General features: G+C 55.1%; 54 protein-coding genes (2 of these 54 cut by a window edge). 22 read left to right on the plus strand and 32 right to left on the minus strand.

The features are described from left to right. Both groL and BUA85_RS07705 read right to left on the minus strand, forming a co-directional pair. Positions 1 to 912, minus strand: the 5' portion of a protein-coding gene (gene groL / locus BUA85_RS07700) for a chaperonin GroEL (RefSeq protein ID WP_072900231.1). It extends 729 nt beyond the left edge of the window; only the first 912 of its 1641 coding nucleotides appear in the window; its start codon is at positions 910 to 912; its stop codon lies off the left edge, out of view. Positions 913 to 957: 45 nt separating this feature from the next. Beyond that, positions 958 to 1245, minus strand: coding sequence for a co-chaperone GroES (locus BUA85_RS07705; protein WP_072900232.1), 288 nt, complete (start codon positions 1243 to 1245; stop codon positions 958 to 960). Positions 1246 to 1454: 209 nt separating this feature from the next. On the opposite strand from BUA85_RS07705, the gene BUA85_RS07710 reads away from it, so the two are divergent. From BUA85_RS07710 to BUA85_RS07725, 4 genes are all read left to right on the plus strand, one after another. After that, positions 1455 to 2840 (plus strand): hypothetical protein, encoded by a 1386-nt coding sequence (locus tag BUA85_RS07710; RefSeq protein WP_072900233.1) that lies wholly within the window; start codon positions 1455 to 1457, stop codon positions 2838 to 2840. 97 nt (positions 2841 to 2937) lie between these two features. Continuing rightward, positions 2938 to 4557 carry an AMP-binding protein gene (locus tag BUA85_RS07715; RefSeq protein WP_072900234.1) on the plus strand — a complete coding sequence of 540 codons (1620 nt, stop codon included), beginning with the start codon at positions 2938 to 2940 and terminating at the stop codon, positions 4555 to 4557. 208 nt (positions 4558 to 4765) lie between these two features. Next, a complete protein-coding gene (locus tag BUA85_RS07720; protein ID WP_072900235.1) occupies positions 4766 to 5071 on the plus strand; it encodes a hypothetical protein in 306 nt (101 codons plus the stop codon). A 30-nt stretch (positions 5072 to 5101) separates the two neighbouring features. Continuing rightward, positions 5102 to 6085: a TraB/GumN family protein gene (locus tag BUA85_RS07725; RefSeq protein WP_072900236.1), complete on the plus strand. Its 984-nt coding sequence runs from the start codon at positions 5102 to 5104 to the stop codon at positions 6083 to 6085. A 64-nt stretch (positions 6086 to 6149) separates the two neighbouring features. Here BUA85_RS07725 and BUA85_RS07730 read toward each other — a convergent pair whose 3' ends face one another. Beyond that, positions 6150 to 6812, minus strand: coding sequence for a DUF2161 domain-containing phosphodiesterase (locus tag BUA85_RS07730; RefSeq protein ID WP_072900237.1), 663 nt, complete (start codon positions 6810 to 6812; stop codon positions 6150 to 6152). Between the two features lie 508 nt (positions 6813 to 7320). On the opposite strand from BUA85_RS07730, the gene BUA85_RS07735 reads away from it, so the two are divergent. After that, complete coding sequence (locus tag BUA85_RS07735) at positions 7321 to 8238, plus strand: manganese-dependent inorganic pyrophosphatase (RefSeq protein ID WP_072900238.1); 918 nt, start codon at positions 7321 to 7323, stop codon at positions 8236 to 8238. Here BUA85_RS07735 and BUA85_RS07740 read toward each other — a convergent pair. Both BUA85_RS07740 and BUA85_RS07745 read right to left on the minus strand, forming a co-directional pair. Continuing rightward, positions 8235 to 8873 carry a 2-hydroxychromene-2-carboxylate isomerase gene (locus BUA85_RS07740; protein ID WP_072900239.1) on the minus strand — a complete coding sequence of 213 codons (639 nt, stop codon included), beginning with the start codon at positions 8871 to 8873 and terminating at the stop codon, positions 8235 to 8237. The genes BUA85_RS07735 and BUA85_RS07740 overlap by 4 nt on opposite strands. Before the next feature lie 109 nt (positions 8874 to 8982). After that, positions 8983 to 10014, minus strand: a complete 1032-nt coding sequence (locus BUA85_RS07745) for a hypothetical protein (protein ID WP_131802779.1) — start codon at positions 10012 to 10014, stop codon at positions 8983 to 8985. Between the two features lie 283 nt (positions 10015 to 10297). Here BUA85_RS07745 and BUA85_RS07750 point away from each other — a divergent pair, with 283 nt between their 5' ends. From BUA85_RS07750 to BUA85_RS07770, 5 genes are all read left to right on the plus strand, one after another. Beyond that, positions 10298 to 11173, plus strand: a complete 876-nt coding sequence (locus BUA85_RS07750; protein ID WP_072900241.1) for a TIGR01459 family HAD-type hydrolase — start codon at positions 10298 to 10300, stop codon at positions 11171 to 11173. Positions 11174 to 11251: 78 nt separating this feature from the next. Next, on the plus strand, positions 11252 to 11695 hold the full coding sequence (locus BUA85_RS07755) for a MaoC family dehydratase (RefSeq protein ID WP_072900242.1): 444 nt from the start codon (positions 11252 to 11254) through the stop codon (positions 11693 to 11695). Positions 11696 to 11803: 108 nt separating this feature from the next. Next, positions 11804 to 12745, plus strand: coding sequence for a bifunctional riboflavin kinase/FAD synthetase (locus BUA85_RS07760; protein ID WP_072900243.1), 942 nt, complete (start codon positions 11804 to 11806; stop codon positions 12743 to 12745). Further along, positions 12735 to 13202, plus strand: coding sequence for a YcgN family cysteine cluster protein (locus tag BUA85_RS07765; protein WP_072900244.1), 468 nt, complete (start codon positions 12735 to 12737; stop codon positions 13200 to 13202). The genes BUA85_RS07760 and BUA85_RS07765 overlap by 11 nt, the downstream gene beginning before the upstream one ends. Continuing rightward, positions 13202 to 14248 carry a threonine aldolase family protein gene (locus tag BUA85_RS07770; RefSeq protein WP_072900245.1) on the plus strand — a complete coding sequence of 349 codons (1047 nt, stop codon included), beginning with the start codon at positions 13202 to 13204 and terminating at the stop codon, positions 14246 to 14248. The genes BUA85_RS07765 and BUA85_RS07770 overlap by 1 nt, the downstream gene beginning before the upstream one ends. Positions 14249 to 14302: 54 nt before the next feature. Here BUA85_RS07770 and BUA85_RS07775 read toward each other — a convergent pair whose 3' ends face one another. Beyond that, a complete protein-coding gene (locus tag BUA85_RS07775; RefSeq protein ID WP_242649007.1) occupies positions 14303 to 15088 on the minus strand; it encodes an alpha/beta fold hydrolase in 786 nt (261 codons plus the stop codon). After that, positions 15088 to 15687: a 2-hydroxychromene-2-carboxylate isomerase gene (locus tag BUA85_RS07780; RefSeq protein ID WP_072900246.1), complete on the minus strand. Its 600-nt coding sequence runs from the start codon at positions 15685 to 15687 to the stop codon at positions 15088 to 15090. Before BUA85_RS07780 ends, BUA85_RS07775 begins: the two co-directional genes overlap by 1 nt. A gap of 106 nt (positions 15688 to 15793) precedes the next feature. Here BUA85_RS07780 and BUA85_RS07785 point away from each other — a divergent pair, with 106 nt between their 5' ends. Next, positions 15794 to 16810, plus strand: a complete 1017-nt coding sequence (locus BUA85_RS07785) for a ribose-phosphate pyrophosphokinase (RefSeq protein WP_072900247.1) — start codon at positions 15794 to 15796, stop codon at positions 16808 to 16810. After that, complete coding sequence (locus BUA85_RS07790) at positions 16810 to 17349, plus strand: hypothetical protein (protein WP_072900248.1); 540 nt, start codon at positions 16810 to 16812, stop codon at positions 17347 to 17349. The genes BUA85_RS07785 and BUA85_RS07790 overlap by 1 nt, the downstream gene beginning before the upstream one ends. Positions 17350 to 17403: 54 nt before the next feature. On the opposite strand, the gene BUA85_RS07795 is transcribed toward BUA85_RS07790, so the two are convergent. From BUA85_RS07795 to BUA85_RS07825, 7 genes are all read right to left on the minus strand, one after another. Further along, positions 17404 to 17751 (minus strand): H-type lectin domain-containing protein, encoded by a 348-nt coding sequence (locus BUA85_RS07795; protein WP_072900249.1) that lies wholly within the window; start codon positions 17749 to 17751, stop codon positions 17404 to 17406. Between the two features lie 126 nt (positions 17752 to 17877). Next, positions 17878 to 18303, minus strand: coding sequence for a F0F1 ATP synthase subunit epsilon (locus BUA85_RS07800; RefSeq protein ID WP_072900250.1), 426 nt, complete (start codon positions 18301 to 18303; stop codon positions 17878 to 17880). A gap of 10 nt (positions 18304 to 18313) precedes the next feature. Further along, the gene (atpD, locus tag BUA85_RS07805) at positions 18314 to 19738 is read right to left on the minus strand and encodes a F0F1 ATP synthase subunit beta (protein ID WP_072900251.1); all 1425 of its coding nucleotides are present in this window, start codon (positions 19736 to 19738) and stop codon (positions 18314 to 18316) included. 18 nt (positions 19739 to 19756) lie between these two features. Then, complete coding sequence (locus BUA85_RS07810; RefSeq protein WP_072900252.1) at positions 19757 to 20635, minus strand: F0F1 ATP synthase subunit gamma; 879 nt, start codon at positions 20633 to 20635, stop codon at positions 19757 to 19759. A gap of 27 nt (positions 20636 to 20662) precedes the next feature. Beyond that, positions 20663 to 22198 (minus strand): F0F1 ATP synthase subunit alpha, encoded by a 1536-nt coding sequence (gene atpA, locus BUA85_RS07815; RefSeq protein WP_072900253.1) that lies wholly within the window; start codon positions 22196 to 22198, stop codon positions 20663 to 20665. Further along, entirely contained in the window at positions 22199 to 22765 is a 567-nt protein-coding gene (locus tag BUA85_RS07820) for a F0F1 ATP synthase subunit delta (RefSeq protein ID WP_072900254.1), read from the minus strand. A gap of 241 nt (positions 22766 to 23006) precedes the next feature. Then, on the minus strand, positions 23007 to 23786 hold the full coding sequence (locus BUA85_RS07825) for a class I SAM-dependent methyltransferase (protein ID WP_072900255.1): 780 nt from the start codon (positions 23784 to 23786) through the stop codon (positions 23007 to 23009). Positions 23787 to 23848: 62 nt separating this feature from the next. On the opposite strand from BUA85_RS07825, the gene gloB reads away from it, so the two are divergent. Both gloB and clpA read left to right on the plus strand, forming a co-directional pair. Then, on the plus strand, positions 23849 to 24610 hold the full coding sequence (gene gloB, locus BUA85_RS07830) for a hydroxyacylglutathione hydrolase (protein WP_072900256.1): 762 nt from the start codon (positions 23849 to 23851) through the stop codon (positions 24608 to 24610). A 193-nt stretch (positions 24611 to 24803) separates the two neighbouring features. Next, complete coding sequence (gene clpA / locus BUA85_RS07835) at positions 24804 to 27131, plus strand: ATP-dependent Clp protease ATP-binding subunit ClpA (RefSeq protein ID WP_072900257.1); 2328 nt, start codon at positions 24804 to 24806, stop codon at positions 27129 to 27131. 30 nt (positions 27132 to 27161) lie between these two features. On the opposite strand, the gene BUA85_RS07840 is transcribed toward clpA, so the two are convergent. The 4 genes from BUA85_RS07840 to BUA85_RS07855 form a co-directional block, all read right to left on the minus strand. Continuing rightward, positions 27162 to 27566: a GFA family protein gene (locus tag BUA85_RS07840; protein ID WP_278246397.1), complete on the minus strand. Its 405-nt coding sequence runs from the start codon at positions 27564 to 27566 to the stop codon at positions 27162 to 27164. A gap of 4 nt (positions 27567 to 27570) precedes the next feature. After that, on the minus strand, positions 27571 to 29910 hold the full coding sequence (locus BUA85_RS07845; protein ID WP_072900258.1) for a peptidoglycan -binding protein: 2340 nt from the start codon (positions 29908 to 29910) through the stop codon (positions 27571 to 27573). A gap of 2 nt (positions 29911 to 29912) precedes the next feature. Then, on the minus strand, positions 29913 to 31013 hold the full coding sequence (locus BUA85_RS07850) for a biopolymer transporter ExbB (protein WP_072900259.1): 1101 nt from the start codon (positions 31011 to 31013) through the stop codon (positions 29913 to 29915). Between the two features lie 132 nt (positions 31014 to 31145). After that, entirely contained in the window at positions 31146 to 31679 is a 534-nt protein-coding gene (locus BUA85_RS07855) for a gamma-glutamylcyclotransferase (RefSeq protein ID WP_072900475.1), read from the minus strand. A 61-nt stretch (positions 31680 to 31740) separates the two neighbouring features. On the opposite strand from BUA85_RS07855, the gene BUA85_RS07860 reads away from it, so the two are divergent. Further along, positions 31741 to 32733 carry a DUF2125 domain-containing protein gene (locus BUA85_RS07860; RefSeq protein ID WP_083526197.1) on the plus strand — a complete coding sequence of 331 codons (993 nt, stop codon included), beginning with the start codon at positions 31741 to 31743 and terminating at the stop codon, positions 32731 to 32733. A 4-nt stretch (positions 32734 to 32737) separates the two neighbouring features. Here BUA85_RS07860 and BUA85_RS07865 read toward each other — a convergent pair whose 3' ends face one another. After that, positions 32738 to 33730 (minus strand): YcjF family protein, encoded by a 993-nt coding sequence (locus BUA85_RS07865; protein ID WP_072900261.1) that lies wholly within the window; start codon positions 33728 to 33730, stop codon positions 32738 to 32740. Further along, the gene (locus BUA85_RS07870; RefSeq protein WP_072900262.1) at positions 33727 to 35133 is read right to left on the minus strand and encodes a YcjX family GTP-binding protein; all 1407 of its coding nucleotides are present in this window, start codon (positions 35131 to 35133) and stop codon (positions 33727 to 33729) included. The genes BUA85_RS07865 and BUA85_RS07870 overlap by 4 nt, the downstream gene beginning before the upstream one ends. Positions 35134 to 35233: 100 nt before the next feature. Between BUA85_RS07870 and truA the strand changes: the two genes are divergently transcribed. The 3 genes from truA (at position 35234) to BUA85_RS07885 (ending at position 42131) form a co-directional block, all read left to right on the plus strand. After that, positions 35234 to 36001 (plus strand): tRNA pseudouridine(38-40) synthase TruA, encoded by a 768-nt coding sequence (gene truA, locus BUA85_RS07875; protein ID WP_072900263.1) that lies wholly within the window; start codon positions 35234 to 35236, stop codon positions 35999 to 36001. Positions 36002 to 36111: 110 nt separating this feature from the next. Then, positions 36112 to 37893: an autotransporter assembly complex protein TamA gene (locus BUA85_RS07880; RefSeq protein WP_072900264.1), complete on the plus strand. Its 1782-nt coding sequence runs from the start codon at positions 36112 to 36114 to the stop codon at positions 37891 to 37893. After that, positions 37893 to 42131, plus strand: a complete 4239-nt coding sequence (locus tag BUA85_RS07885; protein WP_072900265.1) for a translocation/assembly module TamB domain-containing protein — start codon at positions 37893 to 37895, stop codon at positions 42129 to 42131. Before BUA85_RS07880 ends, BUA85_RS07885 begins: the two co-directional genes overlap by 1 nt. Here BUA85_RS07885 and BUA85_RS07890 read toward each other — a convergent pair. The 4 genes from BUA85_RS07890 to BUA85_RS07905 form a co-directional block, all read right to left on the minus strand. Further along, positions 42128 to 43951 (minus strand): ABC transporter ATP-binding protein, encoded by a 1824-nt coding sequence (locus tag BUA85_RS07890; RefSeq protein WP_242649009.1) that lies wholly within the window; start codon positions 43949 to 43951, stop codon positions 42128 to 42130. The genes BUA85_RS07885 and BUA85_RS07890 overlap by 4 nt on opposite strands. 1 nt (position 43952) lies before the next feature. Then, the gene (locus BUA85_RS07895; RefSeq protein WP_072900267.1) at positions 43953 to 44876 is read right to left on the minus strand and encodes an ABC transporter permease subunit; all 924 of its coding nucleotides are present in this window, start codon (positions 44874 to 44876) and stop codon (positions 43953 to 43955) included. Between the two features lies 1 nt (position 44877). Then, complete coding sequence (oppB, locus tag BUA85_RS07900) at positions 44878 to 45801, minus strand: oligopeptide ABC transporter permease OppB (RefSeq protein WP_072900268.1); 924 nt, start codon at positions 45799 to 45801, stop codon at positions 44878 to 44880. 86 nt (positions 45802 to 45887) lie between these two features. Beyond that, a complete protein-coding gene (locus BUA85_RS07905; protein WP_072900269.1) occupies positions 45888 to 47519 on the minus strand; it encodes a peptide ABC transporter substrate-binding protein in 1632 nt (543 codons plus the stop codon). A gap of 344 nt (positions 47520 to 47863) precedes the next feature. Between BUA85_RS07905 and BUA85_RS07915 the strand changes: the two genes are divergently transcribed. Beyond that, positions 47864 to 48442, plus strand: a complete 579-nt coding sequence (locus BUA85_RS07915) for an RNA polymerase sigma factor (RefSeq protein ID WP_072900271.1) — start codon at positions 47864 to 47866, stop codon at positions 48440 to 48442. Beyond that, positions 48429 to 48788: a DUF6768 family protein gene (locus tag BUA85_RS16515; protein ID WP_083526198.1), complete on the plus strand. Its 360-nt coding sequence runs from the start codon at positions 48429 to 48431 to the stop codon at positions 48786 to 48788. Before BUA85_RS07915 ends, BUA85_RS16515 begins: the two co-directional genes overlap by 14 nt. Before the next feature lie 38 nt (positions 48789 to 48826). Here the strand turns inward: BUA85_RS16515 and acs are convergent, their stop codons facing one another. Next, positions 48827 to 50776, minus strand: coding sequence for an acetate--CoA ligase (acs, locus tag BUA85_RS07925; RefSeq protein WP_072900272.1), 1950 nt, complete (start codon positions 50774 to 50776; stop codon positions 48827 to 48829). Between the two features lie 230 nt (positions 50777 to 51006). Here acs and BUA85_RS07930 point away from each other — a divergent pair, with 230 nt between their 5' ends. After that, positions 51007 to 51492 carry a YdcF family protein gene (locus BUA85_RS07930; protein ID WP_072900273.1) on the plus strand — a complete coding sequence of 162 codons (486 nt, stop codon included), beginning with the start codon at positions 51007 to 51009 and terminating at the stop codon, positions 51490 to 51492. Here the strand turns inward: BUA85_RS07930 and BUA85_RS07935 are convergent. The 6 genes from BUA85_RS07935 to BUA85_RS07955 all read right to left on the minus strand — a co-directional run bounded on the left by BUA85_RS07935 (position 51489) and on the right by BUA85_RS07955 (position 57129). Beyond that, on the minus strand, positions 51489 to 53576 hold the full coding sequence (locus BUA85_RS07935; RefSeq protein WP_341350621.1) for a right-handed parallel beta-helix repeat-containing protein: 2088 nt from the start codon (positions 53574 to 53576) through the stop codon (positions 51489 to 51491). The genes BUA85_RS07930 and BUA85_RS07935 overlap by 4 nt on opposite strands. Next, complete coding sequence (locus tag BUA85_RS17065; RefSeq protein WP_341350622.1) at positions 53577 to 53777, minus strand: hypothetical protein; 201 nt, start codon at positions 53775 to 53777, stop codon at positions 53577 to 53579. It lies immediately after the preceding gene. A gap of 147 nt (positions 53778 to 53924) precedes the next feature. After that, positions 53925 to 54326 carry a DUF4864 domain-containing protein gene (locus BUA85_RS07940; protein ID WP_072900274.1) on the minus strand — a complete coding sequence of 134 codons (402 nt, stop codon included), beginning with the start codon at positions 54324 to 54326 and terminating at the stop codon, positions 53925 to 53927. Positions 54327 to 54389: 63 nt separating this feature from the next. Next, a complete protein-coding gene (locus BUA85_RS07945; protein ID WP_072900275.1) occupies positions 54390 to 54950 on the minus strand; it encodes a hypothetical protein in 561 nt (186 codons plus the stop codon). After that, positions 54947 to 55471, minus strand: coding sequence for a cytochrome b (locus BUA85_RS07950; protein ID WP_072900276.1), 525 nt, complete (start codon positions 55469 to 55471; stop codon positions 54947 to 54949). The genes BUA85_RS07945 and BUA85_RS07950 overlap by 4 nt, the downstream gene beginning before the upstream one ends. An 83-nt stretch (positions 55472 to 55554) precedes the next feature. Continuing rightward, entirely contained in the window at positions 55555 to 57129 is a 1575-nt protein-coding gene (locus BUA85_RS07955; RefSeq protein ID WP_072900277.1) for a lysine--tRNA ligase, read from the minus strand. A 110-nt stretch (positions 57130 to 57239) separates the two neighbouring features. Between BUA85_RS07955 and BUA85_RS07960 the strand changes: the two genes are divergently transcribed. After that, positions 57240 to 57659 carry a tellurite resistance TerB family protein gene (locus BUA85_RS07960; RefSeq protein ID WP_072900278.1) on the plus strand — a complete coding sequence of 140 codons (420 nt, stop codon included), beginning with the start codon at positions 57240 to 57242 and terminating at the stop codon, positions 57657 to 57659. Here BUA85_RS07960 and dacB read toward each other — a convergent pair. Beyond that, positions 57656 to 57671, minus strand: partial view of a D-alanyl-D-alanine carboxypeptidase/D-alanyl-D-alanine endopeptidase gene (dacB, locus tag BUA85_RS07965; protein ID WP_072900279.1) — the 3' portion only. 1490 nt of this gene lie beyond the right edge of the window; the window shows 16 of its 1506 coding nt (coding positions 1491-1506); its start codon lies beyond the right edge, outside the window — the gene reads right to left on this strand; the stop codon is at positions 57656 to 57658. The genes BUA85_RS07960 and dacB overlap by 4 nt on opposite strands.

Consider the following 57671-nt stretch of genomic DNA (forward strand, 5'->3'; position numbering starts at 1 on the left):
GTCTTCAGAGATCACCTGACCACCTGTCAGGATCGCGATGTCCTGCAGCATGGCTTTACGACGGTCACCGAAGCCAGGAGCCTTAACCGCAGCAATCTTCAGACCACCGCGCAGCTTGTTGACAACCAAAGTCGCCAATGCTTCGCCTTCTACGTCTTCAGCAATGATCAAAAGTGGCTTGCCAGACTGGATCACTGATTCAAGCAGTGGAACCATTGGCTGCAAAGAAGACAGTTTCTTCTCGTGCAGCAGGATGATGCAGTCTTCAAGTTCTGCAGTCATCTTGTCGGAGTTTGTCACGAAGTATGGTGACAGGTAGCCGCGGTCGAACTGCATACCTTCAACAACGTCTGTTTCTGTCTCAAGACCTTTGTTCTCTTCAACGGTGATAACGCCTTCGTTGCCAACCTTCTGCATCGCGTCTGCGATCTGACGACCGATTTCAGCTTCGCCGTTGGCGGAGATTGTGCCAACTTGAGCAACTTCGTCAGAGTCTTTGACTTCGCGTGCTGCACCTTTGATAGCGTCAACAACAGCGGATGTCGCCATGTCGATGCCGCGCTTGAGGTCCATTGGGTTCATGCCAGCAGCAACAGATTTCATGCCTTCTGTGACAATCGCCTGTGCTAGAACTGTTGCGGTCGTTGTACCGTCACCAGCTTCGTCATTGGTGCGAGAAGCAACTTCTTTCACCATCTGCGCGCCCATGTTCTCGAACTTGTCTTCAAGCTCGATCTCTTTTGCAACAGATACACCGTCTTTGGTGATACGTGGTGCGCCGAAGGATTTATCCAGAACGACGTTGCGGCCTTTCGGGCCAAGGGTCACTTTGACAGCATTTGCCAGAGTGTTGACGCCAGTCATCATGCGCGAACGCGCGTCTGCGTCGAATTTTACGTCTTTAGCAGCCATATTTCATGTGCTCCAAAAATAAGAATTTCGTGGGAAGGCGTGGCCTTAGGACATAATGCCTAGGATATCGCTTTCTTTCATGATCAGCAGGTCTTCGCCGTCGATCTTAACTTCTGTGCCGGACCATTTGCCGAACAGAACCTTGTCGCCAGCTTTCACGTCCATTGCGATCAGCTCACCGCTGTCTTTGCGCGCACCTGCGCCCACAGAAACAACTTCGCCTTCAGCAGGCTTTTCTTTAGCGCTGTCAGGAATGATCAGGCCGCCAGCTGTCTTCTCGTCGCTCTCAATACGGCGGACAAGAACGCGGTCATGAAGTGGTGTAAATGCCATTTCAGAACTTTCTCCAGTTCGAGTTTCTCTCCCGTTAGCACTCACCTCATGTGAGTGATAACGGCGCATAGTTAGGCATCAAAATGAGACGAGTCAACAATCATTGCCAAAGAAACTTTGGTGACGATTTCACAAAGCTGATTCAAAACTTCTACAATTCCGTTGCGTGCCCCTTTTAGCTCGAGCCCATCGAAAATTTGGGGGACTTTATGTTCAGATCAACCGTTTCCAAGTTGGTGCTTTGCGCCACGGCATCTTTGGCTCAAGCCGATGGCCACATCTTCACCGCCACAAACGAAGTAGAATTGCGCGAAGCGTTAGAAAATGCCGCCGCAGCCGACGCGCCTGTGATCGTTGTTGCTGGCAGCAACATTGACGCAGCTGCTGGCTTTACCTTTGCAGGCACCGGCTCGCTCACTCTGATCGGCAACGGCCAGACCATCGCAACATCCGCTGACGAAGACGTCTTTGCCGCGACCGAAGGCGCAAACTTGACGATCAGCAATCTGACCTTCGAAGGCCCCAGCGGCTTCGATATCCAAAACCGCGGCGATGCAGATGGAACAGCCGGTAAAGGTATCTTTGTCGACGTCCGCGACGATCAAACCGGCGACGTCATTGTGGATCTGTTCAACGTCACCGTGCGCGGCGTTGCAAACCACGGCATCCACATCATCGACTGCACGCTTGCAGATGAATGCGGCTCCGGCGGCGGCGGCGCGGGCGAAGGTTCTGATGCCAGCGTTCACGTCATCCTTAACAACGTCACCATTGATGACGCGGGCAACGGCAAATTCGACGCCGACGGACTGCGCGTCGATGAGCGCGGCGCAGGCTCGATCCGTGTCGACATCACTGGCTCCACTTTCCAATTTGTTGGCGCAGACGGTGTTGAACTGGACGAAGGACAAGCCGGCGACGTGATTTCGAACGTCACCGACAGCACATTCGCCAATAATGGCAACTACTGTGACCCAGCGATTATGGAAGCGTTCCTTCCCGACCCAGACGAAGGCGAATTTGATGAAGGCGAATTTGCTGAAGCCGACGTACCGCCGGCTGTCGAAGGTTCCCCCGATGATCTTTGCATCGAACGCGAAGTTAACCTCTACGACGACGGATCAGTCGAAGAATTCGCCTTTGGTCTTGATCTTGATGACGGCTACGACATCGACGAAGCAGGCGAAGGCTCCATCATTTCGGTCATGTTTGGCTCTTCCATCGTCGATAACCTCGATGAAGGCATCGACTTTGACGAAGAAGACGGCGGCAACATCGATGTTGTGTTTATCGCGACCGATGCGAGCGGCAATACAGACGACGGCTATAAGTTCTCCGAAGAAGGCGACGGCGACACCATTGCTGTGGTGACAGCATCTTCGGCACTTAACAACGGCGGCAAAGGGTTTGTCTTTGAAGAAGCCGATGAAGGCGATTTGGAGGCAAGCCTCATCGCAAGTGAAACCAAAAACAACGACGATGGCGACGACACTGGCGTTGAAGCCGTTCAAGAAGGCGATGGCGACGGTGCATTGATGTTGATCGCCTCTGACATCGAAGATGGTGTCGACCTAGACGGCGTCGACGACAAGTAAGCTAAGTTGAGGCCGAGGGTTCACACCTTCGGCCTCCTTGCCCCTGCTTGACAAGAATTGAACATTTGTTCAATAAATCGATAGAGGGGGCCGAAGCATGCTACGTCGATCAGATTCCTACACATCCCTACGTGCAGATTTTAGCTGGGACATACCCGAATTTTACAATGTCGGCGTCGACGCCTGCGATAAATGGGCAGAGCAAACACCCGATGCATCCGCAATTGTCGACGTTAAATCCCACGGTGTCGAAACCTACAGCTTTTCAGCTCTCAAAGCGCTCTCGAACCAATACGCCAACGTCATTTCGACTCATGCGTCAACAGGCGACCGCATCGCCGTCTTGCTGCCGCAACAGGTGGAAACCGCAGCCGCGCACATCGCGATCACCAAAATGGGATGTGTTGCCTTACCGTTGACAACGCTATTCGGCCCCGACGCCTTGCAACACCGCTTGGGCGACAGCGGTGCAACGGCGTTGATCACAAATTGTGAAACTGCTTCGAAGCTAACTGAGCACGCCGATGCGCTGCCCAACCTCAAAGCGATTTTCACAGTGGACGGCGCGACAAAAGGCACGCTCGACCTGACAGAGTTAGCAAAAAGCCAGTCAGATCGTTTCACCCCCGCCAAAACCAAATCCGACGACCCTGCATTTCTGATCTACACCTCAGGCACCACCGGCAATCCAAAAGGCGCCCTGCATGCGCATCGTGTCCTGCTCGGCCATTTGCCCGGAGTAGAGATGAGCCATGATTTCCTACCGCAAAAGGACGATAAATTCTGGACCCCTGCGGATTGGGCATGGATCGGCGGCCTGCTCGACGTTTTGTTCCCCGCACTCCACCATGGCCTACCCGTCGTCGCCCATCGCTTCCAGAAATTCACAGGGGACGCCGCCTTCGATTTCATCGAGACTCACGGCATTCGGAATGCGTTTATCCCGCCCACCGCACTGAAGATGATGCGTCAAGCGGCGAAGCAAAGACCGCTCAACATGCGGTCCGTTGGCAGCGGTGGAGAGACCTTGGGCAAAGAGTTGATCGAGTGGGGCGAGCGCATGCTTGGTACAACGATCAATGAATTTTATGGCCAAACCGAATGCAACATGATCGTGTCCTCATGTAGCGCGATCGCTCCTGCGGAACCCGGCGTGATGGGCTTTGCCGTACCGGGGCATGAGGTCGAAGTACTTTCTGGCGACAACACGCCCTGCCCTATTGGCACCATCGGAGCTATCGCCGTCAAAACGCCCGATCCGGTGATGTTTTTGGGATATTGGAATAACCCAACTGCCGCCGACCAGAAATTCGTCACCAATACGCACGGCAAATGGCTTCTGACCGGTGACACGGGGCTAAAAACAGAAAGCGGCCGTATCCAATTCGTCGGCCGGGACGATGATGTCATCAACTCTGCCGGATACCGCATCGGGCCAGGTGAAATCGAAGATTGCTTGCTGACCCACCCCGCCGTGCAACTGGCAGGCGTGGTCGGCGCACCTGACGACATGCGCGGCGAACGCGTGACCGCTTTTGTGACCTTGGCCGACGGTCAAACCGAGACGGAAGCGCTTGCCTTCGACATCCAAACGCATGTCAAATCGCGCCTTGCGGCCTATGAATACCCGCGCGAGATCCACTTCACTGACGACATGCCGATGACGACCACAGGCAAGATTATCAGGGCCGAACTCCGCAAACGCGTGCGCAAATAACACAGATCACGCCATCGCCAAAAGAATCCTTGGCGCAAGCGCAACCGTAGGTTATCCCCGCACCAGAAACCAACGATCCGAAAGGAAGTCCAATGACGCAAGGAATGTTTACCGCCACCCTCTGGTAAGCTGCGCATTGTGACGTGTCGCGGCGCTTGCCGGACACATCTTCCCTACAAAACGATCTTTGATTTCTTGGAGCATCCCCATGCATCCCCCGTTTACATTCCCCAACCATCCGGTTGGACCCACGCGCACCTCACCCACGCCTGAAAAACGGGTGGTGCGACGGTCAAAACCCGAAGCCCTGCGCCTGATACCTGCCGCGCCGAGCGTGCCGCCTGTTCCGCTGGTCGTGCCAACAGACAACTATCCCGCTCCGGCGGAAAATGCGGTCCAGCCAAAAGACCGTCTTCAAGTTGTCCCAATCCCGCGCAATACTCTGCGCGATCGGGTCGGGCGGTTCTTGATCCGCATCGGTCAACGCATGATCTTAGACAATCACCCGGGCTAACCGGCCCGGGCCTTTCACAAAGGGCCTTTTATGCGCATTCTGCTTACTTTGTTTTTCTGCCTCTGGTCCCCAAGCCTTGCGGCGCTGTGCACGGGTTCCAGCTTTATGGATCGGATCACAGAAGCAGAGCGTGCTCAAATCGCCGAGGCTGTTGCGGCAACGCCCTATGCCACCGGTCTGCATTGGACAGCGACGAAGGACGACAAAACGCTCCATTTGATAGGCACCATGCACATTGCCGACCCGCGCCTGCAATCGGTCTTTGATCGAACCGCGACATCGGTGGACGCGTCGGAACTTCTGCTGGTCGAAGCCACCGCCGAAAGCGAAGCAGAGATGCAAGCCGCCTTCGCCGCCAACCCTGATATGATCTTCATCACCGAAGGACCAACCCTGCCGGAATTGCTGGATGAAGAGACCTGGCAAACCCTCTCAGAAGCTGTCAGCGCCCGCATGGTCCCGCCTTTCCTCGCCGCAAAAATGCGGCCTTGGTACTTGTCGCTCACTCTGGCCATCCCGCCATGTGTCATCCCAGAGTTGACTGCCGGTGAACGCGGCCTTGATCACATGCTGATGACCTATGCCGACGAGATAGGCGTGCCAGTAGAGGCCATAGAAGACCCCATTGAAGTGATGCAAGCCCTTAGCGGCGGCACCTTTGAAGAACAGCTCGACGCCCTCCGGCTCAGCCTGCTCACACCGGAACTCCAGACGGAAATGTTCGTCGCCATGCTCAATTCCTACTTTTCGGAAGAGATCGCCGAGGTATGGGAAGCGTCGCGCTTGGCTGTGAACTATGTGTCTGAACTTTCGCCAGAAACCGCCGAAGCCCTGTTCGAAGAGGTAGAAGTCGCGCTTTTGAAAGAACGCAATCTAAATTGGATACCCGTCGTTGAGGCGGCATTTGAAGACAACACCACGGTGACACTTGCAGTCGGTGCCGCGCACCTGCCGGGGGAGTTCGGTGTGCTGACGTTGCTGGAAGACAAAGGCTGGGCGATTTCACGCAACTAGCCCCTGAAATAAAACTCCGACCTAGTTCTCTTGGCTCCGGATCGCCTGCGATCCGGGGCAGAATTCAAACATCCGCCCAATCTTCCAACCCTTTGCGCCCCTTCGCAGTAAGCCCATAGATCCCGCGATCCACCCGTTCGAACCACCCATAGGGATTGCCCGCCATGATCCGCGTTGCCTCTGGCACCTCGGTCCATTCCTTCACGACGCTGCCTTTAGATGGCCCATGCACCGCGAGAAACCGCGCGCACTTCAGCGCGTCCTGCCGATAGCCCGTCACAATCCCATGCCGTGTCGCTCCACCCGCATTCGGGTCACCCTCTAACCGAGCAAACGCACGCAGCAGTTTCGACTGTTTCTTCTTTGACTTTCGAGGACGATAGGGTTCCGGATCCGCATGAACCTCCACATGCCCGTCGCGCAAACGCACGGTCATAACGCCCAGCCCCACACGCCGCGCGAGCTTAACGTTGTCCTTCAACGCCCGATCCGCCGCCTTGGATGCGCCCTTAGGCACCGCCACATAGACCAAATCCGTCATTGCCAACCGGTCGATGCCTTGATGAAACAAGGCGAGCGAAAACCCTTTCTTCAGTTCCACCACAACAGGGTCTTCATCACCGCGCACTGCCATCACATCAACAGCCCCCACCTCTCCCTTTACCTCATACCCCTGACGCGTCAGATAGGCTTTGATGGGCGGATATAGGTCAGCTTCGCGGGTCATACGGCGACACTACGACGAACAACCCCAAAGGGGAATCCCCGACGACATAAGCCGTCGGGGTCGAAACTGCCGCCCTCCCAATCGGCCGGGCATGCGCATCGGCCGACCTAACGGCTTAGCGTTTTGTCGCTGAACGAAACCTTGACGGTTCTGCAATTGTTTTAGCTCAGGGCGCCGGCGCAGCGTATCTTGGGACAAAGGTGGTTTAGCCGCCTTGCGCGGCTTTGGTGTTTTACGGGGCATGATTTACCTCACTTCAATGATCGTCAGAAAAATATGAAACGCAATTGCGTTAAGCTGACATGTCCATTGCTGGGGCCCTCCTGATCAGTGTGTACGAAAAAGCGATGTCTTAGGTACGTTTGTCCACTGTCAGAGCCCTCCTCTTTGAGATGGCCCCTGCATAAAAAAGCACCACCACTCTGTCAACAAAACAAGGGGGTGACAGCCCCCGACCGCCCGCCTATAAGGCGCGCAAAATCTCCCTGTATTCGAAAGATCGCCCGCTATGACAACCCTCGTTTTTGGCCACAAAGCCCCCGACACAGACAGCCTCGGCTCCGCCCTGATTTGGGACTGGTTCCTCAACCACACTGGCACGGACGCCAAAGCCGTCCTACTCGGCGATCCAAACACCGAAGCCGCATTCGTCGCGAAACGCTGGGGATTTGACCAGCCAGAAATCATCGCAGATGTGGCCGACGATCAGCCTTGCGTCATCGTCGACACCAACAACCCTGCCGAATTGCCCGCCAACATCAACAACGCCGACGTGCAGGCCATCATCGATCACCACAAGCTGGTCGGCGGATTGGAAACCAAAGGTCCAATCGACATCACCATTCGCCCGCTCGCCTGTACGGCCACGATTATGTACCACCTGATGGGCGAACATGCGGCGCACATGCCTGAAGGCATCAAAGGGCTGGTTTTGTCCTGCATCCTCTCGGATACGCTGGAGTTCCGTTCCCCAACCACGACAGAGATCGATCAGAATTTGGCGATCCAATTGGCAAGCGAACTGGACATCGACCTGAAAGCCTACGCCTCTGAAATGTTCGAAGCGAAATCCGACGTCTCCGCTTTCTCGGACGCTGAACTCCTGCGTATGGACAGCAAAGAATACGCCGTTGGCGACACGAAATTCCGTGTCTCTGTGCTGGAAACCACAGCGCCGAAAATCGTTCTGGACCGCAAAGACAGCCTGATGGCCACGATGACAGATGTCGCCGCCGAAGATGGCGTCGATCAGGTGCTGCTCTTCGTTGTCGACATCCTCGCCGAGGAAGCCACCATGCTGATCCCGAACGAGCTGTCCAAAACTGTTGCTGAAAAGAGCTTTGATGCCACCGTATCAGGCGACACCGTTGTTCTGCCCGGCGTGATGAGCCGCAAGAAACAGATCATCCCGAACCTCGCCGTCTAATCGACCGGCGGGTTTGTCCAATTGGGTGGCGCGAACGGCTGTTTGACCGCCCGTTCCACCAACTCCAACCGATCTTGGCCATAAAACGGATCGCCAACGACCACATAGGTCGGCGATCCGAAGACGGCGTTCTTGATGGCCCAAGAGATATTGGCCTCGATCGCATCCAGCACGTCCGCAGATTGCGCAGCCTCCACCAGAGCGTCGCCATCTGACCCAACCCGCGCGGCGATATCCTTAAGCGCGCTGACATCCGACAAATCCACATCGTCCTCCCAATGCGCCTCTAACATCGCATGGGCCAAGGCATCGACCTCCGCGCCCGTCGGACCCGCAGCCGTCAGCATTCCGGTCGCCACGCGATAATCCGCATCGTGATAGGTCGGGCGATAGTTGATGATCGGCACCTCTCGAAATTCAGCCCACCGTTCAATATCGCGGCCAAAGAAGTAGTCCACATGCGCCTGCGTCCGCGCCGCAAAGGGAAGGCTACCTTGCGCCTCCACCACCGGTGAGAGCAACACGGGTCGGTGGACCAAAGTCACATCATTGGCTGCGCAAATCTCCGCCAATTTACGCGACCCCAGATAGGCATAGGCCGAATGGGCGGAATAGACGTAATCAAGTGTGACCACGGCCGAACCCTTTCAAGTTTTGCGCATGGTCTCGCAATAGTCTTCGGAAATCAAACGGGACGGCGGGCGGGGCGTCTTGGCCAAAGGCCAGAAGCGACGCTCGCGTCCCTCAATGCATCATCATCACGTCTTCATAGGTCTCGCCATCCTCAAAGCCGTAATCCGCATGTTCCTGATCCACCGCCAAGCTGGCCATCAGCGTTTCCCCATCTACCTCCTCAACCGCAGCTTTTTTGACTAAACCCTCAGCGATCCCTTCCCCTTCAGGATCGCCCAATGTCACCATGCTCTGAAAGTAATTCGCCACATCCGCCTGCGGCACATCCAACGCCGGCCACTGCGGCCAGTCGAATGTGTCATTCATAAAGGGTTGTGTCTGATCATGGCTCAGAACCGTCAGATGGTTCAGATCATGCGCAATCGCCACATCTTTGCCTGAGGCATCTTCAAAGTCACGCCATCCATGCACACGGCCATGCATCCATCCCCCATAGTGCGGTTCCATTTTCAGGGTGTTTACGAATTCATTCACCAACCCGTTCTCTTCGAGATAGCGGTCGAACCCCTCCAAACCATAGGCCTCCACCATAACAAGGACCTCGCCAACTTCCACCTCACGCGCAGCGAGCTGAATGTCTGCCAATATCTGAGGATCGAACGCATCATCGGCGATCCATCCGACTTTCGCACCCTGCATACTGTAGTACAGTCCAACGCCAGGGATATCGTCTCCGTAGGCTTCCTCGTTATTCGTCAAACCTTGATCGAAAGCCCATTCTCCCACTTCTTCTAATGAAACGGGTTTGAGGCCCAGAAAGTCACGAAGCCCGTTATAAGCAACTTGTGCTTCCGTCGTAATCGGAGTCCGCCCGCCCTCTAAGGACTCAACATGCGTATGGCTGCTGGTTCCATGATGCGTACCGAATTCCGTTATGTCGACATATGCTGCATCCGAACCTCCATGAGACCCGTGATCTTGTTTCGATCCATCATCGTCCTCGCCTTCGGTGTCTTCATCGATCGACACAGATGTTGGGATTGCATCCCCTTCCGCTGAACCACTCTCCTTGTCTGACGACGAGCCACCGCCCATAGCGAAGATCGCACCCAAAAGACCGATCAGTATCATTAGGGGATTCATAGCACCCTCCCTGAGTTGCATCACTTTTTAACGACCAAACCAAAGAACCAACCGCCGTGCATAGCCTCCTGCCACTGATTCATGAAGACCGGCTCAAACTTGCCGCGGAAGGTCAATCCAAAGGCAAAAAAGCGCCGCTGAGGAAACCGCGGGAGTCCACCTTTTCGACAGCACCACCTTGCCCCTGTCACAGGACCGACATATGCCATTGCGTACATACAGCTTGTGTACGCCCTGTGTACGCTCGGTGTACCTGAAAAACATAGAGATTAGAGCTTGCCCCATGACGCAGATCATCCAGAATTTTTCCGACATTTCGGCACAGTATGACGCTGCTTTTGTCGATCTTTGGGGGTGTATGCACAACGGGATCGAAGCCTTTCCCGAGGCCGTCAAAGCCATGCAGGATTTCCGCGCTCAAGGCGGCGCAGTCGTACTAGTCACCAACTCCCCCCGCCCGCGTGATAGCGTTGCCGATCAGATTGAAGGAATGGGCGTGCCACGCGATGCCTATGATACAATCGCCACCTCTGGCGACAGCGCACGCTCTGCCATGTATCAAGGGGCCGTGGGCAGCAGAATCTGGTTCATGGGCGAAAGCCCTCGCGATGATGCCTTCTTTAACCCGCTGAAAATCATCGAAAATCCGGTTGAAATTGAAAAGGTTGGCCTACGCGATGCAGAAGGCATTGTTTGCTGTGGCCCATTCGATCCGATGGCTGACCCTGAGGTGAACCGAGCTGACTTTCTGCTGGCGAAAGAGATGGGATTGAAACTGCTCTGCGCCAATCCGGACATTGTCGTTGACCGCGGCGAAACCCGTGAGTGGTGCGCCGGTGCGCTCGCCAAACTCTATGCCGATATGGGCGGCGAAAGCCTCTATTTCGGCAAACCGCACCCGCCAATCTACGATCTCGCCCGCCGCCGCCTCGCCGCGTTAGGAAAAACCTCATCTGATCCGCGTATCATTTGTATCGGCGATGGAATCATCACCGACATTCTGGGCGCGCAACAAGAAGACCTCGACAGCCTCTATATCACGGGCGGCCTTGCGGCAGCTGAAACCAAAACCAAAACCGACCCCAATCCAGAGGCGCTAAGCGCTTATTTACAAACGGAAATGATCGGAACGACCTTTGCGATTGGTTTCCTGCGATAGGGCGCTTCTGCGGTTGCAAAGTAATTAAATTACCCATATAAGCGCCTCAACGGATAATTATTTCGCGATGGAGCTTTCATGTTGGACAACGCACCCCGTGGTACGATCGTCATTGAAGACATCGAAATTGGTATGGTTCGGTCACTCCGCAAGGAGGTGACAGATCGCGATATTGAACTCTTCGCGGAAGTCTCCACCGACCGCAATCCTGTGCATCTTGATGAAAGCTACGCGCAAGATACGATCTTTGGCGGCCGTATTGCGCACGGGATGCTAACCGCTGGTTTGATCTCGGCCGTTATCGGTGAACAGCTGCCGGGCCACGGCACCGTTTACATGGGCCAATCGCTGAAATTCCTCGCCCCTGTCCGCCCCGGCGATGTAGTATTGGCAGAGGTTGAGGTGATCGACATCGATTACCCCAAACGCCGCGTCCGGATGGAAACCCGCTGTCTAGTTGATGGGAAGAAAGTCCTGCTCGGCGAAGCCACCGTCCTCGCGCCATCCGGCAAGTTCGACTAGGCCCAAGCTCTTTCATCTTGGCCCAAAAACTCCCCTCGGAGGGCCGCTTTGCACTTAGGCACACCCCTGCAGTCTTGAACCCACGCCACCACCGCGTTACGCATCGCCATGCGCATTATCCGAGACACGCTTTTCATTGATCCAGAAGACCGCGGCGCGGCAGCCGCCATCGGTAATTTTGATGGTGTCCACCTCGGTCATCAAGCGGTAATAGACGTCACTCGACAAGCTGCAAAGGCCGCCCATGCGCCTTTGGGCATCATGACATTTGAACCTCACCCCCGCAGCTATTTTTCCAACGATCCCATACCTTTCCGCCTGATGAACGCAGAAGCCAAAGCCAGCCGGATGGAAAAACTGGGCGTCGAAAAACTCTACGAAGTGCCATTCAACGAAGCCCTCGCCGCCCTTACCCCCGAAGCCTTTGCAAAAGAAATCATCTCCGAACGCCTTGGCCTTGAACATGTGGTTGTCGGGCAGGATTTTTGCTTTGGCAAAGGGCGCGCCGGGACCACTGAAGATTTGGTTCGGTTCGGCCAAGAGTTCGGCTTTGGCGTCACGATCGCTCCCATGGTTGAAATCGCGGAAAACGAAGTCAGCTCCACCGCGATCCGCCAAGCCCTCACCGATGGCCGCCCCCGTGACGCCGCTGCAATGCTAGGCCATTGGCATCGCATCGAAGGTGAAGTTATCGGGGGCGAACAGCGTGGCCGCGAGTTAGGCTATCCCACCGCGAACATGTCTATCGCGGGTTTGCATCCTCCAAAATTCGGCGTCTATGCGGTAAAGGTCGATGTGCTGGATGGCACGCACGTGGGCAGCTACAACGGGGCCGCCTCGATCGGCACCCGCCCGATGTTTGGCGAAAACCTTCCTAATTGCGAAACCTTCCTGTTTGATTTCTCAGGCGACCTTTACGGCAACACCCTCTCCGTCGCCTTGGTCGATTACCTCCGCCCTGAACTGAAGTTCGACGGGCTCGACGCGCTCATCACGCAAATGGACGCAGATTGCACCCATTCCAGAGAGATTTTGGCCAATGTCGACTAGCATCACACGCGACGGCATTCGGCCAGAGTTTTGGAAGAAGACGCCGCTCGAAGATTTGGGAAAACTCGAATGGGAAGCGCTCTGCGATGGCTGCGGGAAATGTTGCCTGAATAAGCTGGAGGATGACGACGGCACGGTAGAGTTGACCCGCGTCGCCTGCCGGTTGCTCGACACAGAAAGCTGCCTTTGTACGCAATATCCCATCCGGCATCAGTTCGTGCCAGAGTGCATTGTGCTGACCCCTAAGACCTTAGAAGACAACATGTATTGGCTTCCTAAGACCTGCGCCTATCGTCTGGTTTTTGAGGGCAAGGATTTGGAACCTTGGCACCCGCTCATTTCCGGCGACCCCAGCACAGTTCACCAAGCCGGTGTATCAATGGCTGGAAAAGCTGTGCCTGAAATCGAAGTCCACGAAGACGATTGGGAAGATCATATTATTGAGGAGCCGACCTGATGTTTTTTGCCTCTGACAACGCGGGCCCTGCCCATCCAAAAGTGATCGAAGCGCTCTCCAAAGCAAATGAAGGTTACGCCATGGGTTATGGCGCGGATGCGATCATGGACCGCGTGCGCGACAAAATCCGCGACGTCTTCGAAGCGCCCCAGGCCGCTGTCTATCTGGTCGCCACAGGCACCGCCGCGAATTCCATTTTGCTCGCCACGATGGCGCAGCCGTGGCAGACGATCTTTTGCTCGCCCATGGCGCATATCCATGAAGACGAATGCAACGCGCCGGAGTTCTATTCCGGTGCAAAGCTGACGATTGTTCCCGCTGAAAACGCCAAGATGACGCCGGAGACATTGCGCGCCAGTATCGAAGGCGAAGAAACGCGCGGCGTTCATGGCCCACAACGCGGCCCTGTATCGATCACGCAAGTGACAGAGAAAGGCACCGTACATTCCGTTAACGAGATCAAAGCATTGACGGGTGTAGCCTCTGATTACGGCCTTAAATGCCATCTCGACGGCGCCCGCTTTGCCAACGCTTTGTCATTCTTGGGCTGCACCGCGGCCGAGATGACATGGAAAGCAGGCATCGATGCGGTCAGCTTTGGCGGAACCAAGAACGGCCTTTTGGGTGTTGAAGCTTGCGTGATGTTTGACCCGGAGCTTGCATGGGAGTTCGAGCTGCGCCGCAAACGCGGTGGGCATCTCTTCTCCAAGCACCGCTATTTGTCGGCACAGATGGACGCGTATCTGGCAGATGATCTCTGGCTCGACATGGCCGGAAACGCCAATGCACGCTGTGCGCAATTGACGGAAGGCCTGCGTGGAATTGACCATGTGACGCTCAGCTTTGAGCCTGAAGCCAACATGATCTTTTTCCAGATGCCCCGTGCTGAGCACGCACGTGTTCTAGCTGGTGGAGCGACCTATTACGTGATGGATGGCGATCACACTTCTGGCGATCCAGATCGGTTGCTCACTGGCCGCTTGGTGACGGATTGGTCGATGACAGAAGACGTGATTGAGAGCTTTCTGGCGTTGATGCGGGGCTAGAACGTCTTGGAAGATCGACCCTGCGGGGGGAGTTTTTCGGCTAAGGTGAAAAATCTATGAGCTTTTGATGAGTGTTGCCGTTTCGCTAGGATGCGTGATGGGCAGCATGTGACCCGCACCCTTTACGATGAGGTCGGTGGCGTTCGGTAATCTGCGCACCAGCGCGTGGTGAATATCCGCGATGATTGGCTGCGTTTTGTCTCCTCGGATCAACGTCACCGGAAGATCGAGCGCCTCCAACGCTCCTGACGTCAACAGCTCTGCATTGTCCTCTTCAATGGCTGGTGCTCCTGCGGGGATCAGGTGGATTTGATCGATCAGCGCTGATCTTGTTGCGGCAGGCGAGTGAGACCACGAAAGGGCGCCCCACATGTCGTTGAAGACCTCCGCCGCCTTCGCCGTGTCCCCTATCGCTATCGCCTCCTCAAACGGCAGAAAATCACGTCTGTGCTGTTCGTAGGCTTGGGTACCTTTGGCGGCGGCGAAGAAGACCGGTTCGATCAACGTTAGGCGCGATACCAGTTCTGGTGCGAGAACCGCAGCACGCAACGCAACCGTGGCTCCAAAGGAGTGACCAATGATATGTGTTGGATTGGTACAGAGTTCCAACGCCTGCTGCGCCGTCACGCCTTGGTAGTCACCTTCATCATCCCAAGGCGCACTTCTTCCATGCCCCGGCATATCAAAAAGCGTAACCCGCCCTGACGGCGCGAGCGTTTTGATCAAAGGCAGCAATGCCTCAGACCGCGCCAGCGAGCAATGGATCCCGAGTACAGCTGGTCCACCTGCACCCATGCGAAGAACATTCGCAGACCGACCAGCCAGAATTTCAGTTGGCACTAGATCTTGCCAGCGAGATGCGCCTCTAGGTCATCCAAACGATCCTGTCCCCAAAACCGTTCATCCGCGTCGGTGATGTAGAACGGTGCACCAAACGCTCCTCGGTTCACCGCTTCTTCGAGGTTGGCGGCAAAGGTATCTGCGCTCGCCATCATGCCTTTGTCCGCAAGGTCTGCGTCAAAGCCAGACTCGGTAAGACAAGCGCGGATCACATCGTCTTGTGAGATGTCTTTCTCTTCTGCCCAGCAGCACGCCGTTAGACGATTGACCAGCTTGCCTACATCGCCGGACCCGTCCGCTTGTGCCGCGATAATAGCATAAGAGGCAGGCGCTGCATTCGTCGGCCAGAACATCGGCTTGATATTGATCGGCATCCCGGCAAGGGCCGCGCGGCGGCGCAATTCTTGGAGGCGATATTCCTGACGGTTGGGGTGGCGATCTTTCGGAGGAACGCCGCCCGTCCGACCGAAGAGACCCATAATGTCCAAAGGTTTGTAGGTGATTGTCGCGCCATGTGCTTTGGCCATGTCTTCAAGCCGTGTGCCCGTCAGATAGGTGAAGGGGCTGATGGGGGAAAAGAAGTAATCCACATGTGCCATTTTTTGTCTCCGGAACGCAGTGATTTTGTTGGTTGGACGGTAGCCATGTGTTAGGCGAAGTCAACGATACGAATCTGTTACATTTGCTGCTGCCAGGGGATGGGCCATGCCAAATCTGATCGAACCCAAATTGATTTCTGGGAACGCAAACCGACCGCTTGCTGAAACCGTCGCCCGCCGGATGTCGATGCACCGCGGGATGGAAGTGGGCCTTGTGGATGCGCGGGTGGAGCGGTTCAACGATGGCGAGATTTTCGTCGAAGTGTTCGAGAACGTGCGCGGTGAGGATATGTTTATCCTGCAGCCGACCTCAAACCCTGCCAACGACAATCTGATGGAACTTCTGGTGATTGCGGACGCTCTGCGCCGATCTTCCGCTGCACGGATCACAGCCGTCATCCCTTATTTTGGCTATGCCCGCCAAGACCGCCGATCCAAGGCCCGCACGCCGATCACGGCGAAGCTGGTCAGCAATATGATCGTAGAAGCAGGCATTGAACGCGTTTTGACCCTGGATTTGCACGCCACGCAGATTCAGGGTTTTTTCGATATTCCGGTAGATAACCTTTATGCCGCGCCAATTTTTGCGCTCGATGTGATGCATCACTTCAAGGGCAACATGGACGACGTGATGGTCGTGTCGCCTGACGTGGGTGGCGTGGCGCGCGCGCGGGATCTGGCGCAGCGGATTGGAGCGCCATTGTCCATCGTTGATAAGCGTCGAGGCAAGCCGGGTGAAGTGGCGGAGATGACGGTGATTGGTGACGTGAAGGATCGTCGCTGTTTGATCGTGGACGACATCGTCGATACCGCTGGTACGCTTTGCAAAGCGGCGGACGTTTTGATGGAAAACGGCGCGAAGGAAGTGCATTCCTATATCACGCACGGTGTCTTGTCTGGACCGGCCGTGGAGCGGATCAGCAAATCCTCGATGAAGAACCTAGTGATCACGGACACGATCCAACCGACCGAAGCGGTGAAGGCCTGTAAGAACATTCGGATCGTCAGAACCGCGCCGATGTTTGCGCAGGCGATTTTGAACACGTGGAACGGGACGTCCGTGTCGTCGCTCTTTGATCATAAAGCGCTGAAGCCGATTTATGAGGGGACGTATTCGAGTTGATGTCTCGAACCAAAGCAAATTTAGTTCTTGTTTGTAGTGCGCTTCTAATTGGATGTGCGCCGCCGGTTGATGATGAACTGATCAGCTATTTTGGAGCACCTGAACAAGACCTAGCAGTAGCGAAGAACGCAGTGGAGATTTGTGGGAACACCTCCCCTAAAGCCCGTGAAGAGGCATTTCGCAATATCGGCTTTGTGAACGCCACTTTTGTCAACTCGGAGCGTTCCATTGATGATGTCGACGGGCTGCTACTGATCGAGCCGGAAAGCGATGTCGTCGTAAAACTCGGCCAAGACGGTGGGGTGAGCGGCTGCATTGTAGGGTTAAAGGGCATGTCACCCGAGCAGAGCTTCAACCTCGCGCTTATCTGGGTGCGCAAATTTGGCGCCGTTTCAAATACTGAGCTTGGGCAAGGATTAACGCCCAACGCTATTGAAGCTTGGCGTTTTCGAGGTGATGGCTTTCCAATCTTCATTGCGGCCTACAAGACTTGGGACCTTTTAGAAGAACCAGGTGCTGCGGTCCGGTTATCCCACTAACACCGTACTTTCCTTCCCAAGCTTAGCAGTAATTAGGCAGGGCTGGCCGGACCATCAAATATCCCAAGCGTCCTCAGAACTCACCGCGCCGATCGCCTGCCACGCGACCCGCACGCGGGCGAACTTCGTATCGCCCCATGTCGCAAAGGCGATGTCGAACCCGCGGGTCGTCACGTTTTTCGCGCGCAAGTCCATCCGCATATAGGCCTCATTCGACATATCGCAGAGGGCCAGCGTCACCATGACGGACGGGGGCATATCGAAGCTTTCGGAGAATACGATAGGAACGGAAACGTCCCTTTGCCCATCTCCCGACCACATCGGGCCGCCATCTTCAAAATCGGAAAAAAGAACAGTTTCGCCCTGTTCAATACCCAGCTTGTGGCTGTCTAACTTACGCATACGGTCTACCATTTACTCAAACACTACACCTGACGCGTTAATCATGAATTTAGGCGAAATAAGGACGAAGAAACAAAAAGGCCCCCGAAAATCGGAGGCCTGATTGAATGTCTTCGTCATAAGCGCCTACTTTGAAGCGTTAAGCCCGATCTCACCGCCCATGTTCACCATGTCAGAGATCAGTTTGGCCGCGTCATCCACTGGGCCTGGCTCATTCTCAAAGTCAGATTGAGCTTCGGCGTGAACGCGTTTTGCGTCTTCGACCATCTGGTCAAAGATTTCCTGCGTCATCTCGGCCTTTGGCACAGCGCTTTCCGCGAGGACGGAAACGCTTTCCGCGTTGATCTCAGCAAAGCCACCAGAAACCACGTATTCTTCCGTGCCTGACCCGCTGACGACGCGCAGCATCCCAGGTCGCAGCGTTGTGATCGTTGGTGCGTGCATGGCCATGACAGTCATGTCACCGTCAGCACCCGGAATTTGGACCTCTGACGCCTCGACCGATGCCAATCGGCGCTCGGGCGAGACAAGATCGAATTGAAGGTTTGCCATTTAGGCCTCCTTAAGCAGCGTCTGCCGCCATTTTCTCGGCTTTTGCGATCACTTCGTCGATGCCGCCTACCATGTAGAACGCACCTTCTGGCAAGTGGTCGTATTCGCCTGCAACAACAGCCTTGAAGGACGCGATTGTGTCTTCAAGCGGCACCTGAACACCAGGGGAGCCGGTGAAGACCTGAGCCACGTCAAACGGCTGTGACAGGAAGCGCTGGATCTTACGTGCACGAGCAACAGTCAGTTTGTCTTCTTCTGACAGTTCGTCCATGCCGAGAATCGCGATGATGTCCTGAAGCGACTTGTAGCGCTGAAGGATTTGCTGCACGTCGGAAGCTACAGAGTAGTGCTCTTCACCGATAACTGCTGGGTCCAACAAACGCGATGTGGAGTCGAGTGGGTCCACCGCAGGGTAGATGCCAAGCTCGGAAATCGCACGGTTCAAAACGGTTGTCGCGTCCAAGTGCGCAAACGAGGTAGCTGGCGCAGGGTCGGTCAAGTCGTCCGCAGGCACGTAGATCGCCTGAACGGAAGTGATCGAGCCGTTCTTTGTAGAAGTAATCCGTTCCTGCATCGCACCCATGTCGGTTGCGAGTGTTGGCTGGTAGCCCACAGCAGATGGAATACGGCCCAAAAGCGCGGACACCTCGGAACCCGCCTGTGTAAAGCGGAAGATGTTGTCGACGAAGAACAGAACGTCTGTACCGGACTGGTCGCGGAACTGTTCAGCCATTGTCAGACCGGACAGAGCAACACGCATACGCGCACCTGGAGGCTCGTTCATCTGACCGTAAACCAAGGCCACTTTGGACTTTGTCAGGTCTTCCGCGTTGATAACGCCAGATTCGATGAATTCGTAGTAAAGGTCGTTGCCTTCACGTGTACGCTCACCCACACCCGCGAACACGGAGTAGCCAGAGTGCACTTTCGCGATGTTGTTGATCAATTCCTGAATAAGAACTGTCTTACCGACACCGGCACCACCGAAGAGGCCAATTTTACCACCCTTCGCATATGGTGCGAGAAGGTCGATAACTTTGATGCCTGTGACCAGGATTTCAGAGGCTGTGGACTGTGCTTCAAACTCTGGCGCGTCGCCGTGGATGGAGCGTGTCTCTTTCGTTTCAACAGGACCTTTTTCGTCCACTGGCTCACCCACAACGTTCATGATGCGGCCGAGTGTTGCGTCGCCTACTGGAACAGAGATTGTTGTGCCTTGGTCGGTGACGTCCTGACCCCGAACCAGACCTTCTGTTGCGTCCATCGCGATCGCACGAACGGTGTTTTCACCGAGGTGTTGCGCAACTTCGAGCGTCAGTGTCTTGCCATTGTTGTCTGTTGTCAGAGCGTTCAAGATTTCTGGCAGATGGTCATCGAACTGCACGTCAACGACGGCGCCGATGATCTGCGTGATCTTGCCTTTTGCGTTTGCCATAGTTGGTTTCTCCGGGGTCTAGAGCGCTTCCGCGCCCGAAATAATTTCAATCAGCTCGTTGGTGATCACAGCCTGACGTGAGCGGTTAAACTCAATGGTCAGCTTGTCGATCATCTCACCAGCGTTACGGGTGGCGTTGTCCATCGCAGACATCCGTGCGCCTTGCTCGGATGCACCGTTCTCAAGCAGAGCAGAGAAGATCGCCGTTGCGACACCACGGGGCAGCAAGTCAGCAAGGATTGCTTCTTCGCTAGGCTCGTAGTCGTAGATCGCGCCGCCATGATCGGCTGGTTCGACATCTTCAAAGCTTGCAGGAATGATCTGCTGCGCTGTCGGGATCTGGCTGACGACGTTGACGAACTTCGAATAGAAGATTGTTGCGACATCAAACTCACCCGCGTCAAAGCGTGCCAGAACATCCTTGGCGATGCCTTGGGCGTCGGCATAGCCAACGCGCTTCACTTCGGTCAGGTCAACGTGACCGATGAAGTGATCGCCCAGCTCACGCTTGATCGCGTCACGGCCTTTCTTTCCAACCGTGATGATCTTGACTGATTTACCAGCGTCGATCAGCTCTTGCGCTTTGGCTTTCGCCAGTTTCGCGATGTTGCCGTTGAAGCCGCCGCACAGCCCGCGCTCTGCTGTCATAACGATCAACAGTTGCGTATGGTCAGAGCCTGTACCCGCAATCAGCTTTGGCGCGCTGTCTGATCCGCCAACAGAGGCAGCCAAACCAGCCATCACCGCGTTGAAACGCTCGGAATACGGACGCGACGCTTCGGCGGCATCTTGGGCGCGGCGCAATTTTGCGGCCGCGACCATCTGCATCGCCTTGGTAATCTTCCGCGTGGATTTCACGCTTTCGATCCGGTTTTTAAGGTCCTTAAGACTAGGCAAAGCTCAGTCTCCTTTATCCGTCAGGTCTTAGGCGAAATCTTTGGCGAATGCGTCCAAAGCGGCTTTGATCTTGTCTTCAGCCTCACCTTTGATCTTCGGGTCTTCGTTCGTGATGTAGTCTAGAACATCGCTTGCGTTTGTACGCAGGTGCTTGAGCAGACCAGCTTCGTAGCGGCCCACGTCTTTCACATCGACGTTGTCGAGGTAGCCGTTTGTACCCGCGTAGATCACGCAGACGATTTCTGCGTTGGTCAGTGGGGAGTACTGAGGCTGCTTCATCAGTTCTGTCAGACGCGCACCACGGTTCAGCAAAGCCTGTGTGGATGCGTCAAGGTCGGAACCGAACTGAGCAAACGCCGCCATCTCACGATACTGAGCGAGTTCCAGTTTAACCGGACCAGCAACAGATTTCATCGCGTTTGTCTGAGCGGATGAGCCCACACGAGAAACGGACAGACCGGTGTTCACCGCAGGGCGGATACCTTGGTAGAAGAGTTCTGTTTCCAAGAAGATCTGACCGTCGGTGATGGAGATCACGTTTGTCGGAATAAACGCAGAAACGTCACCACCTTGAGTTTCGATGATCGGCAGAGCGGTCAAAGAACCAGCGCCGTTGTCTTCGTTCAGCTTCGCAGAACGTTCCAGCAGGCGGGAGTGAAGGTAGAAAACGTCACCTGGGTAAGCTTCACGTCCTGGTGGACGGCGAAGAAGCAGGGACATCTGACGATAAGACACAGCCTGCTTCGAGAGGTCATCATAGATGATCAGGGCGTGCTTGCCGCTGTCGCGGAAGTATTCAGCCATCGCAGTCGCAGCATATGGTGCGAGGTACTGCATAGGAGCAGGCTCAGACGCGGTTGCAGCAACAACGATGGAATATTCGATCGCGCCGGATTCTTCGAGGCGCTTCACCAGCTGCGCAACTGTGGAGCGCTTCTGACCAACAGCAACGTAAACACAGTAGAGCTTCTCGCTGTCGTCTTTTGCGGCGTCATTATAGACCTTCTGGTTCAGGATCGTGTCCAGAGCCACAGCCGTTTTACCTGTCTGACGGTCGCCAATGATCAATTCCCGCTGGCCACGGCCGATTGGGATCATCGCGTCAACGGATTTCAGGCCAGTTGCCATTGGTTCATGCACGGATTTACGCGGGATGATGCCAGGGGCTTTGACGTCAGCAACCAAGCGGTTCTTGGTCTTGATCGGGCCTTTGCCGTCAAGCGGGTTGCCCAGCGCGTCAACAACGCGGCCAAGCAGTTCAGGACCAGCAGGCACGTCCACGATGGAGTTTGTGCGCTTAACTGTGTCGCCTTCTTTAATGTCACGGTCAGAACCGAAGATAACAACACCCACGTTGTCAGCTTCGAGGTTCAGAGCCATCCCGCGGATACCGCCGGGGAATTCGACCATTTCACCGGCCTGTACGTTATCGAGGCCATATACACGCGCAATACCGTCACCTACGGACAGCACGCGGCCCACTTCAGCAACTTCGGCTTCCTGACCGAAGTTCTTGATCTGGTCCTTTAGGATCGCAGAGATTTCAGACGCTTGGATCGCCATTTATCCGACCTCTTTCATTGTGTTCTGGAGTGCGCTGAGCTTCGACTTGATCGACGTATCGATCATCTTCGAGCCCACTTTAACAATAAGACCGCCAATGATGCTTTCATCGACAGTCGCGTTGATGGTGACAGCTTTACCAACCTGCTCTTTCAGAGTTTTGGCAAGCTTGTCCGACTGTGCCTTGGTCAGTGCCTTGGCGGAAACGACCTCAGCCGTCACTTCGCCACGCTCCTCGGCCAACTGCTCACGGAGGGCTTTGACCAGTTGCGGCAAGACAAACAGACGACGCTTGGACGCCAGAAGCGCAAGCGTGTTTGTCATTGTCGGAGATAATTTCATTTTCTTGGCAACCGCAGCAATCGCTGCGCTCTGCTCTTCCCGCGTGTAAATTGGGGAATTGAGCAATGCACGAAGGTCGTCGCTATCAGTGATAGCAGCTTCCAAGGCGCCAAGATCAGTTTCGAGAGCTTTGAGCTTCTTGCCCTCTTTAGCAAGCTCAAACACGGCGGTAGCGTAACGCTGCGCGATGCCTGAAGAAATCGAAGCTGGTTCGGACACGTCCACCCTTTCGATGTGTTAAGCCTTCGGCCCGTTTGATGGGGATTTAGGCAGCTAAAAAACCCTCGCAAACTGCGGGGGCTTCGAAATCCCGTGCGATGTAGCAGACGATTTTGGCACGGGCAAGCGCCCTGACGAATTTATCCCATGCTGGTTTTACAATGTTTACAAGGGCTTTTACCGAATTTGAAAAAACGCGGAAAATTTGACCACCGTCGTCACGTCAACTGGGTAGCGAATCTGCGACCTATGTGTCGTTTTTCGTCCTCGGAACCCCTCTAGCGCCTGCTGTACCCGGTACCGGAGCCGCCATACCTTCTAGCGCCTTCAAGGGACGTTTAACTGTCTCCCGCAAACCGCTTATCGGCGCGACAGATTGTTTAGAAGCTTCGACAATCAAGACGCCGCCCGCTTTGACGACGGGAAGGTTATGCCCGACCCGTTCCATGAAGGCCGTAAACTTACGCCAAATTCGTTTGTGCGATGGCGGTTGATAAAGTGCTGACACACTACGTTCCGTGACAAACTGATGCCGACGCAATTGGGCCTCTAACTGCGACATGGAATAAGGTCTTCCATAGCCAAAAGGCGTATTGTCAGACCGCGACCAAAGCCCCGCACGATTTGGAACGATGAAGATCACCCGCCCGCCCGGTCCAAGGACACGCCAACATTCGTCCAACAGCGCAGAGGGGTTTTCACTTGTTTCCAACCCGTGCATCACAACCAATTTGTCGATTTGACCTGTCGAGATTGGCCAATTGGTTTCTTCGCACAAGACGCTGACGTTAGGCAGTTGCGGTGGCCAAGGCATGACGCCTTGTGGGCCGGGCATGAGCCCGATGACCCGCCTCGCATCCGGCAGATACGGCCGCAGCATCGGCACAGCAAACCCATAGCCCGCCACGGTTTGACCTTTCGCCTCGGGCCACAGTTCGGTCAGTTCGCTCCGAATAACGTGCTGGGCGCTGCGCCCAAGGGCGCTGCGGTAATAGAAATTACGCAAGTCCAACACATCCAGATGCATTGTGTTCGGTCGTCCTTTCAGCAAAACTTCGACTGACCATACCAGTTGAAAGCGACAATGCCATGCCTCTTGAACTCGTCACCATCCCCTGCCTGGAAGATAACTATGCCTATTTGCTGCATAATGCCGAGACAGGAGAGACAGCGCTTGTCGATGCGCCTGAGCCAGGACCCATTCAAGCTGAACTAGATAAACGTGGCTGGGCGCTAACCGACATTATTTTAACGCATCACCACTGGGATCACATTGACGGTTTGGAGCCGCTTCGTGGCAATGCGCGTGTGATCGGCGCTGCCGCTGACGCGCATCGGCTCCCCGAGTTGGATTTGCCTGTTGCAGAGGGCGACACGCCGACGGTTTTGGGTGAAAGTGTTCAAATCTTCGATGTCTCCGGCCATACCATCGGCCACATCGCGATCTATTTCCCTGAAGCTGGCGTCGCCTTCACCGCCGACAGCTTGATGGCTATGGGCTGCGGGCGACTGTTTGAAGGCACACCAGAGCAAATGTGGAACAGCATGTTGAAATTGCGCACCCTTCCGTCTGAGACGATCATCGCCTCCGGACATGAATATACGCTTGGAAACGCTAATTTTGCGGCAAGCCTAGGTGAAACGAATAACGCAGTGGCTGAGCGGATAGGCGATGTCCAAACCGCACGTGCGACCGGTCAGACCACCGTTCCGACGACACTCGCCTTGGAATGCGCCACCAACCCGTTCCTCCGAGCCGACGACCCAGCCTTGAAATCTGCGATCGGCCTCCCAAATGGAAACGACGTCGACGTCTTCACCGAAATCCGCTCCCGCAAAGACAAATTCTGATAAGAGTTTGTTCAAAAACTGCGACATTTGGCGGCAAACAGGCGATTTCACAATGAATCGCACTATTTGTGACCAGGAAGACAAAAAAAGGGCTTGAAGGTTGGCCAATAAAACCAAACCTTAAGACAAAGAGGTCACGGTCTGTCCGGGTATCCTCCCCTTCAGGCCCACCGCAAGTGAAGGAGCACCGCACGTGCCATCATTTTCTACAACGTTAGAGCAGTCCATCCACGGCGCGCTGGCCTTGGCCAATGCCCGCAAACACGAACTCGCTACGCTGGAACATTTGCTTCTTGCGCTGATTGACGAACCCGACGCAGCCCGGGTCATGCAGGCGTGTTCGGTGGATTTGGATGCGTTGCGGAAAGATCTGGAAGACTTCATCGAAGATGATCTCTCCACTCTCGAAACAGATGTCGAAGGCTCCGAAGCTGTTCCAACGGCCGCCTTCCAGCGTGTGATCCAACGTGCGGCGATCCATGTGCAATCGTCAGGCCGGACCGAAGTTACCGGCGCAAACGTGCTCGTTGCAATCTTCGCTGAGCGTGAGTCAAATGCGGCTTACTTCCTGCAAGAACAGGACATGACGCGCTATGACGCCGTGAACTTCATCGCTCATGGCGTTGCGAAAGACCCAGCCTTTGGCGAAACTCGTCCGATCCAAGGGGCTGCAGATGAAAACACTGAAACCATTCAGGACGACAGTGTTGAAGAAAAAGAAAGCGCACTTGCTAAGTATTGCGTCGATTTGAACGCAAAAGCGTCTCAAGGCGATGTCGATCCACTGATTGGCCGTGCGCATGAGGTTGAGCGTTGTATTCAAGTGCTGTGTCGCCGCCGTAAGAACAACCCGCTTTTGGTGGGCGATCCCGGCGTTGGCAAAACGGCGATTGCCGAGGGTCTGGCTTTCAAAATCACCAACGGCGAAACGCCAGAGGTCTTGGCGAATACAACAATCTATTCGCTTGATATGGGCGCCCTGCTCGCCGGAACCCGCTACCGCGGGGATTTTGAGGAACGCCTCAAAGCCGTGATGACTGAAATGGAAGACCACGATAACGCAGTGTTGTTCATCGACGAAATCCACACAGTCATCGGCGCAGGTGCTACATCGGGTGGTGCTATGGATGCCTCTAACCTGCTGAAACCTGCTCTGCAGGGTGGCAAACTGCGCTGCATGGGGTCCACCACATATAAGGAATTCCGTCAGCACTTCGAAAAGGACCGCGCGCTCAGCCGCCGGTTCCAAAAAATCGACGTGAATGAGCCTTCTGTCGAAGATGCGGTGAAAATCCTGCGCGGCTTGAAGCCGTATTTTGAGGAGCATCACTCCATCAAATACACAGCCGACGCGATCAAAACCGCTGTCGATCTTTCCGCGCGCTATATTAATGACCGCAAACTGCCGGACAAGGCGATCGACGTGATTGATGAAGCGGGCGCGGCACAGCATCTGGTCGCGGAATCGAAGCGCCGAAAAACAATTGGCACGAAAGAGATTGAAGCCGTCGTGGCGAAAATCGCGCGCATTCCGCCGAAGAACGTCAGCAAAGACGATGCAGAAGTACTGAAAGACTTAGAACAGTCGCTGAAACGCGTGGTCTTCGGTCAGGACACTGCAATCGAAGCACTGTCATCGGCAATCAAACTCGCACGTGCTGGTCTGCGTGAGCCTGAAAAGCCCATCGGCAATTACCTCTTCGCAGGCCCAACCGGTGTGGGTAAAACTGAGGTCGCGAAACAACTAGCGGACACGCTGGGTGTGGAACTTATGCGGTTCGACATGTCCGAATACATGGAGAAGCACGCCGTTTCCCGCCTGATCGGTGCGCCTCCGGGCTATGTCGGTTTTGACCAAGGCGGCATGTTGACGGATGGCGTCGATCAGAACCCGCATTGTGTTCTCCTTCTCGACGAGATCGAAAAAGCGCACCCAGACGTTTACAACATCCTGTTGCAAGTGATGGACCACGGCAAACTGACCGACCACAATGGCCGGACAACCGATTTCCGCAATGTGATCCTGATCATGACATCAAACGCAGGTGCTGCTGAGTTGAACAAGAACGCTCTGGGCTTCGGCCGTGAAAGCCGCGCGGGTGAGGATACAGCTGCCATCGAACGGACATTCACACCAGAATTCCGCAACCGTTTGGATGCGGTAATTTCCTTCGGCGCATTGCCGAAAGAAGTGATCTTGCAAGTGGTTGAAAAGTTTGTGCTGCAACTCGAAGCTCAACTGATCGATCGGAACGTTCATATTGAACTGACGCCAAAGGCTGCCGAATGGCTCGCTGACAAAGGCTATGATGACAAAATGGGCGCCCGCCCACTTGGCCGCGTCATTCAAGAGCATATCAAAAAGCCACTGGCCGAAGAACTTCTGTTCGGGAAGCTCGTCAAAGGCGGTTTGGTCAAGGTCGGCGTCAAAAAAGGCGAGCTGGATCTTCAGATCGAGGAGCCAGAGCAAGGCAAGCTGCCGGACTCAGGCAAGAAGCCTCCGCTTCTTCCTGCAGATTAAGAAAGAGGGCCGCACCTGCGGCCCTTTTTCTTAAGGCAATGCGTCGCGCGCCGAAGTCCCATGCCGTTCGACATCGTCTGACAAATGCAGCCACTGCAACCGATTGTCGTGATGTGCGTGCAGAGTTGGTTCTAATGCATCGGCCTGATCCAATAGCCCGAGAGATACATAAACCGTACCGTGCAGATAATCGTATCTGCCAGTGATAGGAGACCCACAGTATCCGCAAAACTCCCGCAGAACACCTGTGTTGACTTCAACGTTTTGCAAATTGCCAGAGTTAACCGTCAGATCGGCCTCATCGAAGGCCACAAATGCTGCAACCGGTGCGCCTGACGCTCGCCGACAATCACCACAGTGACACAGTACAACGGAAAGCGGATTCTTGGCTGAAATCCGAGTTTTCCCACAATAGCACTGCCCGGTAATCTCCACCGCCCTACCGCTCCGTCAGCTTCAACTCAATCCGACGGTTCTGGGCGCGCGCCTCTTCGGTATCGGCCGTGTTGAGTGGCTGGAACTCCCCGAATCCATTTGCCGCGAGCCGGTTGGGTGGGATGCCCAGTTGTTCGGTCATATAACGTACCACTGACAGCGCCCGCGCCTGAGAAAGCTCCCAGTTGTCAGCGTAACGTCCTTGGCCGGACAAGGGCACATTGTCCGTATGACCATCTACGCGGATGACCCAGTCGATCCCTTCAGGAATCTCGTCAGCCACATCTTGCAGAATAGCTGCGACTTTGGCGATCTCTTGTTGGCCCAACTCTGATAATTCCGCACTGGCGGGTTGGAACAGCACCTCGGAAGAGAAGACAAACCGGTCGCCTACAATCTGGACACCCTCTTGGCTTTCCAAGATATTACGCATTTCGCCGAAGAAATCTGACCGGAACCGCTCGAGGTTCTGCGCTTCCGACGCCAGCCTTTCAGTCTCTTCCGCCAACCGAGCCGCCTCTGCTTCCAGCCGAATGCGCTCTGCCTCTTCCAAGGCAGCCCGCCTGCGTTCCTCGGCCGCGACACGGGCCAATGCGCTGTTCAACTGCTCGCCTAGACGTTCAATCTGAACCTGCGCATCTGAATCGGCTTCGGCAGCGAGGTTTAACAATTCTTGCAAACTGCCCACTTGACTGCGCAATTGCGCCACCTGAGCATTCAACAATGCAACCTGACGCTGACTTTCAGCAGACAATGCCTCTTCTTGAGACAGCGCATCATTCGCCGCTGCAAGCAGGGCCGCTTGGCGATCTGCTTGCGTTTGCGCGTCCGCCTGATCAGCCAAGGCAGCGGCCAATTGCGACCGCAAGCTCGCCGCCTCATCCGTCGTATCGGTCAAAACCGCGACCTGCGCTTCCAAAGCCTCGCGCGCCAGAAGCGCTTCTGCCAGTCGATCCTGCAAATCCTGCTGTGATTGAGATGCCCCTTCCGCTGCTGCTGTCGCTTGCTGCTGAGCGAGCAAAGCCTCGACCAACTGGTTCTGCAAATCTTTCTCGCGGGCCTCGGCTTGTTCAAGCGTGGTTTGCTCGGCCAAAAGCGCTGCCGCCAATTGCGCTTGCAACTCTTGCATCGCACGCTGCGCATCCTCTGAAGTTGCGACTTCCGCCTGAACCGCTTGTTCCAACCGCGATTGTAGATCAGCAATCTCCGCATCCGTCGCAGCGGTCAATTCATCATTCGCCAAAAGAGCCGCGGCCAATCGTGCCGCCAAATCTTCATTCGCAACATTGCCAGAGGCCAGAATTTCAGTCGCCTGATCAAGCCGCGTTTGTAGTGAGGCGATTTCTTCCAACCGATCGTTCAAACGGCTTTCCAGCACCGCCATTGCCTCAACTGAAGCCCCTTGAGCCGTCAACGCAGCGAGCAATTGAGCATTCAAAGACTGTTCAGTTTCCGCAGCACTCGCCAAGGCAGATTCCGCGTTCTGCTGCGCCAACAAAGCAGCGGCGAGGTTCTCTGTCAGATCGTCGCGCGCAGCTTCGGTCGCAGCCAACAGCGTTAGAGTTTCCTCCGCCTCGCGCCGCTTTTCTTCCAAGGCCAACGTCATCGCGGTCAACTCGGTATCGGCATTGGCCAAACGCTCTCGCAGAGCTTCGGCCGCTGCCGCTTGCGCCAGTTCAGCTGCTTCCAATTCGTCGATACGGGCCACGTTCGAAAGACGCTCTTGTTCCAGTGCCGTTATGCGTGTGGCATCCGCATCTCCTTGGGTCTGAAGCTCTGCAATCATCGCCTCTAAGGCTTCGCGTTGTGCCGCGGCGAGGCGTGCAGCCTCTGTCCCCTCATCAATCTCGTCGCGCGCTTGTGCCAAGGCGAGGTTCAGCGCTTCTTGCTCTGACAGCAACCGCGTTTGTTCCGTCTCCAAACCAGCGATGACATCATCCTGCGCCACACGCTCGGCCAAAAGGCCCGCAACCTGTGCCTCGAATCCGATGATCTGAGTTTGCGCATCTGCAAGCGCCGTTTGGGATACTTCCAAATCCAACGACAATTGAGAGATCAACGCCGCCTGTGCTGCAGCTTGCGCCTCGGCGTCTGACAACGTGCTTTCCAAAGTCGCCGTGCGATCCCGTTCCAAACCCAAAACCGCTGTCAAAGAGGCAACTTCGGCCGCCAAGTCATTCAACTGGCTTTCCTGTCCCGTGATGGTTTCGCGCAGAACGAACTGAATGACCATAAAGATCGTCAGCACAAACATCAGCACCAGTAATAGCCCGGTCATCGCATCCACGAACCCCGGCCAAATGGCGGTGTTGAAGCGTTGGGATGACCTGCGGGCGAGCGCCATGGCTAGCGGCCTTTTCCTTTGATAGCTTTGGTCAATTCAGCAAGGTCGCTGCGCAAATCAGCAGTTGACTGCTGACGTCCTGCGGCGAGCTCTTCCAAGATGCGCAGCAATTGCACGTCGATCGACCGCAAGCGCATCCGGCTTTCGGCGTCGATCCCGTCGATCCCACCGGCATTCAGCTTTTCAATGAGGTCGCTTTGCCCTTCTGCAACATTGGCCAATAATGCCGAGGTTGAATCGTCAACACCTGCGGCCTGTCCTTGAGTTGCTATCGCTTCGACCGCCGAAGTCAGCGCGGCAATACGTGCATCGGTTTCAATCCGGCTCGCTTCCGCCTTGGCAAATGTGTCTTGCAACGCTTCCATCTGCTCGGCCAGATGATCAACATAAGCACCGACGGCGCTGCCACCTTCATCACTTCCGGCATCATCGCCCGCATAACCAAGCCGCGTGATGGAGGAGAGCCACTCTTCTAATTCTTGGTAGAAACGGTTTTGCCCATGGCCCGCGAAAAGCTCCAAAAGACCAACAACCAAAGACCCCGCGAGGCCAAGCAAAGACGACGAAAACGCCGTTCCCATCCCGCCCAGCTGGTTTTCCAACCCGCTCTGCAGGCGAGAGAAAACATCCGCCCCGCTTTGCCCCTCTTCGGGGGAAAGCGACCGGATGGTCTCAACAAGGGCGGGTACCGTAGTGGCCAAGCCGTAGAATGTACCCAAAAGGCCCAAGAAAATCAGTGTATTGCCGATGTAGCGCGTGATTTCGCGCACTTCGTCGATCCGTTGGCCGACCGAATCCAGAATGGACCGGCTGGAGCTTGACGAAATCTGCATCCGCGCGCCGCGCGACCGCAGCAGTGTCGCCAATGGAGCCAGCAGGGGTGGCGCTTGAACCAAGTTCGCCCCTACGCGTTCGCCAGCAAATCCTTCGATCCACTGCACCGACCGCATAAGCCCATAGACCTGCGCAAAGGTAGACAAAACGCCAATCACAAAGACCATAACGATCAGCCCGTTCAACGCGGGGTTGGACAGGAAAATCTGCCGCATCTGATCTAGGCCGATGTAAATAACACCGCTCACCAATCCCAAGACGATCAACATAGATATGATCTGTCGGACCGGTTGAGAGAAATGTGGCTCGGCCTCGGGTTCCCTTAATTCGCTCAAAGCGCAGGTTCCTCAATTTGGTTTCTTGCGCAACACCTTAGCTTTTGTTGGGCGAAACGGAAATCCCTAATCATTTTGAGACAATTCGCGCACACGGTTAGTGAGCCACGTCATATCCTCGTCGCGAATATTCAAGGCATCGAGCCTAGCCTTAGTGTTGTAGAGATAATCGCGATTGGGCCCGCGCGTACCTGTTGAACGGGTTATAAGTTGCGCTTGCGTTTCAAGGTCGTGATGGCAGTACTGTTCGTTGTCCCGATTGATGATGTAGGTCACGCACTCGATATCGTGGCCGCCCTCATCGGTGACAGTCACCACGTCCTCATAGTAGGCGTAAGAAATCAGTTCCCGCTCGCGCAACATGGCCAAGACCGCATCCGCATCTTCGTCTGCCGCTCGAAACGCGACACCTGTGCATTGCCCACCATCAGCCTGATCCAGCGCCAAAACCAACCCCGGTTTTTCTTCCGTCCCGCGATAATGGATTGAGAGCATACAAAAGCTGCGGTGATAGTCTTTCAGCACAGCCTTGCGGGTCTCGACCGGCTCAAACCCGGGATCCCAAAGCAATGATCCATATCCAAAAACCCAAAGCGCCATCACTGGTCCTTTCCGCTGACGCTCTATAAACACAGGCGAAGGCAGATCGAAAGGGACGTCGATGCGGAACTTAACCATTTTTGTATTGGTGCTAGCGGCGCTCTATAGCGGATACTGGTTTGTCGGGTCGCGCGCTGTGGAAAATGGTGCGCAGGCGGCGATTGCCGATCTGCAAAATCAAGGCTGGATCGTTGAGATTGAAGATGTCTCCACCCGCGGGTTCCCATCGCGGTTTGACACAACTGCGACGGATATTCTGCTGGCCTCCCCCGGAGACGGGTTTTCCTACCGCGCGCCCTTCTTGCAAGCCTTCGCGCTGAGTTATGCGCCAAATAGCGTGATCGCCGCTTTCCCGAACGAGCAGAAAGTAAGGCTCGGCCTTCAAACAATCGATGTCGCAAGCGAAGGTCTTAAAGCCAGTGCAAAAGTAGAAGCGTCAACCTCAGCGGAGTTGGAAGACCTCACGCTTGAGTCCGGCCCCATCCAACTCAGCTCAGATTTCGGGTGGAACACAGGTGCTTCAAAGCTGATCTCAGCCGTCAGGCAAACGTCCGGTGTGGAGAATACCTATGACGTTTACTTTGACGTTGATGAACTGATGTTACCTGACGCGATTAATCAAATGATCGGAAGCGAGGCGGGCTTGCCGGCATCATTCGATACGATTGAATTGGATCTGCGCACCAAGCTCGACAAACCTTTGGACCGTTTCGTTGCGGAGCAGAACGCCGAACCACCTCGACCAGAAACCATCGAATTGCGCCGACTGACAGCCAATTGGGGCGACGCGACGATTGAAGGGCGCGGCGATTTGGAGATCGGCGCCGAAGGAACGCCGGAGGGTCGGATCACCTTGAATGTCCGATCATGGGACAAACTTATTTCGGCGTTGGTGTCACTTGGTCTCATCCAAGAGGGGATCGCGCCTACGGTGCAAAACGTGGCAGACACCATGGCGCAAGGGGGCGATACCCTCTCGGTTCCGATCAGTTTTCAGAACGGGTTTATGTCGGTTGGGCCTCTGCCCTTGGGCCCAGCGCCGAAATTCTTCTGAAGCCCTATTTGCTCTGGAAAAGACCCGTCAAAGACCGCTTCACCAAACCGGTAACAGACGGGCGTTCGACCGCGTTAAACGGCAAAGGACGACAGACCTCCATCGCGGCAACACCAACCCGCGCGGTCAGGGCGCCATTGATAACCCCTTCGCCGAACCGGCGGGACACTTTGGACAAGACACCGCCACCGGCGACGGACCCGATCAGGTCATCGCCAACGGCAACCGCGCCCGTTGCGACAAGATGGGTCAACACAGTACGGGTCAGGCGCCAACTGCCGAAAAATCCAGATCTGCCGCCATAAATCTCGGCAATGCGACGGATCATCCGCAGATTAGCTGTCAACGCGGCGATTAGGTCAGCAAGCGCCAAAGGCACGATGGCCGTGACCGTCGCCACTTGCCGCGCTGCCGCTTCAACTTCGCGCTGCGCCCGTGCATCTAAGGGCTCTAGCAAACTACGTTCCGAGAGCGCCAAAAGCCCGTCGGCATCCAAAACATCCGCTGACTGTTCCGCCAAACGGTCCCTGCCCCACGCCACGTCTGGACGCCCACGATAAAGCCGAAGGAGCTGATCGTTCACAGCCCGCGCTTCTTTCAAATCTTCCGCGGCCAGAGCCGCCTCCGCCCGATGTTGGATAGAATCTACGCGGCGGAGCCTTGAGAACGCCGCGAGTTCCCGCAAGGCGATGATAAGAAGGACGCCGCAAAACAAAGCCAAAAGGATCGTGATCGCATAGCCCAGCGTCGGCGATCGCGCGATCAAGCCGTTCACGTAGTCCCAAGCGGCAAGCGAAACAACAAAGCCGACAATTGTGATCAACAGTCCCCAAAACCAACGCGCCAATCGCGAGGGCCGCCGCGCCGCTAAGGCCGCGACATGCTGCATCGCTGCTGTTTCGGGGGCATCGGCCAATTCGGGTACCGCGGGCGCATCTTGCGGGGCCACCGCTGGCGCGTCTTCGTCAAGATCAATCAGAATAGGGCCGCGCGTCATATCCTGTCTCCGATCAAGAACTCTGCGGCCTTATCCAACCTGATGTGCGGCGGGCCATCACTGGGTCGCAAAGTCAGGGAAGCTGGCGCAAAACGCATCACTTGATAGTCGGCATCAAGCCACGCCTCTTGCCCTTCCCGTGCGGGGCCAAGCAAGTGTTGCGGGTCCGTCGGCAAGGCTCCGGGGTAAAAGGCGGCTTGCTTGCCATTTTCCAACAACTGCCCCCGCACGACATCCAAAGGCCCATCCCGATGATCGACGGTTTCCTCCACGGTCGTGCGCAGTGATGCAATCGACATGGCCGCCGTTTGTGCCCCTGCGAAATCCGCGCGGTCCTTTGCATCTCGCAAAAGTGCTTCGGTAATCGCGGTCAGTTGCGGGTGCTGCACATGGTGCAGGTGATCCGCCTTTGTTGCCGCGAATAGGATTTTTTCAACACGTCTTCCTTGGAATAGCCGAGTCAGGAAGGCATTTCGTCCAGGGCGGAACGCGCCAAGAATATCGGCCATGGCGCTGCGTAAATCCTCAACCGCCTTGGGGCCTGCGTGAATGGCACCCAAGACATCGACCAAGACAATCTGGCGGTCGATCTTGCTGAAATGATCGCGGAAGAACGGCTTCACCACGTTGCGTTTGTAACTTTCAAAACGCCGCTTAAACTCGCGCCCCAATGAACCGCGCCCGTATTTAACATCTGGCAACGGCGCAAAGGTCAAAACCGGCGATCCTGCCAGATCCCCCGGCAACAGAAAACGCCCGGGCGAGCAATCGGAATAACCCGCCGCACGCGCCGCGTGGAGATGTGACGCGAAGAGGTCAGACAACGCCTTCGCCGTCGCTTCATCCAGTTTTTCGTTCGGTTCAATGTCGGCCAAAGCTGTCAGATACGCCTCGCCCTCTGGCCGATCTTTTGCACGGGTCAGCGCCGTTTTTGACCACTCGGCAAAGCTTTGATCCAGAAGCCCAAGATCAAGCAGCCACTCCCCCGGATAGTCCACAATATCCAAATGGATCGTGCGGGGGCCAGATAAGCTGGACAGCAATCCCGTCGGCTGTACTTTCAAAGACAGCCGCAATTCAGAGATATGGCGCGTTCCGTCCGGCCAGCTGGGCGTCTTTGACGTCAGCTTGGACAAATGCGCCTCGTAATCGAACCGTGGGATCGTATCATCGGGCTGTGGCTGCAAATAGGCGGTTTGAATATTGGCCACATTGCGCAGCTGAGGCATGCGCCCTCTGTTCATCAGGTTGGCGATGAGCGATGTAATAAAAACCGTTTTACCTGCGCGACTTAACCCCGTCACACCCAGCCGAATGACAGGATCAGAAAGCGGCGCGGTGAGCGTGTCGGTGACACTCTCCACACCGCGCATCACGCCATCTGCCATAGCTCCTAATACCAAGTGACTTGCCTTTTTCTAACGTCAACGGCTGCAAGATAAGCATCACCACAGGACTTGGGTAGGGATTGATTTTCGCCATTCTCCCCCCTAAAGCCCGCCCATGCCTCGTTTTGCCTTAAAAGTTGAATACAATGGCCTCCCCTTTGCGGGGTGGCAGCGGCAAGCGGATCAGCCAACCGTGCAAGGCGCGATCGAAGCTGCTTTGGCCAAGTTAGAGCCCGGCGAACACACGATTGCAGCGGCAGGGCGCACTGACGCTGGGGTTCACGCGACCGGACAAGTGGCGCACTGTGATTTGGCGAAGAATTGGGAGCCATTCCGCCTGATGGAGGCGCTTAATTACCACCTCAAACCCGATCCGGTAGCAATTGTTGACTGCGCAGAAGTATCCGACGAATGGCACGCCCGTTTCTCAGCCGTTGAACGGCGATACCTGTTCAAGCTCATCTGCCGCCGTGCGCCTTTGACGTTTGACAAAGGCACGATGTGGCGGATCAATCACGCCCTTGATCTGGACGCGATGCAGGAAGGTGCAAATCATCTGCTGGGTCGTCACGATTTCACAACGTTTCGGTCTTCCATCTGCCAAGCGGACAGCCCCGTTCGCACTTTAGATACCCTCGACATCGAGCGTAGTGAGCTAGACAACGGCACGCTCTTTCAATTTCACGTTCGCGCGCGGTCGTTTCTACACAACCAAGTCCGCAGTTTTGTCGGCACCTTGGAACGCGTGGGTGCGGGCGCGTGGGAACCAGATGATGTGCGCGCAGCTCTTGAAGCCAAAGAACGCAGCGCCTGTGGCCCTGTTTGTCCGCCTGAGGGCTTGTACCTCGCCGCTGTCACATATCCAGTCGATCCGTTTTCCTGACCGCGCGGCCCGTTCGAAACCGCGCACAATCAAAAAGAAAGTTGCGCTACGACATTTCCCTTCTGACGTGGAATGGCTAATGTCTAATTGAACGTTTGATTTGGGTGGGCATGAAACGCTTCGGGCTTCTTATTGGTCTCATGACGATTTGGGCATCGCCCGCGTCTTCCCAAGACGTTTCGCTTTTCGTGAATAGCGAAGATGAAGCGCTCGAACGGACCCTTCGGCAAGACTCACTCACCATCGAAACCGCTGGATTAGAAGAGGCAATTTCGCAAGATATTGTTGCCGCCGCTCTTGCCGACTATCGCAGATTGCTGACGGTTCTTTACGCCTATGGTTATTACGGCGGCACGATCTCGATCCTGATCGACGGGCGCGAAGCGGCAACGCTAGAACCCCTTTTCGCGCCGCCCCAGATTGCGCAAGTCAATATCTCCGTAAATCCGGGGCCATTGTTCGCATTCGGCTCGATCAACTACAGCCCGCTCGCTGAAGGGACAGAGCTGCCAAAAGACTTGGCAACCGATGAGCCCGCGCTGTCTGGATTGATCCAGGACGGCGCACAAGCGGGCGTCAACGAATGGCGCAACCGCGGCCACGCCAAAGCGGTGGTGACCAATCAAGCTATCGTTGCGAACCACATTGACACGCAGCTTAACGTGGCCGTGGCAATTTCACCCGGGCCTGTCCTGACCTTTGGGGAATTCACTGTCGCCGGTAACGAGAATGTCCGAACCGATGCAATTGAGAGGATCGCTGGGTTTCCGACGGGCGGGATCTATTCCCCTAAGGACATAGATACCGTCACCCAACGTCTGCGGCGCGCCGGTGCCTTTGACGGCGTTGCGTTGATCGAAGCCGAGGAGATCGGCCCAAATGACACTCTTGCGGTGACGGCGCAGGTTCGTGAATCAAAGCCGCGCCGTTTCGGGTTCTCCTTGGAATTCTCAAATGTTGAAGGTCTCCACGTGACCTCCTTTTGGATGCACCGAAATGCGTTCGGCGGCGCTGAACGTTTTCGCGTCGAGGGAGAGATCGCGGGCATCGGCGGGTTCACAGGCGGCGTGGACTACCGCCTTGCGACAAGCCTGAGTGTCCCAGCTATCTACGGCCCCGACACGACTCTCTTGGCGACAGCTAACGTCTCGCGTGAGGACGAACCCGACTATCTTCTGGATCGTCTCAGATTTGGTGTCGGCGCAACCCGCTTAATTGGGGATGACATCATCGGCCAAGCGGGCTTTGCGATCCTGCGAGCACGCGAAGCAACAGACATCGAGACCCGATCCTACACCCTTTTGACATTGCCGTTCGGGCTGGAGCTCGACCGCCGAGACAATGAGAAAGACGCAAAGTCGGGGTATTTTGTGGATACCCTCGCAACACCATTCATTGGGCTTCAAGGTGGTGGCGAGGGCGGGCGGATCGTATTGGACGCACGCGGATATCGCAGCATCGGATCGGACGACCAACTGACCTTAGCGGGCCGTTTGCAAGTCGGCAGTTTAATCGGCGCTGAAATTGAAAATACCCCTGCGGACTTCTTATTCTACTCCGGCGGTGGTGGCACGGTGCGGGGGCAACCTTACAATGATCTGGGTCTGACCGAAGGCGACGTCACAACCGGTGGCCGGTCATTCCTTGGCGCTCAACTGGAAGCACGATACGCAATCAGCGACAATCTCGGTGTCGTGGGCTTCTGGGATTATGGCTATGTCGGCAGCTCATCAACGCCCGGACAGTCTGGTGACTCCCATAGCGGTCTTGGCATCGGGGTCAGATATAACACCTTCATTGGCCCGCTTCGCCTCGATGTGGCGACACCCGCAGATGGGGATGACGCCTTTCGTGGTGTCGAGTTCTACATCGGCATAGGACAAGCATTCTGATGCGTTGGTTTATCCTATCCCTTCTCCTGTTCTGGCCAGTTGCCCTATGGGCTCAGTCGCAAGAGGAAGAAGACAAAGGCTTCATCACAAACCTTTTGGAAGAAAGCCTGTCGACCGAAAATCAAACCGTAACCATCGACGGGTTCAGCGGCGTTATCACCGGCAACCCCGGCTTTGACCGTCTGACAATTGCAGACGAGGATGGCGTTTGGCTCATTATGGAAAACGCCAAGCTGAAATGGCGCCAAACGGCGCTTGTTTTCGGCGCCATCGACATAAACGAGCTTTCCGCTGATCTACTCATCATCGAACGACGCCCTGTCGGCGAACCGAAGACCACGACGCCAACCGCGGAGGCCACCCCGTTCAGCCTCCCCGAACTTCCCCTCAGCGTGAAAGTAGACGGCTTTGTCATCGAACGCGTTGAACTAGGGGAGACAATTCTTGGCGAGGCTATCGATTTCACCGTCAACGGCAGTGCCGATTTGAATAACGGTGAGGGGTCCGTAGACCTGACGGCGACACGGCTCGATGACGTCGAGGGGCAGTTTCTTGTTGCTGGAAGTTACAGCAATGAAACGCAATTCCTCGATGTGAATGTCGATTTGCAGGAAGCACCAAGCGGGATTGTCTCGCATATGCTGCGCCTTCCGGGCGACCCGTCGGTTGAACTCAAGATCGAGGGCAACGGCCCGATCACCGATTTCACCGCGAGCCTTAGCCTCGCGACCAACGGTGTTGAGCGTCTGTCTGGAACTTTCACACTGAAAAGTGAAAACGGTACGCAAAGCATTATTCTCGCCCTAAATGGTGACATTACCCCCCTGCTCCCGCCTGAATACGCTGAATTCTTTGGACCTGATGTCTCTTTAGTTGCGTCGGTCCAATTGTCAGACGACGGGGCGATTGTTGTCGATCAGCTGGAGATGACAGCAGATCATTTACAGCTTGAAGGTTCTGCAGAGATCGCAAGTACCGGTTGGCCTCGTCGACTGGACTTAACCGGAACGATGGCCACACCTGATGGTTCGCCGGTCTTGTTACCGATCCCGGGCGAGAAGGTTTACGTTCAAGAAATGCAATTCGAAGTGGCCTTTGACGCATCAGTTTCTGATGAGTTCACAGTTTCTTTCGATCTGACTGATCTTTCGCGCGGCGACTTGAGCATTGAGACAATTGCGCTGGACGGTTCCGGCATTATTCGCGAATTGGAACGACAGTTTGACGCTAACTTCACATATCTGGCTGACGGCATCGCAGTCGGAAGCGAAGATTTGGGCGACGCTTTGGGCGAGCGGATCAATGGCGTTTTGGAAATTGCAAATGGACCCGACGGCGAGCTAGTTGTCGATAGTTTTACGCTCGAGGGACCAGGAATAGCCGCAGAAGCGAACGGGGTCATTCGGACCTCGGGCGGTCCAGAGATCGAAAGCCAAGTGAGTCTGCTTGCGTCTGACTTAGGGCGGTTTGCGGGACTGATTGGCCTGCCATTAGATGGCAGCGGCGCTCTCGAGATTTTGAGCACGGTCCGGCCACTTGATGGCATCTTTGATGTCCAGCTTCTCGGCGCCACTCAAGATTTGGCGATCGGCCAAGACCGGATCGATCCACTGCTCGCCGGACGCGGGAACGTCGCCGCTGATTTCGGCAGAGACACAACAGGTACCCGGGTCGACAATCTGTTCGTGGAAACGCCTGCGGTCAAAATCTCGGGACGTGCCATCCTGACCTCAATCGAAAGCGATGTCGCGCTAACGGCGGAAATTACAGACCTCGGTTTGGTCGAGCCTAGTATCTCCGGTGCCGCGAAAGTTGCAGTGAATGCATCACAGAACGAAGCGGGAGATTTTGTTTTTGATGCAGCGGGCGAGATACCAGATGCAACGCTTTCTGGAAGCGGTACATATAGCCTCAACGACACAGGCAACACGTTGCAAGGGCAAATCGAAGCCGCTGTCTCGGATTTGTCTACCTACGCTCGCATTGCCCAGCGCGACATAGGCGGCGCGATCGAACTGAGTGCCCAAGGCGTCCTGTTGGATGACGGACAGAGGATTGATGCGGAGATGACCGCGACGACCACTGACCTGCAAATCGGCGATGAAAGGATCGATCCGTTGCTACAGGGACCGGGTCGTTTGATCGCCGATCTCGCCCGTGTTGGGACAAATAGGTACCTTCTGAAAGAACTGTCGTTTGAAACAGATGCATTGACCTTGGATGCGAAAGGCGCAGCCAGTCTGCCTTCGGATATAGAAGGCGTATTGAGCGCAAACCTCTTGCAGCCAGAACTGGTCATTCCCGGCGTCACCGGCCCTATCTCAGCTGAGATCACCGCACGCAAAGTAGAAAATGAAACCGCGATCACGGCAGTTATCGAAGGCGAAGGAATAGACGTAAACGCAGACGTCGAATTGGTCCGAAACGAGGGCATCCTTTCTCTGGATGGCATGGCCTCCGCTATGATTGCTTCCCTCGAACCCTTTCAAGGCATCGCGGGCCTACCTCTTACTGGGAGCATCTCTGCGGACGTTAGCGGAAGCGTTCAGTCAGACCTGCAAGTCATCGACCTTGATGTTTCCGCCAGTGGTTCCGACCTGGGTATAGGCAATCCAACGGTCGACCAACTGATCGCAGGCGAAAGCAGTTTGAGCGGCTCGGTCGAGCGGGATGCAGGGACCTTCCTCCTTGAAGACTTCGTCGTCGAAACCGCCGAAGTTCAGATCAATGCGGATATCGAAACAGATGGTTCGGCCGGCACAGCTGATTTCTCTGCGCAGCTAAGAGATATTGGTCTTTTCACCGACGTCGTATCAGGCCCGTTGACAGCAACCGGCAACGCTCAAAGGAGTGCAGGCGTTTGGGACATAGACGTCGATGCGCAAGGCCCAGGCGGGATCAACGCGCAGGTCGATGGCCAAATATACGACGGCTTTGATCTCGACCTGATCGTGACAGGTGGCGGTCCGCTCGACCTTATGAACGACGCGATCGCACCGCGTCGCATTTCTGGATTTGCAGACGTCAATCTGGCCATCGTCGGCCCTCCAGCAGTGACGTCGGTCTCTGGCACCATATCCACGAGCGGTACGCGCCTTACGTTGCCTACCTTTGAAGAAGCGCTTGAAAATATCACTGGCCTCGTCCAACTCTCCAACGGCAACGCGGCCGTTGATATGACCGCCGCGGTGGTCACTGGAGGCGGGATAGAAATATCAGGCCCTGTTTCCCTGCAGGCCCCGTTCAACGGCGATATTTCAGTCGATATTAACAACGTCGTCCTGCGCGATCCTACGCTTTTCGAAACGAGTGTGGATGGCGGTATTCGCGTGCAAGGGCCGCTCGCAGGAGGTGCGACCATCTCGGGCGCTCTTGAGCTTGGCGAGACGGAAGTTCGCGTGCCGTCCTCGAGCGTTGGACGCTTAGGCGAATTGCCGGAGGTCATTCACATCGGGGAATCCGCTGCTGTAGATCAAACCATCGCCCGAGCCGGTTTGACCGCCCCGCAATCCACCAAGGTGAATACTGCGAACTCCGGACCAGCCTATCGTTTGGACATCTCGGTCAACGCGCCATCTCGCATATTCATCCGCGGGCGCGGCTTGGACGCGGAGCTTGGCGGCGGGCTGACATTGGCTGGCACAACCAACATTGTCGCACCAATTGGACAGTTTGATTTGATCCGCGGCCGATTGAGTATCCTGACGCAACGGTTCGATCTGACCGAGGGAAGTGCCACGATCCAAGGGGACTTCATTCCTTACATCCGGCTCGTCGCCGAAACCGAGGCCCCGACCGGCACGAACATTAGGATCATCATCGAAGGGCCGCTCTCTGAACCGGAAATCGGACTTGAGTCTGACCCTGACTTGCCACCCGACGAAGCCCTCGCACAATTGATCTTTGGGCGAAACTTGGACGAAATCACACCTTTCCAAGCGGTACGATTGGCATCAGCCGTGAGTACCTTGGCCGGAAACGGCGGAGGCGCCTTAAACAGCTTCCGCGAAGACCTTGGCTTGGACGACTTTGACATCATCCTCGACGGCGATGGAAATGCGGCCGTCCGCGCTGGCGCGTATTTGGGTGAGAACCTCTATACCGACGTGACAGTCTCAAGTGACGGTTCAACCGAGATCAACTTGAACTTGGATATATCGCCAAGCGTCACCGCCAAAGGCACCGTCGACAGCGACGGTGAATCCAGTATCGGGATATTCTTTGAGCGGGATTATTAACTCGCTAGCTGCCGAGCTTCAGTTTCCATGATCTCTTCTAAGCTATCATGCTCGGCGACCCAATGTCCGGGTGCAACTTCGTTGAGTTGCGGGCGGTAGTTTGGGTCGCAGTGCCGTTTCGACGGCAAAAAGCGAAGGCCCGCACCTGGATCCAGTGGTGAAGGCAACTCCCCTGGCAACTGGATGCGTGGTCTGGTCCGTTCAATACGCGGATCAGGAATGGGTACCGCTGAAATCAATGATTTTGTGTAGGGGTGAATTGGGTTCGTATAGATCGTATCCCTATCAGCAAGCTCGACCACGCGCCCAAGATACAACACCATGATCCGGTGCGATATGTCGCGCACCACGGACAAATCATGGCTGATGAACATCATAGAAAGACCCATGTCGGTTTGGAACTCTTTCAGCAAGGCGACAATCTGCGCTTGGATTGACACATCCAACGCACTTACAGCTTCATCACAGATTACCAATTCAGGGCGGTTGATCATTGCTCGTGCAATGCCAACACGCTGGTTCTGGCCGCCCGACAACTCATGCGGATAACGGTTGATCATGTTGCGATCCAAGCCGACCCGCTCCATCATCTCAGCAACCTTGTGCATCCGCTCATTCGACGACAGCTCAGCTTGGAATGTCTTCAACGGCTCAGCAATGGAGGCAGCAATGGTCATCCGCGGGTTAAGGCTTGCCAGCGGGTCTTGGAGCACAATCTGCAAATCTTTGCGCAATGGTTTCATCGCTTGGCGGTCAAGCCCCGCGGTTTCGCGCCCCATCCATAAGACCGAGCCTGTGGTCGGTGGCACCAGCTGCAAGACTGCACGTGCAAGCGTGGACTTGCCACAACCGGACTCACCGACGATACCCAGTGTTTCCCCACGCGCGAGATCAAAACTGATCCCATCTACAGCGCGGAGGGGCAGCTTTTTGCCAAACAGCCCACCCGCAACACGAATGTCGAACTTCACATTCATATCTTTGACGTTGAGGATATTTTCGGACTGCGTCAGCGTCACTTCCGCTGCCTCATGTGGTCGGTCGATCCGCGGCATCGCGTCAAGCAACATGCGCGTATAGGGGTGCTGCGGGTTGTGGAACAACGCGTCGATTTGGCCTTCTTCCACGTATTCACCGTGGCGCATGACAGCAACCCGGTCGCACATACGCGCAACCACGCCCATATCATGCGTGATCAAGGCAATCGCGGTGTTCTCCTCTTTCTGCAGGTTCGCCATAAGATCGAGGATTTCAGCCTGAACCGTCACGTCCAAAGCCGTGGTGGGTTCATCCGCAATCAACAGCTTTGGCGAACACAGCATCGCCATAGCGATCATGACCCGCTGTCGCATCCCGCCAGACAGCTGGTGGGGGTACTGATCAATCCGATGTTTGGCCTCAGGAATACGCACCCGCTCCAACCAATCGAGGCACAACTTCTTGGCTTCCGCGCCACTTAAGTTCCGGTGAACATCCAGAACTTCACGCATTTGTTGGCCAACGGTCAGATGCGGCGTAAGCGAGGTCAAAGGGTCCTGAAAGATCATCGCGACATCAGCGCCTCGAACCTTATTCGCCTCGGCGACAGAGACGTTCAGCATTTCCTGACCGTTGAACGTTGCAGAGCCCGTGGCCGCACCATTCTTCGCCAGCAAACCCATGATCGCCATCATAGTTTGGCTCTTACCCGATCCGCTTTCCCCCACGATGCCAAGGCATTCACCAGGTTCAATCGACAGGTTTATGCCCTTAACGGCCTCGACATCTCCATCCGGTGTTTCGAACGTTATCGATAGGTTCTTTACATCTAACAGAGCCATTTCAGCGGTCCTTCGGGTCGAGAGCATCGCGCAAGCCGTCACCTACGAAGAAGAAAGCGAAGATCGTGATCACGAAGAAAGCGATTGGGAAATACAGTTGCCATGTCAGCCCATACTGCATTTGCTCCGCCCCTTCGGAAATCAAAGCGCCAAGCGAGGTATTCGGCTCTTGCACACCAAGACCAAGAAAGCTGATGAAGCTTTCAAAAATAATCAGCGACGGGATCAAAAGCGTCGCATAGACGATGACGATTCCGAGCAGGTTCGGCACAACGTGACGCAAGATGATCCGAAGCGGATGCACTCCTGTTGCCACGGCGACTTCAACGAATTCTTTGTTCTTGATCGAAAGCGTTTGGCCTCGCGCAATCCGCGCCATGTCGAGCCATGAGATCAAACCAATGCCAACGAACAGCATGAAAATGGAGCGACCAAAGATCACCAGCATCAAGATCAGAACGAACATGAATGGGATCGACATCAGGATGTCGACAAAACGCATCATCACATTGTCGATCTTGCCACCAAAATACCCGGCCGACGCACCAAACAGCGTGCCGACGACGACAGCCACGAGCGCGCCAACGATACCAACCATCAAAGAGATACCTGTGCCCTGAACAACGCGGGCATAAAGATCGCGACCAGAACTATCTGTTCCGAAATAATGTCCGGTTTCAATCGATGGGACGCCCTTATAGGCGTTGCTACCAATCAATGTGAAATCGACAAAATCACGCTCATACTGGGCAAGCAAACCCCCAAAGAGCGCAAATAGACCTAAAGCAATCAGCACGAAAAGCGACGCAGTCGCAGCTTTGTTCCGAAAAAAACGCGCGCGGGCATCCGCCCAAAGCGAACGACCTTTGACGGCCTCGATGGGCACGTCTTCCAGCTGGGATACTGCGTTTCTGTTTAGAAGCATCTTAGTACCTAATCTTCGGATCGATCCATGCGTAAAGCAGGTCCACGACCAGGTTGAACATTATGGTCAGGGCGCCAACGAGGATCGTGATACCCATGATGACGGAGTAGTCTCGGTTAAAGGCGGAGTTCACGAAGTACTGCCCGATCCCGCCAGTGGAGAAAAACACATCGATCAAAACCGACCCCGTGATCATACCCACGAATGCCGGCCCCAGATAAGACAGCACTGGCATCAACGTCGGCTTCATAGCGTGCCGGACAATAATCTGCTGTTTCGGAAGCCCTTTGGCCTGAGCCGTTCGGATGAAGTTGGTGTTCAAGACTTCTAGCATCGAAGATCGGGTGATCCGCGCAATCGACGCCATGTAAGAGGTGGCAAGAGCTGTCACAGGAAGGATCACGTAATTCCACTGTCCGCCCTCCCAGCCACCGCCCGGTAGCCATCCCAAATAAAGCGTGAAGAACATGATGAGCAACGGCGCCATAACGAAGTTCGGCAACACCTGTGCGCCAATCGAAATGCCGACTGCTGTATAGTCGAGCCATGTGTTTTGGCGGATAGCAGCTGCAACGCCAAGCGAGATACCAAAAGTGACGGCAATCACGAATGACCAAAACCCGTAGGTCAATGTCACAGGGAAACCCTGTGCGATGATGTCGTTTACTGTGCGGTTCTTGTACTGGAATGAAGGCCCAAAATCGAACTGTGTGGTTACGTTCCAGACGTAGGTCGCGATCTGTTTCCAGAACGGTTGGTCCAGCCCGTATTTGGCTTCGATGTTTGCCATCACTTCGGGCGGTAGTGGTCGGTCAGAGTTAAACGGTCCACCGGGCGCGGTGTACATCAGGATGAAACTGAGGACCACGAGGATCAGCAGAACAGGGATCGCGATGGCAAGCCGCCGCAGGATATAGCCTAGCATTCGAAAAGGTTCCGCATCTGTCTAACGACAAAAAGAAGTGCCGCGCCCCTACTTTGAGTAGAGGCGCGGCGCAAGGTCAAAGCTGATTATTCAGCGACTTTGTAGAGCTGGCGAGAATACCAGTTCTGCTGGAAGTTATCGAACGGCCAGCCTTTTAGGTCTTCCGCAAACATCTTCACCGATGCGTAGTGATAGATTGGAATGATCGGTGTGTCCTGAGCGATAAACTCTTCCACGCGGTCATAGTTCGGCTGCGGATTATCGGCTGTTTTTGCTTCTGCCAGCAACGCGTCAACTTCTGCGTTCACGTATTTGGAGTCGTTATAGCCGGAACCGGAGTCCATCAGATCTAGGAATGTGGACGCTTCGTTGTAGTCCGCACACCAGCCGCCTCGAGCAACTTCATAGTCACCGTTAGAGCGTGCTTCGAGGAATGTCTGCCATTCCTGATTGGCCAATGTGGTTTCAACACCAAGTGTCTGCTTCCACATCTGGGACACAGCAATCGCGACAGATTTGTGGCTTTCAGAGGTGTTGTAGACAAGGTCAATTTCAAGACCACCGTCAGCATAACCTGCTTCTGCCATCAGCTCTTTGGCCATCGCATTCCGTTCTTCCTGCGTCATGGAAGCCATTGGAATGTTTGGAGTTTCAAAGCCTGCCGTTGCCCAATGTGTGAACGTATATGCAGATTCCTGACCACCGGCGAGGACGTTTTCGGTGATGATATCACGGTCAATCGCAAGGCTCAGCGCCTTACGAACGTTGGCATCCTGGATTTCTTCAGGCGCACCATCACGCAGGTTGAACATGTAGTAGTAAGAACATGCGAGCGGAACAGAGACCGCTTGCTCTGGGTACTCTGCCTGCAGACGAGGGAACTGACCAGCAGGCACATCGGTGCGGTCCAATTCGCCTGCAAGGTAGCGGGTCAAAGCAACCGCTTCGTCGTTGATGATCAGTGATGTCACAGAGTCAATGATCGTTGCATCATTGTCCCAGTAGCTCTCGTTCCGAACGCGGACGAGCTTTTCCTGCGGCACATGCTCAGACAGAACATAAGCACCGTTTGACACCATGTTGCCCGGCTTCGTCCAATCGTCGCCATGGGCTTCGATGGTTGCCTGATGTACAGGGAAGGTTGTGAAATGTGTGGTCATTTGCGCGAAGTATGGCAATGGCTGCGTCAGACGAACTTCCAAAGTTGTATCGTCGATCGCAGTAACACCAAGTTCCGACGGATCAACGTCACCAGCTATAACTTCGGACGCGTTTTCAAGCGACATCAACTCGATGAACCAAGAATATGGGGACGCAAGCTCAGGAGACGCGGCACGCTTCCATGCATATTCAAAATCACCGGCAGTCACCGTATCACCGTTTGACCATTTAGCGTTGTCGCGCAGGGTAAAGGTGTAAACGAGGCCGTCATCGCTTGAGGCGAAACTGGTCGCAACACCAGGAACAAGCGTGCCGTCAGGTGCTTGGTTCATCAGGCCCTCAAAAAGGTCGCGCAGAATGTCGCCGCCGGCACTGTCTTCCGCCGTGCCCGGATCGATGGATGGGCTTTCATCCAGATCGCGATAAGTAAAGGACTGGTCCGAGGCGAGCGTTTCGCCGGTGACTGGGTGTGTTGCATGGCCATCTGCCCATGCAGCGCTACCAACTGCAATCAATGAGACCGCTGTTGTGGCTGTTAAAATTGATTTCAATGTCATGAATTGTCTCCCATTCAGAGGGTCCTCTTACGTGACCCTTCGTTTCATCATGTCACGCGCCCTACAGGCGCCGATAAAATATCCAACGACTAGATCATTGAAATGGCAAGGGAGATTTCGACCTGACCCGACGTTAAGGTCAACTTTTGCCGGAGACGCGAAATAAGCTGCAAGATCGCAAGAGATACGGGAAACTTTCGACAAGTCGGGCTTCGCGAATTCGGATCAAGCTCGGCAAATGGCCCAAAATCGGTGGTTTGAGATTGATTCGCGACATTTCCAACCACACTCGGACCTAAAAAATAGCTTTGAACCGGTCCGCGCTTTGCGCACACTTAAGAGATATGAAAAGCGAATTGGCATCCAACCGGGCGAAAGAACGTGCGTTAGAAGCGTATCTATTGTCATCCGCCAAGCTTGGCAACGAGCGGGCGATGGCCCAACTCGTTCGCTTGCTTTCGCCTGTGATGATGCGCCATGCCACACGTCTGACCGGTGATACAGAACAGGCTAAGGATATGGTGCAGGCTGCTTGGGCCGACATTTTCAGATCGCTGGATACCGTGAAGAATCCAGAAGCGATCCGGGCGTTTGCGCTACAAATTGTGACGCGCAAAGTCGCGGCGGTTATCAGGGCAAAGCAGAAAGAACGATCCCTGAAAACCGCGCTGACCGATGAACACCAAGACGTGGGTCAGCCCTTGGGTGAAATCGCCGCCGATGCCTATTCTGTTCGCAAAGCGATCAACCAACTGTCCAAGGATCATCAGGCGATCCTTGCGCTTTTCTACCTCGAAGACATGACCACATCGGAAGTTGCAGCGGCGCTGAACATCCCCGTGGGAACTGTCAAAACACGCCTTATGCACGCGCGCAGCAATCTGCGGGCCATTTTGGAAGGATCGAACCATGGCAAAAATTGATGACCTCATTCGTGACGCTTTGGATGAAAAAGACCGCGAGATGATGAAGGAAACAGACGAACTGGGGTATTTTGAACTGGGGCTCAGCCAGTTTTCTGGCAAGCTCGGTTGGGTGACTTGGGTGATCATGATCGTACAGGCTACGCTGTTCTTTATTGGCGTCTGGTGCGCCTATAATTTCTTTGGAACGACAGAAGTACTGGCCGCAGTCAAATGGGGCATCTCTGGCGGAGTGCTGATCATCGTCGCCGCATCGTTAAAGTTCAGCTTGATGCCACAAATACAGGCCGACCGGATCATTCGAGAGGTCAAACGCGTGGAACTGATGTTGGCGAGCCGCAGCTGATACGAAAAGGCCCGGAAGTTTCTCCGAGCCTTTTGCATTTATTTGTTCATCCGGTTTTCGATCAGGTCATCAACGACCGATGGATCCGCGAGGGTCGATGTATCCCCCAGCGCACCGAAGTCATCCTCCGCGATCTTGCGCAGGATACGGCGCATGATCTTGCCGGACCGAGTCTTTGGAAGTCCCGGCGCCCACTGGATCAAATCGGGTTTGGCAATCGGACCGATCTCTGACCGCACCCAAGTTTCCAGCTCTTTGCGCAACTCTTCAGACGGCTCTTCTCCGCCCATCAAGGTCACATAGGCATAAATTCCCTGCCCTTTGATGTCGTGCGGATAGCCAACAACTGCGCTTTCCGCGACTTTCGGATGCGCCACCAGAGCGCTTTCAACCTCAGCCGTGCCCATCCGGTGACCCGAGACGTTGATCACATCGTCCACGCGGCCCGTGATCCAATAGTACCCATCTTCGTCGCGACGGCAGCCGTCACCAGTGAAGTAATAGTTTTTGTAGTCCGCAAAATAGGTCTTCTCAAACCGCTCATGATCGCCCCAAACCGTGCGCATCTGAGCAGGCCAGCTGTCTTTCATACAAAGCACGCCTTCGGCCGCTGTATCGTTAATCTCTTCGCCCGTTGTCGGCTCGAGGATCACGGGCTGGATGCCAAAGAATGGCAATGTGGCGGAACCTGGTTTGGTTGTGGTCGCACCTGGAAGCGGGGTCAGCAAGTGACCACCGGTTTCTGTCTGCCACCATGTGTCGACAATCGGGACATTCCCGCCGCCGACAACCTCATGATACCAATTCCATGCCTCTGGGTTGATCGGTTCGCCAACCGTTCCTAGCACTTTCAAATCGCTCAGATCGTACTTGCTGACCCACTCATCGCCCTGCCCCATCAGAGCACGGATCGCGGTTGGCGCCGTATAGAATTGGTTCACCTTATGTTTCTGGCACACAGCCCAAAAACGACCAGCATCCGGATAAGTCGGCACACCTTCGAACATCACAGTCGTCGCGCCATTCGCTAGTGGGCCATAGACGATATAGCTGTGGCCCGTGACCCAGCCGACATCAGCGGTACACCAGAAGATGTCGCCGTCGTGGTAATCAAACGTATATTGATGCGTCATGGAGGCATAAACGATGTAGCCGCCTGTCGTATGCACAACGCCTTTCGGCATCCCTGTGGAGCCAGAGGTGTATAGGATAAACAGCGGATCTTCGGCGTTCATTTCCTCGGGTGGGCAATCGGCGCTGACGGTTTCTTCCACCTCATGCAGCCAGTAATCGCGCCCCGCAGTCATTGGAACGTCACCGCCAGTGCGACGCACGACGAGCATCTTGCAATCAACTTCAATCTTCTCAAACGCTGTATCCGCATTGGTCTTCAATGGCGTATTTCGACCACCGCGTGGCGCTTCATCCGCTGTGATGACGACTTTCGCTTCCGACCCGTTCACGCGTGCAGCCAAAGCGTCAGCAGAAAAGCCTGCAAAAACGACCGAGTGGATGGCACCAATCCGCGCACAGGCCAGCATAGCATAGGCCGCTTGCGGGATCATCGGCATGTAAATCACCACACGATCGCCTTTGCCAACGCCGAGTTCTTTCAAAACATTGGAGAATTTGCTGACGTCGTGATGCAACTGGTTGTAGGTGATATGCTGCGCTTCATCCTCTGGGCTATCCGGTTCCCAAATAATCGCCGTCTGATCACCACGCTCGGCCAAATGCCGATCAATGCAGTTGGCGGCCACATTGAGACTACCATCTTCAAACCACTTGATGCTGACGTTCCCCGGCGCATAGCTAACGTCTTTCACCTTGGAATAGGGCTTGATCCAATCGACGCGCTGACCATGTTCCCGCCAAAAACCTTCAGGATCAGACACAGATTGCGCATACATCTCATCATATTTTGCTTTATCCGCATGAGCGCCTGACGCCATAGCGTCTGAGGGTGGATAGGTGGTATCGGCTGACATGTGGACCTCCCCTGTCGTCGTCTGTTTCGCCACGTGAGTGGCAGGCCAGAATCTGGCCTCCTCCGCCGCGCATCATGGGCAAAATGCGCCGAATGCCAAGAGCGGTTCTGGGTCCAGGCAAAGGTTATTGTAAAGTTCTATGACAAATTGGGAGGCCCGCAGACATTTTCTTGACTCCTGCGCGACTGTTTTTCCTTTCCCGAGCAAGCAACATACAATAGCTCCTAAGCATGGGTGTAATTGTCGTTTTGGGAGCCGCTGTTTGGCCAAATGGCCCGTCGCCGACGCTCCGGCGGAGGGCGCTACACGCAGCAGCGCTTTGGGAACAAGATCAAGAGGCTTGGGTCATCGGAACCGGCGGCGTAGGGAAGCACTCCCCTGCCGAAGCAACCGTAATCAGAGATATTTTGGTTGAGCGCGGTGTCGCACCTGAAAAAATCATGCAAGAGTCCCATTCGACCACGACCCTCGAAAACATCAAATTCGCCCTTCCGATGATCCGCCTTTTGGATGCGGGCAAGGTCACAATCGTGACTGACGGCTACCATGCCAAACGCGCCCTGATGGTCGCACAGCATTTTGATCTGGACGCGCAAACATCCAGCCCAACGTTAAGCACCACGGGATTTGCCGACGCGACCCGCCGCCACACCCGCGAAACCTTTGCGCGGCTCAGCTACCGCGCGAAACTTCGAAATCGACCGAAGCAGGGCTAGAGCGGGTTATCCATCCGCGCAGTGAAACGGATCGTGCCTTTGACCGCAGACGGCCAAACAAACCGCACCTGTGTGTTATCAGGCCCGTAAGAAGAATCCGCCCACGGCTGCTCAAAGACATCCGAGTTTGACCCAGTCTGCACTGGTCCGTTCGGCATGACCGCATCCACAAATCGCGCTCGCCCGCCAAATGGCAATCTTGGTGCTGTTTCTGCGACCCAAGTCTGAGACGCCGACGACTGAGTATGGGTCAGCGACGCCGGATTCTGAACAATTTCACTGATGTTGTGGAATGTATTCCCGCTAAACGTCACCGCGCGCATCCGCGTATAGTCCAAATCGGCAAAACTCGTATCGACCCCATCAACACGGTCGATATTGCCATTCGTCGACCGAAACACGTTGCTCACCACCGAAAGCCCATGAATGAAGTGTCCTGGCCCATAAGGCTTAACAACAATGAAGTTAAACCAAGGTGCGGTATCACTGCTGAGGAAACTGTTGCCCGTAATCGTCAAACCGCCGAAGCTGAACTGGTTCCCCTGAGCGGGCTCTTCTTCGTGCTCATTCGTCAGTTCGATGAAATTATTGTCGCAATAGTTGCCGGTCACAACACTGCGGCAATTCGGTAAGGTAAACACGATCCCCGCCTTGCGGACACCCGCGGGCTCACTATCCCCATGGAACCAATGGTTGCCCGAAACCAGATTGCCACCCCCTGCCAAGATGCAGAAATGCTTAAACAAAGACACACGGTTGTCGCGGATTTTCACGTCGTTGGCGTTACAATTAAAGGCAATCGTCGTGCGGTTTTGTACCGCCAAAGGCTGTTCGTTTGAAACGAAATTACAGCGGTCGATCATCATCCCCTGACAGCCACGGCCAATCGAGGTGATCCCGCGATCCTTCGGCTTGGTGATAAAGCAGTCCTTCACATGAAACGTTAGGCCCTGTGGCGCGAGCATGATCGCACTGGCGTCGCCGCTGCACTGGAAATCAATGTCATCCAGCACGAATTGCGCTAGATCGTCATAGCCAGAGAAATCCAACATGTATTTGAAACGCGTGAAGGTGAACGTCTGCGTCCCCGCAGCATCATACAGCGGCTGGCTCAGCTCGACAGTTTGCTGACCCACGTTCTTGGACGTAACATAAACCTCGCGCCCGACACCTGTGCCTTGGACAAGCGCACCAACAGCAACATTGGCCACGTCGATGACGTTGCTCAGCCGGTTCGACGTACCCGTCGCATATGTGGCCTGAGACGTCACAACATCTGTATCCCACGCAGCCCCTGCAATTGGCTGGAACTGCCCATTTCGTACCACGCGGCGGGTCGCAAAAACTGTCCGCGTTGGATCGCATGCCTGCATATCCAAAGGCTCTGATAGCGAAATCCGGCGGCCGCCGAGATCGAGAGACTCATGATCCGAAAAGTTCAGCAGTCCCTGATAGGCTTTTCTGAACGCCAATTCTTCGCTGCCAAAGGCATCAACATAGGTCAGATAGTCAAAGTTCTTTTGCAAAATGAACCGATCGGCAGCGTCTTGCGTCACCTTGCCTTCAAACCGAACACGCGATTGCATCGTGACGCTGCGCCCAAGGCGATAAACCCCGTCGGAAATCAGAACCTCGCGCCCCGCTGCCGCGGCATCCGCAGCAACGAACGCATCCGCGTCATCCGTCGTCCCATCGCCAATCGCACCATAGTCGCGCACATCAACCGTCGCCATAAGTTTGCGGTGAAAGGCCGAAGTAATGTCTTCAATGATCAGGTCATCCACACGGACCACGCCGCCATTCGGGCCAGTCAGATCAATTCCGTAATGACCGTAGGCGGCCTCGTTCCACACAAGGTCCACTCCTGTGCGATCTCCTGTCCCTACAATCGCTGAAATCTCAACAATGTCTCCGTAAGTCGTCAGCGTCGTCGACGGGCCGGATGTCGCCTCTCCTGTCGCTTCCGCACCACCATTCAAACCAGCCCAAGCCGCAATCCGCACAGTCGGGAAATCACCTGCAATCGCCTTCACCCGGGCGGTGATCCGCAGATAACAACCTGGCAAAATCGGCGTCTCACCCATCTAGCGGAGCCGCATTGTTGATTGCGTCTTGCTCAACTCCAAACAGCCGCCAAAATCCTGATCCGCCGGAACAAACACGCCGTCGCCATTGGTGGCATATGTGTCCGACCCGGGTGCGCCGTCACCGCTCGACCATACGCCAAGACCTGCCGAAAATGGCAGCGGCATCAAAACGATTCCGTCGGTAATTGCCTTGTTCATGAAAACCCCTTTCTGGTGGCGGCGCACCATCAAAGGGGAAATCCCGTTGTGCAGCGGCCCATTGCATCGAAGGGCCAATCGCTTGGCCATCACGCAAGGACTATTGCTTGGCCGTAAACAACGCGTAGGCCCACCGCGCGGTGGGGCTTAGGCGCCTACATCTGGCGCTGGTAGGATTTGCACACCGGCAATCCGCCAACCGTCTGCCGTCTGAACCATTTGGTATTCAAGCATATGCAAACTGCCGTTAGCGTCTTGCAGCATCAACCTTTGATATTGCCGCCCGCCGATGTCTTCCAACTGCAAGAATCGAACATCGCGGTTGGTCCAGACCATGGGATATCCGCGTTGAACCATCATCCCAAAGTTCTGAGCGTTGCCGAATGCGCCCTGAATATTCGGCGCCGCGTATTGCCAGGCTTCTTCGATGTCACGCTCGTTAAACGCTTGGAGCTGGCTTCCAATTACATCCTCAATTGCTTCTGCCGTTTGGGCCAAAGCGGAGCTTGCCACAATCATCAATCCGACAATGAATCCTAAAAGCTTCATTTCGATCTCCCTGTATTGTCTTTTGGTAGATACGAACACCCCAGGCGAATGGTTTGAAATTAGCTATACGAGGGTAAGAATGATCTGCCCGCCGTTATCATTGATTTGATAATCAGGGACGCTCAAAAAGTCGCCCTCTGATCGACCCGCAACGCCGAATCCGCCAGCGTTGAAAACACTGCCGTGACGGGACCCCCGCTTTGTACAGGCAAAGGGGGCCACTTCCAAATCAGTCACTCCAACCGCGTATCCCCGATGGGGACAGACCAAATTAGCGACAAAGAACCGTGGATCAGCAACCGCCTGTTCTGGCGCACCTTGCTCGATTTGCGCATCGGTTCGTCGAAGAACCGCGACATACTGAATACCGTCGGTATTCGAATATTCAGGGTCATCTGTCGGGCGGCCAATAACGGCGACCTGACCAGCGGTTAGGCTCGAAATATCGACGTCAGTCTCGCCTGCGGCCAACATAACTGTTTGATCCTCACCGCGAGGGACATTTGTCGGCACGTCTTCGCCCCAATCGAATTCAACCGCTTGAGCGTTTAACAGCGCGGGGCAGAGAGTGATCGTGGCTGAGGAGAGGGTCAGGATAACATGTCTTCGCGATATCGTTTTCATTTTATGTCCTTGTGTTTGCTGGGCAAAATAGAGGAAAGAGTGTCGTCCTTGTCTAAGAATACGTGCTTGAGTGCACCGGCGACGTGAAGAAAAATCAAACCCGCCAGAACCCATTTTATTGCGTAGTGGACTTCAAGCATGCGCTCGCCCAGGTCGGAGCGCGCAAGTCCGATGTCGATCGGTAAGATCAGTGCATTCTGTCGCAACGCCGAGGCTGCAAAATAGCCGGTTATAACAAAGGCTATCATCACCAGATAAAGACCAACCTGAGTACTGCTTGCGAGCACGCGCTCCCACCGGGGGTGATGTCCTCTCAAGGGTTTACCTTTACGTATGCGAACCGAAATTCGAATGACCAAAACAATGATAAGAATTTGACCGATCACTTGATGCGCCACAATGATGGAGTCATCTGCCCATTCGTAAACATAGGCGAGACCGGTCAGAGCCATGGCAGCAACCAAAGCTGCCACGATCCAATGAAGCGCTTTTTGCGCTCCGGTATAAGATGTTTCGTTCATTTAGTTCAAAACCTGTTTCACTCTGCCGCTGCGTCAAGCGGCACGCTACACATTCAACGAACGAATGAACGTTTTCTGTCGCTTTAAGTTTCCGAAGCGAGTCTGTTTTCGATCAACGCGATGGTCTCTTCCACGCCATAGAGCGCGATAAATCCGCCGAAACGCGGCCCCTGCGAGGCACCAAGTAGAACTTCATAAAGCGCTGTAAACCAAGCACGCAAAGGCTCAAAATCGTGATCCTTGCCCACCGCAAACACCATCGATTGTAGCTCTTCCGCATCCAAACCACCATCCCAGGCCTTCAGCCGCGCAACCAGATCTTCCATCGCTTTCCGTTCTTGATCGGTCGGCGCGCGGTAGACCTTCGTTGGTTTCACAAAGTCATTGTAATAACGAACGGCAAAACCAGCCGCCTGATCCATCTGCGGGTTCTTCTCGGCTGAGGCATCAGGCGCATAGCGCTTGATGAATCCCCAAAGCGTTTCTTTGTCCTCCGCCCCGGATACGGACGCGAGGTTCAGCAACATCGCAAACGGCACCACCATGTCTGACGCCGGAACGTTATGCCCATGGATATGAAAGACCGGATTGTTCGCGCGACCGGCATCATCCTGATCCGCATAAGCACGCAGCTGCTGGTGATATTCATCCACCGCTTTCGGGATTACATCAAAATGCATCCGCTTCGCGGTCTTTGGCTTTTGATACATGAAGTAAGACAGGCTTTCGGTGGCTGCATAAGACAGCCATTCATCAATCGAAATACCGTTGCCGGATGATTTCGAAATCTTCTGGCCCTTCTCATCCAAGAACAACTCGTATGAGAAATGGTTCGGCGGCCGCTGCCCCAAGGTCCGGCAGATCGCATCATAGATCTTTTCGTTGGTGGCATGCTCTTTGCCGTACATCTCAAAATCGACGCCAAGCGCCGCCCAGCGCGCCCCGAAATCCGGCTTCCATTGCAGCTTCACGTTGCCGCCCGTGACTGGCACCGTCCATTCGCGCCCATCGTCGTCATCAAAGGTCACTTCGCCTTTGGACGCATCAACGTGCTTCATAGGCACATACATCACACGACCGGTTTCAGGATGAATCGGCAGGAAGATCGAATATGTCTCCGCCCGCTCTTCGCGCAAAGACTTCAACATGATCGCCATCAGGTCATCATACCGCTCAGCACTGCGCAGCAGGATTTCGTCAAACTGGCCAGACTGATAGAACGACCGCGCCGAATAGAACTCATGCTCAAACCCAAAGGTATCGAGGAACCGCTGCAACATCGCATTGTTATGATCGCCAAAACTGTCATGCGTTCCAAACGGATCAGGCACGCTGGTCAGCGGCATTTGCAAATAGCCTTGCAACATCTCTTGTTGCGGCACGTTGCCGGGAACCTTCCGCATCCCATCCAAATCGTCAGAAAAACAAATCAGCTTGGTCGGGATGTCAGAAATCACCTCAAACGCACGGCGGATCATCGTCGTGCGCAACACCTCGCCGAATGTTCCGATGTGCGGCAGGCCCGACGGGCCATAGCCGGTTTCAAACAGCACATAGCCTTTCTCTGGGTCTTTCTTTTCATACCGTTTGAGCAATGCGCGCGCCTCTGCAAAGGGCCAAGCCTTCGAAGTCATCGCTGCGTCACGGAAAGTGCTCATCGGTTTTCTCTCTGATAAAGGCCGCGATGTACGCGGCAGAACGCGCACTCCCTATTGCGAGAGCGCGTCGGGGTCAATAAATGTGAAGGAACAACTTAAAGGATTCTGGTATGACGTTAGAGACCCCACTCACCGCACAAGATGCGCTCATCGCACTGATGATTGCCGTCTCAGCGTCAGATGAAAACATCCGCACGTCCGAATTGGTCAAGATCAACAACGCTGTCAACAACTTGCCCGTTTTTGCTGGGTACGATGCTGAGCGTCTGCCTCGTATGTCTCAGATGGTCTTTGATCTTTTGGAACCGGAAGACGGGCTAGAAGCTCTTTTCGGCCTCATCCGAGAAGCTCTCCCTGAACACTTGAATGAAACGGCTTACGCTTTGTCCTGCGACGTCGCCGCTGCTGACGGCACGATTGAAGGGCCAGAGGCTCGCATGCTTGAAGAAATTCGTTATGAGCTAGATGTCGATCGCCTTCACGCTGCTGCTATCGAAAGAGGCGCGCGAGCACGGCATATGACGATCTAAGTTTCGCCTGCT

Source organism: Cognatiyoonia sediminum (assembly GCF_900129845.1).
In the GTDB taxonomy this organism is placed as follows: domain Bacteria; phylum Pseudomonadota; class Alphaproteobacteria; order Rhodobacterales; family Rhodobacteraceae; genus Cognatiyoonia; species Cognatiyoonia sediminum.

Bases quoted from the DNA above. Each gene is read 5' to 3' on its own strand.
- BUA85_RS07705 (WP_072900232.1), bottom strand. From the start codon at position 1,245: ATGGCATTTACACCACTTCATGACCGCGTTCTTGTCCGCCGTATTGAG.
- BUA85_RS07710 (WP_072900233.1), top strand. From the start codon at position 1,455: ATGTTCAGATCAACCGTTTCCAAGTTGGTGCTTTGCGCCACGGCATCT.
- BUA85_RS07715 (WP_072900234.1), top strand. From the start codon at position 2,938: ATGCTACGTCGATCAGATTCCTACACATCCCTACGTGCAGATTTTAGC.
- BUA85_RS07720 (WP_072900235.1), top strand. From the start codon at position 4,766: ATGCATCCCCCGTTTACATTCCCCAACCATCCGGTTGGACCCACGCGC.
- BUA85_RS07725 (WP_072900236.1), top strand. From the start codon at position 5,102: ATGCGCATTCTGCTTACTTTGTTTTTCTGCCTCTGGTCCCCAAGCCTT.
- BUA85_RS07730 (WP_072900237.1), bottom strand. From the start codon at position 6,812: ATGACCCGCGAAGCTGACCTATATCCGCCCATCAAAGCCTATCTGACG.
- BUA85_RS07735 (WP_072900238.1), top strand. From the start codon at position 7,321: ATGACAACCCTCGTTTTTGGCCACAAAGCCCCCGACACAGACAGCCTC.
- BUA85_RS07745 (WP_131802779.1), bottom strand. From the start codon at position 10,014: ATGAATCCCCTAATGATACTGATCGGTCTTTTGGGTGCGATCTTCGCT.
- BUA85_RS07750 (WP_072900241.1), top strand. From the start codon at position 10,298: ATGACGCAGATCATCCAGAATTTTTCCGACATTTCGGCACAGTATGAC.
- BUA85_RS07755 (WP_072900242.1), top strand. From the start codon at position 11,252: ATGTTGGACAACGCACCCCGTGGTACGATCGTCATTGAAGACATCGAA.
- BUA85_RS07760 (WP_072900243.1), top strand. From the start codon at position 11,804: ATGCGCATTATCCGAGACACGCTTTTCATTGATCCAGAAGACCGCGGC.
- BUA85_RS07765 (WP_072900244.1), top strand. From the start codon at position 12,735: ATGTCGACTAGCATCACACGCGACGGCATTCGGCCAGAGTTTTGGAAG.
- BUA85_RS07770 (WP_072900245.1), top strand. From the start codon at position 13,202: ATGTTTTTTGCCTCTGACAACGCGGGCCCTGCCCATCCAAAAGTGATC.
- BUA85_RS07780 (WP_072900246.1), bottom strand. From the start codon at position 15,687: ATGGCACATGTGGATTACTTCTTTTCCCCCATCAGCCCCTTCACCTAT.
- BUA85_RS07785 (WP_072900247.1), top strand. From the start codon at position 15,794: ATGCCAAATCTGATCGAACCCAAATTGATTTCTGGGAACGCAAACCGA.
- BUA85_RS07790 (WP_072900248.1), top strand. From the start codon at position 16,810: ATGTCTCGAACCAAAGCAAATTTAGTTCTTGTTTGTAGTGCGCTTCTA.
- BUA85_RS07795 (WP_072900249.1), bottom strand. From the start codon at position 17,751: ATGCGTAAGTTAGACAGCCACAAGCTGGGTATTGAACAGGGCGAAACT.
- BUA85_RS07800 (WP_072900250.1), bottom strand. From the start codon at position 18,303: ATGGCAAACCTTCAATTCGATCTTGTCTCGCCCGAGCGCCGATTGGCA.
- atpD (WP_072900251.1), bottom strand. From the start codon at position 19,738: ATGGCAAACGCAAAAGGCAAGATCACGCAGATCATCGGCGCCGTCGTT.
- atpA (WP_072900253.1), bottom strand. From the start codon at position 22,198: ATGGCGATCCAAGCGTCTGAAATCTCTGCGATCCTAAAGGACCAGATC.
- BUA85_RS07825 (WP_072900255.1), bottom strand. From the start codon at position 23,786: ATGCATCTGGATGTGTTGGACTTGCGTAATTTCTATTACCGCAGCGCC.
- gloB (WP_072900256.1), top strand. From the start codon at position 23,849: ATGCCTCTTGAACTCGTCACCATCCCCTGCCTGGAAGATAACTATGCC.
- BUA85_RS07845 (WP_072900258.1), bottom strand. From the start codon at position 29,910: ATGGCGCTCGCCCGCAGGTCATCCCAACGCTTCAACACCGCCATTTGG.
- BUA85_RS07850 (WP_072900259.1), bottom strand. From the start codon at position 31,013: ATGTTGATCGTCTTGGGATTGGTGAGCGGTGTTATTTACATCGGCCTA.
- BUA85_RS07855 (WP_072900475.1), bottom strand. From the start codon at position 31,679: ATGGCGCTTTGGGTTTTTGGATATGGATCATTGCTTTGGGATCCCGGG.
- BUA85_RS07860 (WP_083526197.1), top strand. From the start codon at position 31,741: ATGCGGAACTTAACCATTTTTGTATTGGTGCTAGCGGCGCTCTATAGC.
- BUA85_RS07865 (WP_072900261.1), bottom strand. From the start codon at position 33,730: ATGACGCGCGGCCCTATTCTGATTGATCTTGACGAAGACGCGCCAGCG.
- truA (WP_072900263.1), top strand. From the start codon at position 35,234: ATGCCTCGTTTTGCCTTAAAAGTTGAATACAATGGCCTCCCCTTTGCG.
- BUA85_RS07880 (WP_072900264.1), top strand. From the start codon at position 36,112: ATGAAACGCTTCGGGCTTCTTATTGGTCTCATGACGATTTGGGCATCG.
- BUA85_RS07885 (WP_072900265.1), top strand. From the start codon at position 37,893: ATGCGTTGGTTTATCCTATCCCTTCTCCTGTTCTGGCCAGTTGCCCTA.
- BUA85_RS07890 (WP_242649009.1), bottom strand. From the start codon at position 43,951: ATGGCTCTGTTAGATGTAAAGAACCTATCGATAACGTTCGAAACACCG.
- BUA85_RS07895 (WP_072900267.1), bottom strand. From the start codon at position 44,876: ATGCTTCTAAACAGAAACGCAGTATCCCAGCTGGAAGACGTGCCCATC.
- oppB (WP_072900268.1), bottom strand. From the start codon at position 45,801: ATGCTAGGCTATATCCTGCGGCGGCTTGCCATCGCGATCCCTGTTCTG.
- BUA85_RS07905 (WP_072900269.1), bottom strand. From the start codon at position 47,519: ATGACATTGAAATCAATTTTAACAGCCACAACAGCGGTCTCATTGATT.
- BUA85_RS07915 (WP_072900271.1), top strand. From the start codon at position 47,864: ATGAAAAGCGAATTGGCATCCAACCGGGCGAAAGAACGTGCGTTAGAA.
- BUA85_RS16515 (WP_083526198.1), top strand. From the start codon at position 48,429: ATGGCAAAAATTGATGACCTCATTCGTGACGCTTTGGATGAAAAAGAC.
- acs (WP_072900272.1), bottom strand. From the start codon at position 50,776: ATGTCAGCCGATACCACCTATCCACCCTCAGACGCTATGGCGTCAGGC.
- BUA85_RS07930 (WP_072900273.1), top strand. From the start codon at position 51,007: ATGGGTGTAATTGTCGTTTTGGGAGCCGCTGTTTGGCCAAATGGCCCG.
- BUA85_RS07935 (WP_341350621.1), bottom strand. From the start codon at position 53,576: ATGGGTGAGACGCCGATTTTGCCAGGTTGTTATCTGCGGATCACCGCC.
- BUA85_RS17065 (WP_341350622.1), bottom strand. From the start codon at position 53,777: ATGAACAAGGCAATTACCGACGGAATCGTTTTGATGCCGCTGCCATTT.
- BUA85_RS07940 (WP_072900274.1), bottom strand. From the start codon at position 54,326: ATGAAGCTTTTAGGATTCATTGTCGGATTGATGATTGTGGCAAGCTCC.
- BUA85_RS07945 (WP_072900275.1), bottom strand. From the start codon at position 54,950: ATGAAAACGATATCGCGAAGACATGTTATCCTGACCCTCTCCTCAGCC.
- BUA85_RS07950 (WP_072900276.1), bottom strand. From the start codon at position 55,471: ATGAACGAAACATCTTATACCGGAGCGCAAAAAGCGCTTCATTGGATC.
- BUA85_RS07955 (WP_072900277.1), bottom strand. From the start codon at position 57,129: ATGAGCACTTTCCGTGACGCAGCGATGACTTCGAAGGCTTGGCCCTTT.
- BUA85_RS07960 (WP_072900278.1), top strand. From the start codon at position 57,240: ATGACGTTAGAGACCCCACTCACCGCACAAGATGCGCTCATCGCACTG.